Here is a 57,671-nt window from a genome sequence, read left to right on the forward strand (position 1 = left end):
GACGGCCGCCAGCCGCGCCCCCGTACAGGTCATAGCCTGCGCGGCTGGGCGCGGCACCGACCGGGTGGTCTATGCCGCCGCCCAACTCGTCCGTGGTGAACACCTCAGGGTGAGGCTTCTTTGAAACAGGGCTAGTTCTGCAATACCGTGGCGTCGAGGTGGCGGTGCACCCGACCGATCCGGGTGAGCATGCTATGTGTGCCAACCCCGTCCGCTCTGCTTGGCATACGTAGCCAGGTCCTGCATCGTCGCGTCATCCAGAGCCAGCGCGGACTGCCCCGTCCCGGTCACTCTGAAGGCGCCCGCCGAGGCCGGCGCGGCCCGCACCGGCATGCCCCCGGGAGCGAGAATCGCCGCGTTGTTTCTTGGCGCTGCTACGTGCGGGGCCTGCCGCGACCACCGTCAGGCCTGCGGTGACCGCCAGCGAGACGAGCAGGGCCAGGACTCGTCGCATCTATCGTGTCCTCTCGAAGGAAACCGGGTGATATCCCGCTCGGTCGGCTGAAGTACCCTGATCGTTGCGTTTCGGGGGTTCGCTGTGACCCAACGAATCCGCGAACTTTCGTCGGCCTGGACCGTCGGTCACCCCGAGGAGGACCATGAGCGGCCGGAAGGGGCTATGGCGGGTCGCGGAGTTGCCAACGACCAAGGCCGGCGTCGAGCGGGCATTCTCGTACTGCATAGCGGGGATCCGCTTGGGCACGATCGCGCAGATGATCCCGGCTGTTCACATCGGCGTAGCGACGTCACCGCATGAAGTCGGCTACCTCGCGTGCTGGGCCGCCGCAGCCGTCGCGGCCGTCGCGGTGAGCGTGGTGACGCTCGTGCGCCGTCGCCCGCTGGGCGCGGCGACCTCCGCGACGGACTTCGCGCTGGCCTGCGTGTTGCTCGTCCTGGGGCCTCTGGTACTGCCGTCGGGGGAACGCATCGGCACCTGGGTCACGTACCAACCGGCCTACGCGCTGTCGGTCATCATCACTGCCAGCGGTGTCCGCAGCCGCGTCCTCTGGGCGGGCGGTCTCCTCGGCGTTGTCGTCTCCTACATGGTGTATCTCGGCGGCGAGATCGAGGGAAACATGACCTGGACCGCCGTCGGCAACGTCCTCACCTACGTGGTGTACGCGCTGGTCGCGCGGATCTTCTTCGGATTCACCCGCCGCATCGCGCGCGACGCTGATTCCTCGCGGGCCCGCGCCGCGGAGCTGGCGCGGCGCGAGGAGGAGAGGCGTGCCCAGGTGATGATGCACAACGGCGTCGCGCTCATGCGGCTGCTCACCGAGCCGGGGACCGACGCCACACGCTCCCGGCTCATCGACCAGGCTGAGGTGGAGCTGCGGCGCATGCGCTCCTACCTGCGCGGCCAGGCGCCGGACAGGGATGCAGCCGCCGCTGAGGTGGCCGATGCCAACTCCCCCGTCGTGCTCGCTGCGGTGATCGAGCGGGTCTGCGACCGATTCGCCGACCTGCACGTCGATGCATTGGTCGACCTCGGCGCCGACCTGAAAGTTCCCGCCGGGCAAGCCGAAGCGCTCGAACGCGCCCTCGAGAGCCTGCTTCTCAACGTACGCGTGCACGCCCGCGCGGACACGGTCGTGATCCACCTCGACCAGGACACGGACGGGACTTGGGTGATGACTGTGCACGACGACGGCGTCGGGTTCGACCCAACCTCCGTGCCCGCGGGGGTTGGGCTGCGCGAGGTCGTCGTCGGCGAACTGCGGCGGCAAGGGCTCCACGTAAAGATCGAGTCCGGAGTAGATGAGGGGACCACAGTGACGATCTGGTCCGGCCCCGGGCCAGCCGCCGTTCATACGGACCGGGACGCCACCGCGGACGCGCCATGAGGCCCCAGGTGGCGGTAGTCGACGACGCGTCGCTGATACGCGAGTCGTTCGGCCTGCTCATGCCTGGTCTGGACGTCGTCGCCGCGTTCGCGACCGTGGAGGAACTCGTGCGTCGACGCCCGACCGTAGACGTAGTCCTGCTCGACCTGCACCTGGCAAACCTCGAACAGCAACCCGACGTCCGCCAGGGCATCGCCGCGATCCGCGCGTTGACGAGCCGCGGCTACCGCGTCTGCGTCTACAGCCAGGAGGAACGCCGCTTCGTCCTCGCCGCGTGTGTCGCGGCGGGCGCGAGCGGGATCGTCTCCAAGGCGCTGCCAACCGGCCGGGCAGAGCAACTCTTCCTCGAAGTCGCCTCCGGTGGCACCATCGTGCCGCAGCCGGTCGTCGGGATACTCGAGGTTCTGGTCCGGCGCGACTGCATCACCCTGCTCAGCAAACGCCAGCGCCAGATCCTCCACGGCCGCGCCCGCGGCCTGAGCTACGCCCAGATCGCCAAGCAACTGTTCGTAAGCGAATCCACACTGCGCGGCTACTGGCTCGACCTGACCCGGTCGCTGTCCAACTCCCTGCGCGACCTCACTCCCAGCGAGATCGAACGAGCCCTCGGACTCGCGCCCGGAGACCTTCTGGAATTCTGGTCCGGGGAGGCAACTGACGCGAAAGATTGGTGGCGCGTCGACACGGGCAAATGAGCTGACCAAAGGCTCGGCCCGGCAGCCCTTGCCACAGCCTTGAACTTGTCGCCGGACCAGATGTAGCGGTTGCGCCGGTGCGACAACGGTCCGTGTCCTGACATTCGGGGTAGGGATTCCACATCAGACATCGTTGTCGGCGGTCATGCTCGCCGACATAGCCGACCGCCTCGAAGACCCGACATGGACCCAGATTGTCGTCGACCGCGTCAGCTGAGGCTTGGTACGCCCGGCCAACCTACTGTCGGCGGCAGAACAGGCGCGCCGTGAGCGGTCGGGTCAAAGCGGTTGCCGGCTACGCCGCCCGTCCATACGGTGGGCACCGTGACGGCGGATCTGTTTGACGCAGCGGCGATGTACGACGAGGACTACCTGCATTTCTTCGCCGGATCGGACGCCGACGGCACGCCGACGCACGGCCCCGTTGTGGGAACGGCGTACGCCGGCGCGTCCGCCGCCGCTGATCTCGTCTGGCAGCTGCTGGATCTGCAACCTGGAATGAGCGTGCTCGATCTGGCCTGTGGCCACGGCGTGTTGGCGAACATGTTGGCGGCGCGCGGGTGCCGGGTCACCGGCCTCGACTCCTCGGCGGCGTTCCTGGGTCGCGCTCGAGCCGACGCGGAGGCGATGGCCGTGGAAGTCGAGTACGTATCCGGGGACATGCGAGAACTGCCAGGATGGACGGCCCGGTTCGACCGGGTCGTCAACTGGACGACGGCGTTCGGGTACTTCGATGACGTCATCAACCGCACTGTGCTGACGGAGATGGCACGAGTCCTACGGCCGGGCGGCAAGCTGGCCATGGATCTCGACAACCTGACGAAATTCCTTGCGTCGTACACGCCGTCGCGTGTCACGGCTATCCGAAACAACGGCGACATGCTCGTCGACCGTCACCACCTGGATCCGCTGACGGGACGCTTCCAGGTCGAACGCACGGTCGTTCGCGACGGTCAAGCCCGCCGATTGACTTTCGTCAAGCGGTTGTTCGGCTTTCCCGAGCTGCGTGATTGGTGCACCGCCGCGGGTTTCACCCGTGTGGCCGGATACGGCGAAGACGGAAGCCCGCTGAATGCCGACCACAATCGAATGGTTGTGGTTGCGGAGCTTCCGTAGCACGTGCTGCATTTCCGCCGAGGTGATGGGCAGCAGCCATAGCAGCCGCGGCAAATGAGTGCGCGAGCCCTGTCGGCCCTCGTCGACTCATCGTTGACTACGGTTGTCCCTTGAGCCACGCCTCCACACGGCGGTGTCTACCAAGCCCTACCGCATCGAATTCATCGATGTGGCCATGCGCACGGACGCCGAGCCTCCGAAGCGCCTGGGAAATCGCAGACCGTCGGACCGTGACCGGAGGCGCGTCATCACCGTCCACGATCGGTCCGAGCACAAGCGCGCCGGCCTCCCAGACCGCCGCGAACTGCGTGCCAGTCCCGCCCCAGAAATCGGCCTCCACGTAGGCCACCGGCCCACGCCCAGACCACTCGGCCAGCACCGTGTCAAACCCCGGCGGAAAGCGCTGGCACACGGCGAAGCGCGAGTCAACCGTGCCGCCTCGCGCCACCTCGTCGAACAGGCCCTCGGTCATCGGCAGAAGGCACACTCCTTGACCGAGCGGCACAACGACGCCACCAACCAAGCCCCGCGCCGGCTGCAATCCAGGCCCGCTGCCGCTGCCACCCAACCCTGCCACCCGGCCTGGCCCGGCACATGCGCGTCGAGCACGAGTACGACCGCGGCGACGCGCTGGCTTACCTGGCCGCCCTGGACGTGCACGCCGGCACAGTGACCGGCCGGTGCGCGCCGACCACCGGCATCAAACCGTTCGCCGCCCTGGTCGAGCAGGTCATGACAGCCGAGCCGTACGCCTCAGCTCGACGGGTGTTCTGGGTCGTGGACAACGGCTCCTCGCACCGCGGCCAGGCCTCCTGCGACCGGATGCTGACTGCCGAGCAGTTGGCCGGAGCGGTCGTTGACGGGCGCACCAGGCTCCCACCCGAGCTTGCATAGCAACCATCGGGGATCACCCAATCATGTGACGCCAGAGAACAGCGGCGCCACCGCCTCGAACCGCACTATCCCACGCCGTATCGCTGCTTGCTCATCTTGACCGCGTGGCGTTGCCGGTAGGCGATCGGGTCGAAGACCGACGGCCGGCAGGCCCGAGCACTGGATCGTGCACGAAACCGCCGGCCGTTTCGTTAGGAGACGAACACCCTGGCGGCCGTTGACCGGGAGATGGTCGGAGCACGCCGGCCAATCAAGATGGCGTCAGCACAGCCTTACGTACTCGGCCCAGATGTTGAACTGAACCCACCCCAGGGTGGTTTGGCCCGGGCCGACACACCGCTCGTATGCCGTAATGGGAGTGGTCCATACCTTGATGATGACGTGCGTTCTCGGGTCGCAGTGAGTGTAGTAGGCGACAATCCCGACGCTGTCAACGTCGTAGCCGCATTTAAGCATCACGCCTACGTCGTCCGAGCCGGCCGGGGAGGCTGGAGCTGCGGTAGCGGGCGCCGCGGTGACCAGCGCCGCCGTCAGCCCGGCAATGCTGACAGCCAGAGCGAGCCACATGCGTCCGAACCGACTGTGCCTCATCGGTGAATCCTTACGCAGGCGAAGCCGTTCGCGTGCCACGAACCCTGCGTGTGGTCCTTCATGTCAGCGCAGATCGACGATCCGTCCCTCATGTAGTTGTTCAGGTCGAAGTTGACCCACACGGAGTTCAGGCCGCAACCCGCGGTGGCATTCCGATGCCACTCCTGACCATTCTCGTAATAGCCCCAGACGTGGAAGTCCTTGTCGCAGATCCAGCCGGGCTTGACGTGGCTGGCGGTGATCCGGGACACGAACAAACCACTGCCGTTGACGGCGATGCAGACCGGACCCCACGACGGATAGTTGCAGCTCGACGCATCCATCGTCCCGATCTCACCGGCGTCCGGCCCGGTCGCGGCGACCGCCGGTGCCGCCGTCGACGGCGCCGCCATGGCGGACGAGGCGGGGGCGAACAGCACTCCGACTGCCACGAGCAGAAGTGCGAGCAGGGGTCTTGCGATGCTTTTGCGCATGCCTTTCCTTTCCCCAGCTGAGACGGCGGCATGCCCTGTTTCTCTGAGCTCCACGCCGACTGACAGTGTTGTCAGCGAAACAATATTCACAGATGCCACTGTCTTGACGCTGTCCTGACGCTGTCGCGGCGATCGCAGATCACAGCCGCCAATGACCGAACAATTCCATCGACGGTGCCGAGCTGTCCGGCCCGCTGATCCGCGTGATGTAGGTACGCACTCGGGCCGCCTCCTCCTTGGCGCCGACCGCAATGAAGGCCTTGAGCGCCAAGATCCATTGCTCGCGTGCTTCCAGCGTCTGGCCCACCTGGTACAGGACGGCGCCGAGGGCGGACCGGGTCGCGCCTTCGTTTCGCCGGTCGTTGGTCTGCTCGCAGATCGCCAGGTCTCTGCGGTAGATGACGATCGCTTCGTCGAGGCGCCCTGCCGCGGCCAGGGTACCGGCGAGGTTGTTGCATGCCAGGCTCTCGCCGGGGAGGTCGCCGGCTGTGCGGAGGAGTTCGGCGGCGTGCTGGAGGGTGGTGACTGCCTTGTCGAGGCGGCCGCTCTGGTGCAGGATCTCGCCGAGACTGATCCATGCCAGTCCTTCATGGTGGGTGTCGCCGCTCTGGTGTAGAAGGGTTGCCGCGCGCCGCAGTGTGGCGATCCCGTCGGCGGTGCGGCCGGCTAGGTGTTGGAGGGTTCCGAGATCGGTTGCGGTGAGCGCCTCGCCGTGGTGGTCGCCGATGTCGCGCAGGATGTTGGTGGCCTGCTCGAATGCGGCAGCGGCGTGATCGAAGCGGCCGGCGTCGCGGTGAACGATGCCGAGGTTGGTCAACGCGGTCTGTTCGGTGCGGCGGTCGCCGGAGTCCTGGTGGAGGCGGACGGCCTGCTCGAAGGCGCGGACTGCCTCATCTAGCCGGCCTAGCACGTGACATGCGCTGCCGAGGCAGTTGTGGGCCAAGCCTTCGCCATGGCGGTCGCCGATCGCGGCGTGGAGGTCGATCGCGTGCTCGCTCGCGGTGATCGCTTCGGTGAATCGCTGCGCCCGGTGCAGGGCGATGCTGAGGTTGACCAGGGCCTTGCCTTCGCCGTGGCGGTCGCCGGTGTCCCGGTAGCAGTCGATGGCCAGCTGGTGCGCGGTGATCGCCTCGTCGATGCGGCCGCTTTCCAGCAGGGCGTTGCCCAGCATGTTGTAAGCCTGGCCTTCGCGGTGCCGGTCGCCGGTCTGTCGGCAGAGCGCGAGATTCTGTTGATGGGTGGCGATTGCCTCATCGAGGCGACGTGCGAGGGTCAGGGCAACGCCAAGGTCGTTGAGCGCAAAGCCTTCGCCGTACCGGTCGCCGGTGACGCGATGGATATCGACGGCCTGTTGATGGGCGGCGATCGCCTCGTCGAGTCGGCCCAGCTCGCGCAGCCCTGAGCCGAGGTTGTTCAGCGCGGTGGCCTCGCCGTTGCGGTCGCCCAGCTCGTGGCAGATCACAACATCCGCGGTGGTGGCGGTGACCGCTTCGTCGAACCGGCGCAGCTCGAACAGCACGTAGGCGAGGTTGGTCAGCGCGATACCTACTCCGCGGCGGTCGCCGGGGTCATGCTGGCTTCTGAGTCGCGGCCAGGGCGCGGTGCAGGAGGGCGTTCAGCGTCGCGGCCTCGTCGGCGTCGAGGCCGAAGATGGCCGGGTCGTTCAGCGCGTCGGCGGCTCGGGCGGCTCGGTCGAGGACCGACCGGCCCTGCGACGTCAGGTCGATGCCTGCCCGGCGCCCGCGTCCGCCGCTGCGGTCGCGGACGACGTGCCCGGCCGCTTCGAGCGATGCGACGAGTTCGCCGACGCTCTGCGGCGTGACGAGCACCCGGCGGGCCAGTTGCCCGGACCCGATGCCGGGCTCGGTGGCGATCGTGGCGAGCACTCCGAACTGTGTCGGCGTCAGGCCGAACGGTCGCATCTCGTCCTCGAACCGCCTGTTCAGCACGTGCGCGAGCCGCACCACCGTCCAGCCGAGGGCACGGTCGGGGCCGGCCAAAGTATCAGGGTCCCTTGCACCCACTATCAGGGTTCCTTATGGTTGCTCTCATGACGACCTTCTCTGGTTGGCAGCGTAGTGCCCTCGCCGTCACGGCCGCGGCGCTCGTCCTCGCGATGTCCCCGGCGGTGGCGGCCCCGGCCAGCGCGGTGCGCACGCTCGTAACGTTCACCCACCCGGACGAACATCCCGAAAGCGTGGTGATCGGCGACAACGGCACGATCCACGTCGCGCTGCACGCAGCGGCGACGGTATGGCACCGCCGGCCCGACGGGCGGACCTCAGTGACCGTGTTGCCGAAATCGCGACAATCAGGTGCGGTAACGCGCGCGAACGGGATCGCGGTCGCGCCCAGCGGCGTCGTCTCGGTGGCCGTACTGTCGACCGACGCGGCGATCGCCGGCGTGTGGCAGGGCTGGCCGGGACGGCCATTCCGGCGCCTAGCGGCCCTTCCAGTCGATGCGAGCCCGAACGGGATGTCACGCGACCACCAGGGCAACCTCTACATCGCCGACGACGCACTCGGCGTGGTCTGGCGGGTGCCGGCCGGCCGACGGGTCGCCGAGACGTGGCTGCGCCATCCGCTGCTGACGCGCGCGGCCGGCGGCACGCCCTACGGCGCGAACGGCACCGAACTGCACGGCAACGCGCTGTGGATCGGAAACCCGTCGCAGGAGCTGCTCGCGTCGGTGCCGATCGGCCGCGACGGCCGGCCGGGAACGCCCACGGTGCGCCAACGCGGACCAATATTCGCCGACGTCGACGACTTCGACATCCACCACGACAACACCATCATCGTCGCCCGCATCTCGGCGCAGACCGTCGAACGGATCCGGCCCGACGGCACCACGACGATCCTGGCAACGACGGCCGACGGCCTGTCCCAACCGACCGCGGTCGCGATCGACGGCCGCCGCCGGACCATCTACGTGACGAACGCGGCGTTCTACCGGACGCCGGGCGCCGCGCCCGCGTCGGTGCAGGCCATAACAGCACTCGGATGACCTTCCCGCCCGCGGACCCACCACCCACGACCACGCGTATGCACGTTTATACCCGTACGCGGGGCCCAGGGAGACGGTGACGCATCGATCCGCCAGGCTGGTGGAGGTGCGTACGAGACGGGATGTTGATGGACCAGGATCACCAGGTATCGAACGGCTTTCAGGTTCCGCAGTCTTTCGTCAGATGCCCCGATCCGTGACGACAAAAGCAGGTGCCTAAGAGCTGTGTGCCGCTGTCGTTTCGCTGACGCCGGCAGTGCATGCCGAGGACGCGCGCGCCGGCCGTGGGCACAGGGTTGAGGTGCGAAGCACCCGGGCATCAGGCACCAGATCGGCCAGGGGGGCCGATCTCGCCACCGCTGGATCCCCGCATTCATCACGGACAATGGTCGGTCCGGCGGGGTGCGAGGTCGACGCCTCGCACCCCGCCGGTCGTCCTGGTTACGCCAGCGGGATGCCGTCGATCACCCGCTTCGGAACGGTCCGGACCGATCCGGTCTCGGTAGTGACCGTGCGCTTCCCGCCGACGATCTTCCAGACGGTCGCGGAGTCCGGCGATTTGACCAGGACGCCGTCTCCGATGGTGCGGGGAAGAGCGTCCAGAACACGGCCGGGAATCACATGGACCGGATGATTACCGTACCCGGCACCCGCGAGTTCGTTCCAGGTATCGAAGGAGACCCACGCGCCGCCGACGATAACGCCGATGCCGCTGTGGTCTGGCTTCTTAACCAGGACGCCGTCCCCGATAGTGCGAGGAAGAGCGTCCAGAACACGGCCGGGAATCACATGGACCGGGTGACTACCGTACCCGGCACCCGCGAGTTCGTTCCAGGTATCGAAGGAGACCCACGCGCCGCCAACGATAACGCCGATGCCGCTGTGGTCTGGCTTCTTAACCAGAACGCCGTCCCCGATAGTGCGAGGAAGAGCGTCCAGAACACGGCCGGGAATCACATGGACCGGGTGACTACCGTACCCGGCACCCGCGAGTTCGTTCCAGGTATCGAAGGAGACCCACGCGCCGCCAACGATAACGCCGATGCCGCTGTGGTCTGGCTTCTTAACCAGAACGCCGTCCCCGATAGTGCGAGGAAGAGCGTCCAGAACACGGCCGGGAATCACATGGACCGGGTGACTACCGTACCCGGCACCCGCGAGTTCGTTCCAGGTATCGAAGGAGACCCACGCGCCGCCGACAATGACGCCGATGCCGCTATGGTCTGCCTTCTTAACCAGAACGCCGTCCCCGATAGTGCGAGGAAGAGCGTCCAGAACACGGCTGGGAATCACATGGATCGGCTGGCCCTTGTGCCCGGTCTCTTCCAGTTCGTTCCAGTTGCTGAAGGAAACCCATGCGCCGCCGAGAACGACGCCGATGCCTTCGTGGTTCGGCTTCTTGACCAGAGTGCCGTTCGCCGGCGTGCTCCGTAGAGCGGTATACGCACGGTGTGGTACCGCCCGTACGTGCAGGTGCCATTCGGCGCCGTAGCCGACGTCGGTGACCTCTTGCGGGTTGGCGAACGGGACGGTGGCGCCGCCGACGATTTTGGCGACCGGGGTGCTGCCGTTGATGCCCTGGATCAAAGTGCCGTCAGCCGGCACGTCCGCGCGGAGTTCGTTGAATACGCGGGTCGGGATGGCTTGGACCTTGCTCGGCCAGTCGGTGCCGTATCCAGCGTCGATGAGCTCCTGCGGGCTGGCGACGTTGATCCGCGCCCCGCCGACCATCATCGCTACCGGGGTGGAGGCGCCCCCACCCGTGCCCTGCACGAGGGTGTTATCCGTGGGCACCCGGGACCGGGCGTTGAAGATCCGGGCGGGAACGGCTCGTACCTTGCCGGCCCAATCACCGCCATGGCCGGTGTCGATGACTTCCTGCGGGCTGGCGAACGGGACGATCGCCCCACCGGCGAACGTGGCGACCGGGGTGGAGACACCGCCGGCCACTCCCTGGACCAGGGTGCCGTTGGCCGGCTCGAACCCAAGCGTGTGGTAGCTGACGCCGCTGATCGCGGTCACCTTCCGGGCCCAGTCCGTGCCGTGACCGGTCTCGATGACCTCCTGCGGGTTGGCGAACGGAATCAATGCCCCGCCGAGCGTCGCGGCCACCGGCAGGTCGGTCCCGTTCGACACGGCCTGGACGAGGTTACCGTCCGCGGGCACCTGGTTCATGTGATCGCGGGCGTCGATCGACCAGTTGGACACCTTGACCGGGGTGCCGCAGTTGACCGGGGCGGCGCACGAGTCCTGCCACAGCGGGGCACCCCCGACGAACAGATACACCCGGCCACGCTGGTCGATAGCTGACGAGCCGTTACGCGGCCTCGCCGGGCCGGCGTCGATCACCGCCTGGGTCGTCGGGCGTGACTGCGGCTCACAGATCCCGTTGTCACAGGTGGCCTGCCAGACCGGCGCCCCACCCACCACCTTGTAGATCCGTTTCGTGTCGGTCGTGGCCAGCACCGTGCCGTCGGCCACGCTACGCACGTCCGTCACCGGCTGCGGACCCGGCGGCGTCGGCGGCGCCGCGCCACCAGGGTTCGGCCCGGCCCCTCCACCCCGACGCGCGAGGCTGGACCCGCATTCCTCGGCCAATGTCCTGCCCTCGCGTATCGGACACGCGCCGAACGCCGTGGGAACCCGGGCCACCGTCGCTGATATGCCGCAGGAGCCACTGCCATCGGCCTTGACCCAGGTGGTGATCACTTTCCGGAACTCGTACCGCATGTACGGAGTCACCATTACGAACTCGCCGGGCGGAAGCACCATATTGACGGCCGACGTCACCCCCCGCTGAACGCTCACCTGCGTCTGGTAGCCGGCCTTCAGGCTCAGTTCGATGACTTTGCCCACGTCGAGCGTACCCTCCACCGTGATCGTCGCCGTCCTCGTCTCCGTCAAACTCGTGCTGTACGACACGGTCGTGGAAAGGGACGCATGGCCGTACCGAATCACCGGGCCGGGCTCCACCACCAGCTCATACTCATTCCACCGCATAACGTGATGTTCCTGCCGGGCATTGAAACACCCATCCCGGTACCAGTCATCAGCCCTCACCGGCGAAGGCTGGACCACCACCCCCACCGCCGACAGCAGCACAGCCATAACCATCAACGCGTAGAACGCCCGCCCGCGTCTCGGCAAGATGCCACCGGCCGATCTCCCCAGCCACCCAAAAGCACCGCGGAATAGCCCCGTCATATCACTCCCATCGCCAACACCACCGACGCAACCAGCCACCCTTCACGGGAACGTGGTGACCGAATCAGCCATGTTCAACAAACCCCACGTGCGCCCGCATACGGATAGAGGACCTTGATCTTGTGGGGACATCGAAGGGTGCCACTGGTCGCGGGCGGAGCGTATCCAACCGCGCTTACATACTGCTGTCGCAACGCTTTCGCGGTGCGGCGTGGGACGCACGCGAGCCGGGCCACATGGGCGTCCCCAATACCGTGCGTCGTGAACGAGCTCAGAAGAGCTCGCCAGCCCCACGAAAATGCCGCTCACCGACGTGATCCCAGTCGAACAGGGCGAAATAGAACGTGAAAAGCGGCGGGAAGCCCGAAGATGAAGAAGAGCAGGAAGAACGGCGCCACGTACGCGTAGGGCGCCAGCAACTCGCGCACGCCCTGCTGGACGCGGCGCGGACGACGCACCGGTGACCGCAGCTAGCCCACTCAGTTCTTTCCCTCTGTTCCAAGCACCTCGCACGCGATCTGTACCGATGCTGGGCCCGCCGACGTCGCGGCGATCGGCACGCGGTCTCAGGCTTGATCGCGGGTAGGTGCGACGTCACCGGCGAACTGGCCGGTCGGATCGACCGCGCGGCGTACCCGCTCCACCCGGGCGCGAGTCTGGTCGTCGTACGTTCGCTGCGGCCGTTCGAAGTCGTCGACGAAGTTGGGCGCCGTGAAGCCGGTCAGGTACTGCCGGAGAGTCGACCGGACGGCCTTGAGGTCGCTCATGGTCTCCTCACCGGCCAGGCCGACCCCGTAGTAGTGCAGCGGTGCTGTGAAACGGCCGAGCGCTCCAACGTTGGCCGGGGCGGCGGCGAACGCGCCGCCGAGCTGACGCAGTTCGAGCGCGATCAGGTTGGGCCCGGCGTCCAGGATCCGCGCCCAGTCGGCTGCGCCGATCTCGTGCAGCAGGGCCGAGTCCGAATGGAACGGCACCGGCTGCTGCGGATCCATGTGGACCAGCGGCAGCGCCTCCGGAGCAGCTTCCGCCCACGTGTTCGCCACGGGTGAGGCGAGTTCGGACAGTGCGGACAGCATCTCGTCGGCTATGCGCTGGGCCGCCGGCAGGTCCGGTTCGGTGGGTGCGATCATCGCACCGTCCAGGGCGAGCACGCGCTTGCCGGCCAGGTACGGGGGGAGGAACGGCAGTGGCGGCAGCGACAGCATGCGAAGGCTGGTGGTGATCTCCGGTGGGGCAGTTCGGGCCCACGCCTGCCAGACCGGCGCCAGCCGTGCGGCGTCGGAGGCATTCCAGACCGCCATGCCGGTGACGATGCGGTGCATCGGCATCAGGTCGATCTCCGCTTCCACGACGACGCCGAACCCGCCGCCCCCGCCGCGCAGCGCCCAGAACAGATCCGGACGGTGCGTGGCATTCGCCTCGACGACTTCCCCGTCGGCCAGCACGACGGTAAGCGAGCGCACCGAGTTAGCGGCCAGCCCGAACCGGCGGCCGTAGAAGCTGAGGCCGCCGCCGAGCAGGTAGCCGATGACGCCAACGGTGGCAGATGAGCCGTGCAGGGCGGTGAGCCCGTGCCGGGTCACCTCGGGCACGACGTCGCCCCAGGTCTTGCCGGCAGGCACACGGGCCCTCCGGGCGTCCGGGTCGACGCGCACGGGCGCGTCCAGCAGGGGACGCAACAGCAGTGCGTCGGTCAGCGGGCCGGTGCGGCCCATCGCGTGGCCGGTGGTGGTCAGCCGGAGCTGCCGGCCCAACCGGCGCGCCGTGGCTACCGCGTGGACGACGTCGTCGATCGATCGGGCGGTGAACGCCCCGGCCGGGTCGACCGGCGCGGCGAGCTGGAAGGAGGCGCCGGCCTGCGCATACTCGGAGGTTCCGGGCGGGCTGAACGGGGTGAGGTCGATGGTGGTCACCGGAGCTCCTCCGCATTGCCGAGCTCGGCCTGATGCGCGGTCAGGAAATCGGTCAGGCTGAGCGGATGCGGGTTGAACGCGCGCCCGGCCTCGATGTTGCGGCGGCCAAGGTAGGACTCGGGGAACTCGGCGTAGTACTGGAACATGTTTCCCAGCTCGTCCGCGCCGGGGAAACCGAAGCCGCGGAACTGCTCGTGGGTAGGCGGGCGATAGGCCACCGGCTCACCGAGCACCGCGCCGAGCGCCGCCGTCATCTGCTCGCCAGTCAGGTATTCGCCGACCACGGGAATCGTGGCGCCCACCGTCTCCGCCGGCTGCTGGAACACGCGCAGCGCCACCCGGCCGATGTCATCGGAGGCGACGCCCGCGATCGCGGTGTCGCCGAGCGGCAGGTGCACGGCGAGCGTCCCGTCCGGGTCGCGTTGCGGTTTGGCCAGGGTCAGCAGGTTGTCCCAGTAGAACGACATCAACAGATACGTGGTGGGCAGGCCGGACTTGGCGAACAAGGCGTCGGCGGCCCCGCCCTTCACGTCGAAGTGCGGCACCCGATAGCCGTCGCCAAGGACAGGCATCCGATCGTCATCGGCCGCGATCACCTCCCGGGTGTCCTCGAGCGTCGACCACACGACGTGCCGCAGGCTGGCCGCCTGGGCCGCGCTGATGAGGTTCTCCACCTCGGCCAGTTCCCGGGCCGGTGAACGGTGCTCCCAGTACGGCGTGACCAGGAACGCGCCGTACGCCCCGTCGAATGCCCGGCGCAGGCTGCCCTCGTCGGTGAGGGTCGCCTCCACCACGTGGGCGCCGCGCCGGGCCAGCGCCTGCGCCTTGGGCGACGCGGCGTTGCGCGTCACCGCCCGTACGGTGAATTCGCTGCCGGTCAGCAGCGCCCGGACGACCGCGCCGCCCTGCGTGCCGGTCGCGCCGAGCACGGTGATCACTTTGTCGTAAGACATCGACGTTTCCTCCCTGTTGGTCCGGATCAGGCGGTGGGGGCGACGATGACGGTCTTACCGAGCAGCCCACCCGCAGCGGCCTGGGCGTGCACGGCCGGCAGCTCCGCGAGGGGTACCCGCTGGGCGACCTCGACGCGCAACTCACCGGTGCTGACGCGAGCGGCCAGGTCGGCGAGTTGGTCGGCGTCGCTGCGGACGAACAGGTCGATACCGCGCACACCGCGCTCCTCGTCGGAAGGGGCCGGCATCCAGACCGTGGTATTGACGAGGGTGCCGCCGTCACGGATCAGCGTGACCAGCGCGGCCAGCTGTTCCGGAGCGACCGGCGCGAGATTGAGTACCAGGTCCACCGGCTCGGCCACCGCCGCGGTCACATCCGTGGTGGTGTGGTCGATCACCTCATCGGCGCCGGCGGCTTTGACACGCTCGGCGCTGCGCGGGCTGGCCGTGGCGATCACCTGGGCACCGACCTCCTTGGCCAGCTGCACGGCGTATCCGCCGACCGCTCCGCCGGCGCCGTTGATCAGCACCCGCTGACCGGCGGTCAGCTTGCCGTGGTCGAACAGCGCCTGCCACGCGGTCAGGCCCACCAGCGGCAACGCCGCCGACTCAGCCAACGGGATGTTCTTGGGTGCCCCTGTCAAGATCTCCGCCGGCGCGATCACATACTCCGCAGCCGCCCCAGCCCCCGTCATCGGCAGGAAGCCGATGACGCGGTCGCCAACCGCGACGTCGTCCACGCCGTCACCGAGCGCGTCGACCGTGCCGGCGACGTCGATGCCAGGAGTGTGTGGCAGCTCGACCGGGATCGGACCCTGCATGTAGCCCGCGCGGATATTGCCGTCGACGCCGTTGAACGACGTCGCGGCGACGCGGATCCGGACCTGACCGGCGCCGGGGGTGGGCTGCGCCGCGTCCTCGTAGCGCAGAACCTCGGGACCACCGAACTCGTGAAAACGCACTGCCTTCATTGCTGAACCTGCTTCCGTGAGCGCCGTCAATGACGTCACTCAACTTCGCAGGATCCAGCGCGGTTAGCCTGGGCCGGGCTGGCCCACCTTGATGATGGTCGGCTCCCCGGCGCCGCCGACGATCTCAGCCAGACGCGCCGCATCGGCCGAGCCCGGCGCCGCGGTGAGCACGAGAGCCGCCAAATCGTCCCCCGGGATGGCGAGCAGGCTGCCGACGAGCGTGACGGAGCCGCCGTCCGGATGAACGAACGCGGCACTGCTCTCGTAGGCCGCCACCGGCCGCGGCGTGCGCCACAAGGTGTCGAACAGGCGGCTTCGGCTCCGCATCTCGTCCACCAGCGCGGCAAGCGACGCATCGGCGGGGTAGCGCAACAGCGCGCTCTTCAGGCGGGCAACGAGGATCGCCTGATGATCGGTCGCGTCAGCCGCAGACTGCTGGAAACGACTGAACGGATCGCAGAAGGAACGCCAGGCGATGTTCCACTCCCACGGGTCCCCGGTGAGATTCCAATGCCCCAGGGCCATGAACGCACTGTTTACGGCGATCAAATTCATCGCCGCGTCGGAGACGAACATCGGCGTGTCCGTGAATCGCTCCAGCAACCGCATCGCACCCGGACCGACTTCGTTCGGCACCCGCCCGTCCGCGGCGGCGTACCCGGCCAGCGCGCAGAGCCGCTCATACTCCGCCCGCCCGACCCGTAACGCACGAGCGATGGCGTTCACCACCCCGGCCGACGGATGGCTACGCCCCTGCTCCAACCGGCGTACGTAGTCCGCAGACATCCCCGCGAGCTCGCCCAGCTCCTCCCGCCGCAACCCTTGCACCCGCCGACGGCCGACCGGCAGCCCGACAGCCGCCGGGGCCGTACTCTCCCGCAACTGGCGCACCGCAGCGCCGAACTCCTGACGTGCCACGACCCAAGTGTGCCCGGCCAGTCCAGACAGCGGAGCTAGTGGGCGGCCTTGGCCCCTCAGCCCTTGAAGATCGCGACAACCTGCGCAGGGGCGTTGGTACCGCCGCACTTTCCAGCGAGCCGCGTTGCGGATCGTGTCATCACCGATTAGGTGGTGGCGGTTTCGGCGGAGGTGAGCAGTGCGGCGAGCTGACTCATCAGGCCGTGCCGCGGCCGGTAGTAGACCCAGGTGCCGCGGCGCTCGGCGTCGACGAGGCCGGCTTCGCGGAGGGTCTTGAGGTGGTGGGAGATCGTCGGCCCGGTGAGGTCGAAGGCGGGGGTGAGGTCGCAAACGCAGATCTCCCCGTCGGGGGCTGAGGCGATCATCGACATCAGCCGGAGCCGGACTGGGTCGCCGAGGGCCTTGAAGGCCGGTGCGAGCACGGCGGCCATGTCGGCGGACACGGGCTGTTCGGCGATCGGCGGGCAGCACGCCACACCAGCGTTGAGGTCGGTGAGGGTGAGCGCCGCCTGTTTAGACATGCGTCTAGGTTGACAGTTCTCGAAGCAGAGTGCAACCCTGCTTAGAGGAACGTCTAAACAGAGCTTCGGAGGAAAGGCGGGCAACGCCGGAAACGGATCGGTCAGCACGCCATGCACGGCTGCTGGTGGCACGACGTCGTGTTCATCGAACGCCGAAGCCCACACATCACCCAAACCCTTCAGTACGTCATTGAGCAAGGAGTCCACAGTGGATAGCGATCTACCGGTCGTGGTCATCGGCGCGGGCCCGGTCGGGCTGGCCGCCGCCGCCCACCTGCACGAGCGCGGCCTGGCGTTCACCGTCCTGGAGGCCGGCGACGGCCCCGCCGCCGCCGTGCGGGCGTGGGGGCATGTGCGGCTGTTCTCCCCGTGGCGGTACAACATCGACGCCGCCGCCCGCCGCCTCCTGGCGGATGCCCGATGGGTGGAACCGGATCCGGAGGTGCTGCCGACGGGCAGGCAGTTGGCCGCCGAATACCTCCAGCCTCTGGCGGACCTGTCCGCGCTCAAGCCGCACCTGCGCTATGACGCCCGGGTGATCGCGGTGACCCGGCAGGGTGTAGACCGGCTCCGCACGGCCGGCCGCGCGGACGCGCCGCTCGTGGTGCGGCTCGCCGGCGGCGAAGTCCTGCTGGCCCGGGCGGTGATCGACGCCTCCGGCACCTGGGACACGCCGAACGTGCTCGGCGCCTCGGGCATCCCCGCCCGCGGCGAAACCGAGGCCGCCCGGTTCATCGAGACGGCGCTGCCGGACGTGCTCGGCGCCGACCGGGACCGGTTCGCCGGCCGCCACACCCTTGTGGTCGGCGCGGGCCACTCCGCTGCCAACACCCTTCTCGCCCTGGCCGACCTCGCCTCCCAGACGCCAGGGATGCGAGTGGTGTGGGCGATCCGGTCGGCCAGCCCCGCCCGCACGTACGGCGGCGAGGCGGCCGATGCCCTCCCGGCCCGGGGCGCGATCGGCAGCCGGCTACGCGAACACGTGGAGTCCGGGGCGATCGAGTTGGTCACCGGCTTCGGTGTCCATGCCATCGCCGCCTCGGACGAGGGCGGGGTGGCCGTTTCCGACGGCGCCCGCACGCTCACGGTGGACCGGGTGGTAGCGGCGACCGGGTTCCGGCCAGACCACGCGCTGACCACCGAACTGCGCCTGGACCTGGACCCGATCCTCGGCGCCACCCGCGCGCTGGCCCCGTTGATTGATCCGAACGAGCATTCCTGTGGCACCGTGCCGCCGCACGGCGTCGAGGAGCTCGCTCACCCCGAGCCCGGCTTCTACGGCATCGGGGTCAAGAGCTACGGCCGGGCGCCGACGTTCCTGATGGCCACCGGCTACGAGCAGGCCCGCTCGGTCGTCGCCGCCCTGGCTGGCGACTGGGCCGCCGCACGGGACGTCCAGCTGGACCTGCCCGAGACCGGGGTGTGCAACAGCGGCCAGCCGGTCGACAGCGACCGGATCCAAGACGGCGGTGGCTGCTGCGGCGTCACCACGGCCGCGGCGGCACCGCCGGGTCGCGGCCTGGCCACCGGGATCGGCGGCGGTCTGCTGTCCGCACCCGCGCCGACTCCACCAGCCGCGAGCGGGAGCCGCGCCAGGTAACCCGCGCCGTCCCTGGCGCCGAAGAGGATCGGTCGGCCAACCGCGGTCTGGTCAGCGGGTGGTCAGCATCCAGGTCTGTGCGGCCATCTGGACCGCGTCCCACGGGCTGCCCAGCGGTGGCGTGTAGGACAGGTCCAGGTCGGCGATGTCATCCACAGTCATCCGGTGGTGCAGGGCGGTGGCGTAGATGTCCACCCGCTTGGCCACGCCGGTATCCCGGTGCCCCACCAGCTGCGCCCCGAGCAACCGGCCGGTGGAGGTGTCACCGGTGACCTTGATGGTGATCGGCTTCGCACCCGGGTAGTACGCCTTGTGGTCGTCCGCGACCGTGCGGCGGCTGGCCGGCATGAGGCCGTGCGCGGCGGCTTCGTGGTCGCGCAGCCCGGTGCGGGCGACGGCGAGGTCGAACACCTTGACCACCTGTGTGCCGAGGGAGCCGGCGAACTCCCGATCCCCGCCGACGGCGTTCTCGCCGGCGATCCGGCCCTGTTTGTGTGCGGTCGTGCCCAGCGGCAGGTAGGTGTCGGTCTCCAGCAGCCGGTGGTAGGTGTGCACGCAGTCACCGGCCGCGTAGACGTCGGGCACGTTGGTGCGCATCCGCCGGTCCACGGCGATCGCCCCACGCACGCCGAGCCCCACACTGGCCGTCTCGGCCAGGGTCGTGTCCGGGCGCACGCCGACGACCACGAGCACAAAGTCCACAGTGGAGGAGAACGCGTCAGCGCGGTCGGCCGTGGTGTGCCCGGCCACCGTCAACCCGGCCGGTCCACGCTCGATCGCCGTGACCGTGACGCCGGTGCACACCCGGACGCCGTGACGGGCGAGCTCCTCCTCGACCAGTGCCGCCAGGTCCGCGTCGACCGTCGGCAGCACCTGCGGCAGCTGCTCCACAACCGTGACCGCGAGACCGCGGGCGTGCAGCGCCTCGGCCATCTCCAGGCCGATGTACCCGGCACCCACGATCAACGCCGACCGCGGCTCACGGGCCAACCCCTCGGTGAGGGCGAACGTGTCCGCCATCGTGTGCAACACGTACACCCCGTCGGCCGTGCCGAGCCGGTCCAGACCCGTGATCGGCGGGCGGACCGGACTCGCGCCGGTGCCGACCACGAGACGGTCATAGCCGATCGTCTCCTCCCGCCCATCGGGGCCGGTCACGGTGACGGTGCGGGCCGCTGGGTCGATCCGCCGGGCCGTCGTGTCCAGCCGCAGCTCCAGACCGGCCGCCTCGAGGTCAGCCTGGGTGCGGTGGGCCAGGTCGCGCCAGTCCGGCACATCCCCGGAGACGTGGTACGGGATGCCGCAGATCGAGTAGTTCGGAAAGCGGTCGGCCACTACCAGCAACGGCTCCACGTCTGGGTCGACCTGCCGCGCGCGCAGCCCGGCGCCGATCCCGGCGTCGCTGCCGCCCACGATGACCAGCCGGGTCACCCCGCCGCCCGCCCTGGCACCAGATCCGCCACCAAGTCCCCTACGCGGCGGCGGATCTCGTCACGGATCGGCCGCACCGCCTCGATCCCCTGACCGGCCGGGTCGTCCAGCTTCCAGTCCTCATACCGCTTACCCGGAAAGACGGGGCAGGCGTCGCCGCATCCCATCGTCACGATGACGTCGGCGGCGTACGCGTCGTCGTACTCCAGCAGGTTTGGAATGTTGCCGGTGATGTCGACGCCGGCCTCGGCCATCGCCGCCACCGCGACCGGGTTGATTTCGCTCGCCGGCGCGGAGCCGGCCGAGCGGACCTCGACCGCGTCTCCGGCCAGATGGCGCAGCCACCCTGCCGCCATCTGCGATCGGCCCGCGTTGTGCACGCACACGAACAACACCACCGGCTTCGAACCGCTCATCCTGATCGCCCTTCCGACAACTGTGGGACCACGACCTCTTCCGCGCCGACCGCCGCGCGCGGGTACAACACCACCAACACACCCAATCCCACAACCAGACCCACCAGCTGGGCAACGACGAAACCCGGCACCGATCCCGGGGCGATACCGGCGAACGTATCCGTGAACGCCCGCCCCACCGTGACCGCCGGGTTGGCGAAGCTCGTCGAGGAGGTGAACCAGTACGCCGCACCGATGTACGCACCCACCGCGGCCGGCGCGACCGAAGCTCGGCCCGCGCGAGCGAGGGCGAACACCAACAGCACCAGACCGGCCGTCGCCACCAGCTCCCCGATCCACAGGTGGCTCCGTCCGCGACCGGTGCCCGACCAGTCCACCGGCGACAGCTCGAACATCAGGTTCGCCAGCACGCAGCCACCGATCGCCCCGACCACCTGCGCGGACACGTACGCGGCCAGGTCCCCGGTGGTCAGACCGGTGGCAGAACGCCGACCCAGCCACCAATCCGCGAGCGAGATGACCGGATTGAGATGAGCGCCGGAGACCGGACCGACAACCAGAATGAGGGCCGCCAAGCCGAGCGCGGTGGCGGTCGAGTTCTCCAACAGCTGAAGGCCCACATCATCCGGCGACAGCCGGGCCGCCATGATCCCCGAGCCGACCACCACCGTGACCAGCAGCCCCGTGCCGACGAACTCGGCGGTCGCGCGACGCCACAACGGCAGGCCCATCAGCACTCCCGCCGCACATCGCCGCTGTCGCGGGCTTGCTCGGCCAGCGCGCTCAGGTAGCCGGCCGCGCCGTCGAGAGCCTCCGCCCGCAGGCGGTAGAACGTATAACGGCCCTCTGGCCTGGCCTCCACGATGCCCGCCTGCCGCAGCGCGCGCAGGTGGTTGGAGACGTTCGGCTGTGTCGCACCGGTATCCGCCACCAGGTGGCAGGTGCACGCCGCCCCAGCGGCGAGGATCTCCACGATCCGGGCCCGCAGCGGGTCGGCCAACAGGCGGATCACATCATGCTCAGCTGATATCAGCACACCATGATTCAACCAGGCGCAGCCCGCACCTCCCCCGCGAGGGTGCCCACCGTCGCCGACAAGACCTCTACCCGGCCCTGGATCCAAGCCTGTACACGAACGCCTCACGGCTGGCGTCGAAGGTGCGGAAGGCGGCTACACATTCGCCAGATCTCGTTCGGCGCTACGACGCGGTGAGTCGCTCCTGTGCCTCGAACAGTTCGTCGCCGCGCTCGGTGACCCAGGCGCCCAGCGCCCGCATCGGGCCGTCGGCGAAGCTACGGCCGAGATCGGTAAGCGCGTAGTCGACCCGGGGCGGCGCCTCGGCGAAGAACCGCCGCTCGATCAGGCCATTGCCGGCCAACCGGTGTAACGCCTCGGTGAGCGCCTTGTCGCTGATTCCTCCGATGCGCGCCCGTAGCGTGCGGCGGCGGCGCGGGCCCTCGGTCAGCGCCGCGAGCACGACCGCATCCCACGTATGCGCGAACAGGTCGGCCGCCATGCGCAGCCGGCAGTCAGCCACGAATTCCTCGCAGTAGGCGCCATCACCCATGCACCCCATCCTGGCACACCCGACACGCACCATCCGGTGCGCGTCGGCCGGCCTAGCGTGACGGCATGCGTATCGGAATCCTCGGCACCGGCAACCTCGCCACAGCACTGGCCACCGGCTGGGCCCGGGCCGGGCATGACATCACCATCGGCGGTCGCTCGACGGCCGCCGCCGAAGCGATCGCGAACCGGATCGGCGGCACCGCCCGGCCCGTGCGGACAGTCGCCGCCGGCGCCGACGCGGTTCTGCTCGCAGTCCGCTGGAATGGCGTCACCGAAATGCTCACGGCGGCCGGTGGGCCAGCCGGCGCACTCGCCGACCTTCCCCTGATCGACCCGACGAACGCTGTCGAGCACGGTGTCGGCGCCCTCCATACCGAACCTGCCCGGTCAGCGGCCGAGCACGTCGCCGCCCTCGCGCCTGGCGCGCACGTGGTCAAAGCCTTCCATCTGTTTCCGGCGGAGCGGTGGGTGACGCCCGACGCCGGACCGGTCACCGTCGCCATGTGCGGTGACGACGAACGCGCCCTCGATGTGGTCGGGGCCCTCGTGCGAGACGTGGGTGGAATTTCCGCGATCCTCGGGAAGCTCGACCGGGTACGCCAGTTGGAGGAGGTCGCCGGCTTCGTCATCGGGCTGGCATTCGCCGGTGTTGACCCGCAATCGGCGATTCCGACGGTTCCCCGCTGACATGACATCAGCCAAGAGCCCCGTCACTTTCCCAGTCGGTGCCGAGAAACTGCCTCGGGATGTGGGTGGCCTCGTTTCGAAAGAGTTCACCGAAGTCGCCGCACAGACCGGTGCCAAGCCGCCCGTCATCGGCAACACGGACCATTGTCGGGCGAATGCCCTGTCGGTCGCGACCTCGGCGGCGAGGGCGAAGACGCGGTCGATCCGGTCCAGCGCCCGGTCGAGCAGGTCGACGGCCGCGTCCGGTCGGGCGGTGCGGGAAGGCACGGGGTCTCTTCATCGTTCGGTGGCCCTCTACTGTGGACCGTGGTGGCATTTCAGTGAAGGGTCACCGCGCCGTGGTGTTTCCGCCGCCGCGGCGGTCAACGGGTCGATCACGCCGGAGGCCTGCCATGCGCTGGGACAGCGGCGGGCGGCCGGCCGGGGTTAAATGGTGCCTATGTGGACTAGAAGGCTCACAGCAGTACTCGGCGCGGCCGCGCTGGCCCTTGTCGCGCACGCCGCGCCGGCCAATGCCATCGCCAACGGTGAGGAAGTGCCGATCGGCAAGTACCGGTTCTCGGTCAAGCTGACCATGACCGGTATCCCCACGGCCGACGGCGGGCGCCGCAACAGCGCCTGCTCCGGCTCGCTGATCGCGCCCGACTGGGTCCTGACCGCCGGGCACTGCTTCCGCGACGTCAACGGGGTGCGGGTGGAGCGGCCGGTGGCCGACCTCACCACCGCGACGGTCGGCCGCACCGACCTGGAGGGCACCGGCGGCCACGTCGCCACCGTGATCGCGGTGCGGCAGTCCCCCACCAACGACGTGGCACTGGCGAAGATCGACAAGCGGATCACCGACATTAGGCCGCTGTGGCTGAGCCGCACCGCACCCGAGGTCGGCGACGTGCTGCGGCTCACCGGCTACGGCTCGATCACCAGCCAGAACCCCACCCCGTCGACCCGGCTGCGCACCGGACAGCTCCAGGTCACGACGGTGAACGCCGCGACGCTTGGCATGACCGGCTACGCGCCGCAGCGGGACACCACTCCCTGCCCGTACGACTCAGGCGGCCCGTTCTTCTCCGAGCGCCTCCCCGGCCGTCCGCTCCTGGTAGCGATCGTCAACAGCGGGCCGAGCTGCCCCCATGTGCTGGACGAGACCACCGCCCGGATCGACGTGATCGTGCCCTGGATCCACAGCACGATCGGTTACTACCCGCGCTGACCCCGCGGATCATCCGCTAGTGGATCACCCGTCGGCCGGCCGGCGCTACCTCTACCGAAGCTCCGGCCGGCGCACCTGATCTGCTCGAGGCGGTGTTCGCCGCCCACCACCGGGTGCTGCGACGCTGGCTGCGCCAAGAGGGCCACGGACTATCGGTGTTCGCCCAGGGTGTCTCCGGGTTTGGCCAGCTCGTGCTGGTAGGCGAACACGACCAGCTGGGCGCGGTCGCGGGCGTTCAGCTTGATCATTGTGCGGTTGATGTGCGTCTTGACCGTGAGCGGCGACAGGTGCAGGCGTTCGGCGATGTCGCCATTGGACAGTCCATGTGCGACCAGCAGCAGGATCTCCATCTCCCGGTCGGTGACGAGCGCGAGCTCCGGCGGGTGCCGCGCGGGCGGGCGGATGTGGTGGATCAGGCGGCCGATCAGGCCGCTGGTGGCGCGGGGCGACAGCAGCGCCTCGCCGTCGGCGACGACCCGGATGGCGTTGACCAGGTCGCCGGGGGCCACGTTTTTGCCCAGGAAGCCGCTCGCGCCGGCCTGTAAGGCGTAGATGACGTTGTCGTCGTTGTCGAACGTGGTCAGCACCAGCACGCGCACGCCGGCGAGGCGCTCGTCGGCGCCGATGCGGCGGGTCGCCTCGATGCCGTCGAGGTGCGGCATGCGGATGTCCATCAGGACCACGTCGACCCGGCCGGTGTAGCACAGATCGACGGCTTCGCGGCCGTCGGCGGCCTCCCCCACGACCTCCATCTCCGGCGCGGCGTCAATGATCATTTTGAACCCGGCGCGGATGAGCGCCTGGTCGTCGGCGAGCAGCACACGGATGGTCACGTCAGGCTTTCCTTTGCGGCGGCTGGAGAGGAGACAAGGTTCGGCGGATTGAGCCGATTGACCGCCCGGCTGCCGGTGGGCAGCTCGGCGCGGACCCGGAACAGGCCGCCTTCGACGAGGCCGGCGGTGATCGTGCCGTGCGCGGCCGTGGCGCGCTCGCGCATGCCGAGAAGCCCAAACTCCGAACCGGAGCGGCGGCTGCCGGACTCGGCGACCCGGTTGGTGACCTCGATGCACACGGTGTCCGCGGTGTACTCGATGTCGAGGGTGGCGCTGCCGTCGCCGTAGCGGTGCGCGTTCGTCAGCGCCTCCTGCGCGATCCGGTACGCGGCCAGGCTCACCACCGCCGGCAACGGCCGGGGCTCACCACGCTGCTCGCACCGCACCGAGAAGCCCACGGAGCCTAGCCCGTCCAGCAGGTCCCGCAGGCGTTCCACCCCGGGCGCCGGCTCGACGCTGCGCACCTCGTCCGGGTCGCGCAGCACGCTGATCACCGACTTGAGCTCCTCCAGGACGGCGTCCGCGGCCGTGCGGATGTTCGCGAGCACCGGCCACACCTTGTCCGGCTCGGCGCGCAGCACGTGGTCGGCCGCGCCGGCGTGCACGCTGATGACCGCGATGTGGTGGGCGACGACGTCATGCAGCTCCCGGGCGATGCGCAGCCGCTCGTCCATCACCCGGCGGCGGGCCTCCTCCTCGCGGGTCACCTCCGCCTGCCGGGCACGCTCGGTCACCTCCGCGATGTACGCCTGGCGCATCCGGATCGAGTCTCCGACGCCGGCACCGCCGAGGATGAACGCGAACGGGCCGAACTGCTCCGCGTTCCACCATTCGCTGGGCTGGTGCACTACCGTGCCGGCGACCATGAGCGAGCCCCACACGAAGAAGGCGTAGAGCCAGGGCCGGCGACGCGGGCTGTACAGCGCGGCCGAGTACGCCATCATGCCGGCGACGACGAACAGCCCGTCCGGCGGCCGGCCCAGCGCGATGACGAGGATGGCGACGGCGGTGCCGGCCAGGAAGACCGGCACGGGATACCGCCGGCGCGCCAGGAGCAGCAGGGCGTACAGCACCGCCAGCAGCGTCGGTCCACTGTGTACCGCCGGGTTGCCCACGAACAGCACGACCAGTACTCCGGAGGCGGCCAGCACCACGTCGCCCAGCGGGCCGCGATACCTGTCGACGTACAGGCGCATCTGCTGGTGGCGCACCATGGACATGATCACACGGTAGAACGCCGAGCCGGTTCCTATCGACCTGTTCCCGTGGTATCGGGGGCCGTGAACTTACTGCGTTCGCAGTACGTCGTCGCCTGCGCTGACAGGACGACGCACCAGCGGCGCCTCCGCCATCGTTGAGATCAAGAATGGACGGAGGATGGTCGTGGCAATCCTGTTGTACCGGCTTGGAAGGTTCTCGTTCCGGCGCCGCTGGCTGACCCTGTTCACGTGGGTGATCGTGCTGGCCTCGTTCGGCTTCGGGGCGGCGAGCCTGTCCGGACCGACCAGTGACGCCGTGTCCATTCCCGGCACCGAGTCGTGGCGGGCGAGGGATGTACTGGCGGAGAAGTTCGGCCCGGAGGTCAACGGGGCCTCGGCCCGGGTCGTGTTCACCGCCTCCGGCGACGCCACGCTGACCGGCGCGGACCAGAAGGCCGCTGTCCAGGCAACGGTCGCCGCGCTAAGGGAGGCATCGCAGGTCACGGCGGTTGCCGACCCGTACGAGGCCGGGATGGTCACACCTGACGGGAAGACCGCCTACGCCACCGTTTCCTACCCGGTCGCCGCACCCGATGTGAGCCCCGCGTCCCGTGAGGCACTTCTCGCGGCCGGTGACACCGCACGACAGGCCGGCATCGGCGTCGACTACTCCGGGGAGGTCACCGCGGAGTCCGAAGCCTCCAGTGCCGCCGAAGCGCTCGGCATCGTCGTGGCCGCCGCTGTCTTGCTGATCACCTTCGGCGCGCTCGCGGCCGCCGGCCTGCCGCTGCTGACCGCGCTCGCGGGCGTCGCCATCGGCACGCTCGGCATCAGCATCGCCACCGGCTTCCTCGACCTGTCTTCAAACGCCGCCGCCCTGGCCACCATGCTCGGGCTGGCCGTCGGCATCGACTACGCGCTGTTCGTCCTGTCGCGCTACCGGCACGAGCTCGCCGCCGGCCACGACGGAGAAGAGGCCGCCGGCCGCGCTGTCGGCACCGCCGGATCCGCCGTCGTCTTCGCCGGCCTGACCGTCATCATCGCCCTGGCCGCGCTCACCGTGGTCGGCATCCCGTTCCTGGCCGCCATGGGCATCGCGGCCGCCGGCACCGTCGCCGTGGCCGTCGTGATCAGCCTGTCCCTGCTACCTGCCCTGCTCGGCTTCGCCGGCCGCAAAGTCGTCCTGCCCAGGGCACAGCGCCGTGGCATCGCCAAGCACGAGGGGCCAACTAGGACCCCGTTCGGCCAGCGCTGGGCCCGCACCGTCGTCACGTACCGCGTCCCGGCCCTGATCCTGTCCGTCGTCGCGGTCGGCGCCGTGGCGATCCCGACGCTCGACCTACGTCTGGCGCTGCCCGACGAAAGCACCGCGTCCCCCGGGTCCACCCAGCGCAAGGCATACGACCAACTCGCCGGAGCCTTCGGACCCGGCGTCAACGGCCCCCTGATAATCGTGGTTCAGGCCGCCCCCGGCGCGGCCACGGCAGCGGGCGAACAGGCACAGAAGATCATTTCGGGGACCGGGAACATCGTGCTCGTAACCGCCCCCACGCCAAACCGGGCCGGGGACACCGCCATCCTCCGGATCATCCCCGGCACCGGTCCCACCAGCGAGGAAACCAAGGAGCTCGTACACGACATCCGCGCTCAGCAAGCGCGCTTCACCGCAGCCACCGGCGGCGCGACGCTGGCCGTCACCGGCCGCACCGCGATCGACATCGACGTGTCGGAGAAATCAACAACGCGCTGCTGCCGTACCTGGCCGTGGTGGTCGGCCTCGCGCTCATCCTGCTGATGCTGGTGTTCCGCAGCATCCTGGTGCCGATCAAGGCGACGCTGGGCTTCCTGCTGTCGGTGGCCGCCTCGTTCGGCGCCCTGGTCTTCATCTTCCAGCAAGGCCACCTCGCCGGCCCGCTCGGCATCGAGTCGACCGGCCCGATCATCAGCTTCGTCCCGATCTTCCTGGTCGGTGTCCTCTTCGGACTCGCCATGGACTACGAGGTCTTCCTGGTCACCCGCGCCCGCGAGGACTTCGTACACGGCGCCACCCCGAACGACGCGATCATCTCCAGCATGCGGCACAACGCGCGGGTCGTCACCGCCGCAGCACTGATCATGACCAGCGTCTTCGCCGGCTTTATCCTCGCCGAAGACCCCATCGTCAAGTCGCTAGGATTCGCCCTCGCGTTCGGCGTCGCCGTCGACGCCCTGCTGGTCCGCATGACCATCGTGCCGGCCGTGCTGTCGCTGCTCGGCAGATCGGCGTGGTGGCTGCCGAAGTGGCTGGACAGGATCCTGCCGAACGTCGACGTCGAAGGAGACCGGCTGGCCAAGCGGCTCGCCGCCGTGAAGTCTCATCCGCGAGCCGACCACCTGGCCAAAACTCAGGCCCGAAGCGGCATGGGGTAGGTCGGCTTATGTTGGGCTCGCCTCGCAATCGAGGCGTTGACCGTGAAGGCCGCCGCCGAACTGCGCGTGATGCCACCGAGCGCGCCGACTGACATTCGTCGGGCGACAGGAGGCACGGTCAGTGGCGTGATTAGGGCCGGCGACGGTTTCCCACGACTGCGACGGACCGCGCGTGGGCGGGAGCGCGGTGACCGTCCACATACGCATCGAGGGTGCTGACTGCCATGGGCAGGTGGACCAGGTCCGGTCGCGCGATTTGGTCGAGCACCTCCTGACAGTCCTGCGCCACAGCGCGTCCCTCGACCACGCCGGCGCAAGCCGCCACGCCTGGCGTGATGACCGACGCGCACCGGCCTGCCAGGTGGCAGCGCGGCGGCAGGGTCGCGCCCCGGCAGTTGGCCGGCAGTTTCACGCGCGGCGGGGCTGACGCAGGTCGGTCCAACGCAGGCTTGGCAACGCATCGAGCCAAGCATCGGAGGTCGGACCAGTGAACGGCACCGCGAACGCCGAGCCGGTCGACGAGTTGCGATCGGTCCTGGGCCGGCTGGACGAGGTGCTTGCCGCGGCGGTGGTCCAAGCGGAGGCGGCCTTCGCCGGCCGCGGCCCGGACCCGTACCGCGGCCTCTATGTCGACGGTCCGGAGGTTCGCCGGTTGCTGGTGCGGGAGCCGGGCGAACCTCCGCTCGGTCCGGTCGGCGAACACGGTGGGCTGGCGGTGGCACCCGGGCCGGTGCTGCGGCGGATGCTGGACGGCTTCGACCTGACCCCATTCGACCTGGACCTTGTCGTCATCGCGCTGGCCCCGGAGTTCGACCTCAAGTACGAACGGCTGTTCGGATACCTCCAGGACGACGTGACCCGCCGGCGCCCGACCGTGGACCTGGCGTTGAACCTGTTGTGCGGCACCGCCGGCGAGAAGCTGGGCCGCCGGGCGCACCTGGCCCCGGACGCGCCGCTGCGCCGGCACGGGCTGGTCGGCCTCACCTACGACCCGGGCCTGCCGGAACCGCCGCTGCTGGCGCACAGCCTGCGACCGGCGCCTGAGCTGGTCTGGCTGCTGTGCGGCGGAGCTGGCCCGGCCAGCGGCCACCGGTTGCTGACGCCGGCCGCGGTGCCCCCTGCGACCACCGCGGCGATCGGCGCGGGTGACCCGCTGGCGCCGGCCGTGGCCGCACTCGGCGCGAGCCGGAAGGGCGAGCCAGCGCCCCGGCTGTACCTGCGTGGACCGTCCCGGGTCGCGGCTCGCGATGCGGTGCACCGGCTGGCTGGCGTGCTCGGACTGCCGGTGGTGGACCTGGACGTCGAGGCCGCGCTCGACGTACCCGCCGCGCTGACCGACCGGCTGGACGCGGCGCTGCGCGAGGCGGGTTTGCGCGCGGCGATGGTGTGCCTGTCCGGCTTCGACGCCTTGCTCGCGGCGACCGGTGACGGCCTGCCGGGGCTGCGCCAGGCGGTGCTGAGCGCGGTGGCGGGCTGCCGCCGCCCGGTCGTGTTCGCCGGTACCCGCCGGTGGACCGTGGTCGACGAAATCGCGACGCCGGTGGTCGAGGTGACGGTGCCGCTGCCGGACTTCGAGACCCGGCAGTCCTGCTGGACAACGCGGTTGCGCGCGGTCGGCGCCGAACTCGCCGCGGCGGACATCCGGGCGCTGGCCGGGCGGTTCCGGTTCACCGCCGACCAGATCGAGCGCACGGTCGCCGCTGCCGCCTACGCCGCCACGCTGCGCGACGGGGCTCCCCCGCACCGCGCCGACCTGTTCGCGGCCGCCCGGGCCGGATCCGGGCCGGGCCTCGCGAACCTTGCCGTTCGCGTGCGGCCCACGTACCGATGGGATGACCTCGTCCTGCCCGCCGACCGGCTCGCGCAACTACGCGAGGTGTGCCAGCACGTCGAGTGGCGGCACACGGTATTCGACCGGTGGGGGTTCGACCGGCGGCTGTCCCTGGGCAAGGGGCTCACCGTCCTGTTCGCCGGCCCGTCCGGCACCGGGAAGACGATGGCGGCCGAGGTGATCGCCAACGAGCTTGGCCTCGACCTGTACAAGATCGATCTCTCGCAGGTCATCAGCAAGTACATCGGCGAGACGGAGCAGCGGCTGGAGCGGATCTTCGTGGCCGCGCAGGAGAGCAACGCGATCCTGTTCTTCGACGAAGCCGACGCGATCTTCGGCAAGCGGTCGGAGGTCCGCGACGCGCACGACCGCTACGCCAACATCGAGACGTCGTACCTGTTGCAGCGCATGGAGGCGTACGAGGGGACCACGATCCTCGCCACCAACCTGCGCCGCAACCTCGACGAGGCGTTCCTGCGCCGGCTGTCGTTCGCGGTGGATTTCCCGCATCCGGGCGCGGCGCAGCGCTTGGAGATCTGGCGGAAAGTGTGGCCGGCCGAGGCGCCCCGCGAGGCCGGGCTGGACCTGGCGTTCATGGCCCAGCAGTTCGAGCTGCCCGGCGGGCACATCCGCAACGTGGCCCTGAACGCGGCCTTCCTCGCCGCGGCCAACGGCGGCGTGGTCGCCATGCCGCACCTGCTCGCGGCCACCCAGCGGGAGTACCAGAAGCTCGGCCGGCTGTGCGTGGCCGAGGACTTCGGACCGTACCAGGAGATGGCGGCGGAAGGCGGGTTGGCGTGATCCGGGACCTCGACGCCGCGCTGCGACGGATGTTCGCCGGGGAGGCAGTGCCCGGTTCGGAGCTGGCCAACGCGCCGGTCTCCTTCGCCGTGCCCGACCAGCGCTGGCGCGGCACCGGCACCGGCCTCGCGCTCAACGCCTACCTGTTCCGGGTCGGCGAGAACCGGGCCCTTCGGTCCAACGAACGGTTCACCCGGTTGGACGGAGGCGTCATGCTCGTCGATGGGCCGCCGGCTCGGGTGGACTGCTCGTACCTGATCACGGCCTGGAACAAGGGCCAGCCAATCAGCGGCGCGGACCTGGAGGACCAGGAACACCGGCTGCTCAGCCAGGCGCTCGACGTGATCCTGCGCAACCCGACCCTCCCGCGCCGGCACCTGACCGGCCTGGTGGCGCAGCACGGGGACCTGCCGCTGATGGCCGCCGAGCCGGACGGCCCGGGCGCCACCGGCGAGTTCTGGTCCGGGCTCGGCACCTACCTGCGGCCCTCGATCACCTGCCGGGTGACCATCGCCCTGCCCGACCGCCCGACCGACGGGGGCCCGCCGGTCAGCACCGTCGAGGTCGGTACCGCCGAAGACCCGGGCCGGCGGTACACCGTCGGCGGCACCGTGCGGCCGGCCGATCCGGACGCCGCGCCGGTGGCCGGCGCCTGGCTGCGGGTCGCCGGTACGGCGCGGATCGCCGTGACCGACGCCGGCGGCCGGTTCGTCCTATCTGGACTGACCGCCGGCGACCACCAGATCGAGGTGCGGGCGGTGGGCTTCCACCCGGCGAGCGCGCCGATCGTGGTCCCGTCGCCGGTCGCCGGCACCGACATCCAACTCCAGCCGCTCTAGGCCAGCACCGTAGGAGAAAACGGCATGCCAAACCTGACCACCCCGGGCGTCTTCATCGAGGAGATCCCGGCCACCGGCCCCATCGCGGGGGTCGGCACCAGCACCGCCGCGTTCATCGGCCCGGCCCTCGTCGGCGACGTGAACGTACCGGTGAAAATCACCAACTGGACCCAGTTCCGGGACACCTTCGGCGACTACATGACCGCGCCCCGCGGCTATCTCGCCCACGCCGTGCGCGGGTTCTTTCTGAACGGCGGCACGGTGTGTTACGTGGTGCGGGTCGGCACCGCTCGGCGAGCCGTGCTGGAGCTCAACGACCGAGGCGGCACGCCCGGAAAGGCGCTGGTGGTGCGGGCCCGCGACGGCAACACCGGCGGGGCGGCCGGCAACGACATCAAGCTGAGGGTCAGCGACGCGCAGATCGTGGACCAGAGCAAGAACGCCCGGGTACGTAAGGCGAGCGCGCCGATCACCGGTGCCGCCAACGACACGGTCACGCTCCAGAACGCCGCCGACGCGGGCCAGTTCCGGCCCGGCGACGTGGTCACCGTGGGCACCGGCACCGACCGGTTCCCGATCTCCCGGATCACCGGAGCCACTCTGGTCCTCGAATCCGTCCTCGGCACGCCCTCCGGCGCCGGCACCGTACGCATCGCCAACCTGGTGCCCGGGCAGAAGACGTTCCGCGTCGAGAACCGGACGGGCATCCAGCCGGGCAGTGCGGTGCGCCTGGCACAGGGCACGACCCAGGAGGACGCCGTCGCCACCGCGGTGGACGGCGAGTTCGTCACCTTCGCCGCCGGACTAACCAAGGGCTACAACCTCGCCGGTACCGACAACGTCGCGGTGACCACGTCGGAGTTCACCCTCGCGGTCACCTTCCAAGGCGTCACCGAGACGTTCCCGAACCTGGCGATGGACCCGCGGCACAACCGGTACGTCATCCGCACCGTCGAGTCCGCCTTCGTCGACGTGAGCCTGCCGGACGTGCCCAGCGTGCAGCCGCCGCCGACGAACCGGCCCGCGGTGGTCACCGACGTGAGCCTCGCCGGCGGTACGGCCGACACTCCGGCCGCGGTCACCGTGGAGGACTACGCGGCCGCCCTCGCCGCGCTGGAGCGGGTCGACGACATCAACGTCGTGTGCGTCCCCGGGCGGACGGACCCCGCGGTACAGCAGGCGGTGATCAACCACTGCGAGCGGATGGCGGACCGGTTCGCGATCCTGGACTCCGCGCCCAAGGCCGGGCTGTCCGGCTCCGGCAGCGTCCTGGAGCAGCGCGCCGGGATCGGTTCCAGCCGCGGCTATGCGGCGCTGTACTACCCCTGGCTGTCGATCAGCGACCCGAGCGGCTCCGGTGCGCAGACCCTGCTCGTCCCGCCGTCGGGGCACCTGGCCGGCGTGTACGCCCGCAGCGACGGCAGCCGCGGCGTGCATCGGGCCCCGGCCAACGAGACGATCGCCGGCGCGCTCGGGTTGGAGCGGGTACTCAGCGACGCCGACCAGGGCGAGCTGAACATCGAGGGCGTCAACGTGCTGCGCGTGTTCGGCGGCGGCCAGCCCCAGGTGTGGGGTGCGCGCACCACTGCGCCGAGGGACGAGACCGCCTGGCGCTATGTCAACGTGCGCCGGCTGTTCCTGTTCATGGAGGAGTCCATCCAGGAGGGCATCCGCTGGGCGGTGTTCGAGCCGAACAACGAGTCGCTGTGGAAGCGCCTGGACCGGACCATCACCGACTTCCTCACCCGGGTGTGGAGCTCCGGCGCGCTGTTCGGCGCCAGCCCGGAGGAGGCGTTCTACGTCAAGATCGACAGTGAGAACAACCCGCCGTCGCTGCGCGAACTGGGCCAGATCGTCATCGAGATCGGCGTCAACGTGGTGCGCCCGGCCGAGTTCGTCGTCGTCCGCATCGGCATGTGGCCGGGCGGCGCGCAGGTCACCGAGGGATGACAAGACCGCTAGCAGGCAGGGAGAGCAGACAACCATGGCGCAGACCGGTGCCCGAGTCGACCCGTACGTCAACTTCAACTTCCTCGTCGAGATCGACGGGATCACCCAGGCGAGCTTTCGCGAGTGCGCCGGGCTCGACGCCACGACCGAGGTCATCGAGACCCGCGAGGGCGGCGACAACGCCGGCGTACGCAAGCTTCCCGGCAAGACGACGTTCACCGACATCACGCTCAAGTGGGGGCTGACCGACTCCGACGAGCTGTGGGCCTGGCGGCAGCAGGTGATCGACGGCAACGTCCAGCGCAAGAACGGGTCGGTGATCGTGTACGACCTGGCCAACCGCCGCGAGGTGGTGCGGTGGAACTTCGTCAACGCCTGGCCGCACAAGTGGGAGGGCCCGCAGCTCAACGCCGGTGGCAACGAGGTGGCCATCGAGACGCTGATCCTCGCGCACGAGGGGGTAAAGCGTGTCCGCCGTTGATCAGCAGCCGCTGCTGACCGAGCACGAGTTCGAGCTGCCGGTCGGGTACCTGGACGAGACCGGCACGCTGCACCGGACCGGGGTGATGCGGCTGGCCACCGCGGCCGACGAGATCCTGCCGATGAAGGACCCGCGGGTGCACAACCTGCCGGCGTACCTCATCGTGATCCTGCTTTCCCGGGTGGTCCGGCGGATCGGGTCGGTCACCCAGGTCAACCCGGCCGTGATCGAAGGGCTGTTCTCACCGGACCTGGCCTACCTCCAGGAGATGTACAACCGGATCAACGGCCTGGCCCCGGAACCCGGCCCGAGCCGGTGCCCCCGCTGTGCCCTGGACCTCGACCCGGCGCCGCCGGGGGGATCCTCGGCTACCCCCTGACGCGGGTCTACCAGGAGGTGGCCCTGCTCGGACAGCGCGTCCACTGGACCCACCACGAACTGATGAACCTCGACCACACCGAGCGCCGGCGGTGGCTGGCCACCGTGCTCGAACTGGAGGAGACGACGTGAGAACCCTCGGCGCGCGCCTTGCCATACAGGCGCGGCGGCTGATGGGCCGCCCCACCGTGACGATCGGCTGGGTGGAGCGGGCCCGGCCGGTGCTGCGCCGCGCCGCGAACCGACCCGCGGCGACCGCGAGCCGGCTGCGCCGGGTGGAAGCGGACCCACCGGTCGCCTGGGCGCGCCCGGCACACCACGAGCCGCCGCCGGGCGGGCCGACGTGGCCGGCGGAAACCGGCCCGCCGGGGCCGCCGGACGCACCCGCCGCGCCAGGCGCACCGTTGGACGCCGGTGTCCGGGAGCGGTTGCGACCGTACGCCGGCGCCGCCGCCGACCGGTTGCGGGTGCACCGCGGCGCGCCGGCCGAACAGGTGGCGCACCGGCACCAGGCCGCGGCCGTGACCGTCGGCGCAGATGTCTTCTTCGGCCGCGGCCAGTTCCGCCCGCACGAGCCGGCCGGGTTCGCCCTGCTGGTGCACGAGGCGACGCACGTGAGCGAGGCGATGCGGCCCAACGCCGCCTGGCGCAGGGCCACCGCGGCCGGCGCCGCCGCGGAGGAGCACGCGGCGGCGATCCACGAACGCGCCGCGCTGGTCCTGCCGGCCGCTGGCCCCCGCCCACCCGAGGCGGCGGACCGGGCGGTCCGGCCCAGCGGTCCCACCTCGACGGCACCGGTGCCCGCACCGGTCGCGCCCGCACCGTCGGCCGCGCCGACGCCGCGGCCGATGGCCGCGCCGCTGCGCCGCGAGCCGCACCGGCCGGCCGAGCCGAGCCCCGCGCGCACCGGCGGCCCGGCCCCAGCCGTGCCGCAGGACCTGCGCTACCAACTACGGATCGAGTGGGAGCGGGGCGGATAGCCGATGGCCGTACAGCTGACCAGAGCCTTCATCGTCAACACCCGCTCCGGCGAACACATCCCGGTGATGTACAACCCGGAGGAGTACCGGATCGAGCAGGGCAACGAGATCGCCGAGATCGGCGTGCCAGGCCTCGCGACCCCGCCGATCCAGTACGTGCGCGGCCGCGCCCGCACGCTGAACCTGGAGCTGTTTTTCGACACCTACGAACGGCGCACCGACGTCCGCGAGCACACCCGGCGCATCGTCGGCCTGCTCGACCCCGAGCCGCGCACGTTCGCGCCGCCGGTGCTGCTGTTCGTGATGGGCCGGTTCTCGTTCGAATGCGTGCTGGCGCAGGCCGACCAGCACATGTCGATGTTCCTGCCGGACGGCACCCCGGTGCGGGCCCGGCTCGTGGTGCGGTTCCAGGAGTACGCCCGGGTGGAGACCGAGGTGCGCGGCGGGCTGTTTCTCGCACCGCCCACGCTGCACCGGCTCAGCGACGGCGACACCCTGTCCGGCCTGGCCGGGATCTACCTCGGCGACCCGGGCCGCTGGCGGGAGATCGCCGACCACAACGACATCGCCGACCCGCTGCGGCTGCCGCCGGGCCAGCCGGTGGTCATCCCCACCGGAGACCCCCGATGACGGCCGGCCTCGCCCCCCGGGCCCGGATCGTGGTCAGCGGCGTCACCCTCGCCGCCGAGGTGAGCCGGCACGTGCTCAGCGTCCAGTACGACAACAACCTGGACCTGGCCGACATGTTCACCATCGTGCTGGACAACGCCGGCAACCGGTTCACCGACTCGCCGCTGTTCGACCTCGGCAAGAGCGTGGAGATCCACCTCGGGTACGGCGACGACCTGCACCCGATGATGCTCGGCGAGATCACCGCCTTGCAGCCTTCGTTTCCCCAGTCCGGAGCCCCGACGCTGACAGTGTCCGGCTACGACCGGTCGCACCGGCTGCGGCACGACGTGCCGGACCGGCCGGCGTTCAAGTTCATGAACGACAGCATGATCGCGGCTCAGATCGCGGTGGAGGCCGGGCTGATCCCGGTGGTCGACCCCTCGCTGTTCTTCCACACCAAGCTGCGCCAGACCGGCACCGACATGGCCCTGCTCAAGGAGCGCGCCCGGGCGAACTTCTTCGAGGTGTACGTGTGGTGGGACCGGCTGTACTTCCGCCTGCCCCGCCCGCAGGCCGGTGAACTGGTCCTGGAATGGGGCCGAAACCTGACCAGCTTCAACCCCCGGCTGTCCTCGGCCGCGTTGGCCGGTATCCAGGTGGTGCGCGGGTACAACGAGGAACTGGCCCAGACCATCGTCGGCGTGATGACCGGTGCCACGGTCGACCTCGACGCGGTGGTCGAGCGGCTGGGCGGTACGGCGCTGGACATGCTGCTCGGCCTCGGCCGCCGCGTGGTGCGGGACAAGCCGGTCAAGTCCCCTGTGGACGCGTTCGCCCTGGCCAAGTCGATCCTCCAGGAGATCCTGGAGGGAATGTACGAGGCGTCCGGGTCCTGCCCCGGACTGCCCGACCTGCGCGCCGACCAGACCGTCGCGGTACGCGGCGTAGGTAGGCGGTTCAGCGGCGGGTACCGGCTGCGGCGGGTCACCCACACCCTCGACGGCGGTGGCTACCGCACCGACTTCGAGGTCACCCAGCGGGCCGCGTCCAGCCTGCTCCAGCTGGTCCGCCGCTCGGTGGTCGACCAGCCCTCGCCCAACCGGCCGGAGCCCTCCCCCGGCGTGGCGATCGGCACGGTGGAGTCGGTCAACCCGCTCACGTACCAGGCCGAGGTCGCCTTTCCGTGGTTTTCCGACAGCGGCGAGACCACGACGGCCGCCTGCGCCACACCGATGGCCGGTGCCGGCAGCGGCGCCTTCTTCCTGCCCGACCCCGGCGACCAGGTCGTCGTCGCGTTCGAGCAGGGCGACTTCGGCCGCCCGGTGGTCATCGGCAGCCTCTGGGACCAGCTACGCGGCAAGCCGGTCACCACGCTGGACGGCACCAACTCGATCCGCCGCATCCGCACCAAGGCCGGGCACACCATCACCCTGGACGACAGCACCGCGGCGGAGCAGATCGTCATCGAGGATCGGGCCGGCAGCACCGTCACCCTCGCAGCCGACGGCACGGTGTCCATCACCGCCATGCGAGACATCGAGTTGAACGCCGCCGGCGAGATCCGGCTCAACGCGATCGACGTCAAGGTCAAGGTCGCCAACCGGATGGACGTGAGCTAGCCGTGGACTTCGTGCTGACCACCGCGAGCGCGGTCGTCTGCGACCACCCCACGCCGGGACACGTCGACACCGCCGGCGCGGCCAGGCTCGTCGTCGCCGGCGCGGAGGTACTGACCCGCGATGGCGTAGCCGGCATGCCCGTGAGCGGCTGCGTGGCGTCCGGAGCCAACACCACCAAGTGCGGGACCGTCCAGACGGTCAGTTCGTTGGGCGCGGCCAAGCTGAGCGTCGGCGGCCAAGCCGTCCTGCTCGGGCTGACCGGCACGACCGACGGCCTCCTCGCCGGTGTCCCGGCGAAGCTGAGCACCACGCCCGCCCAGATCAAGCTCAGCGCGGTCTAGGAGGACCCCGATGGCTTCGGACTTCTACGGGCGCGGCATCGCGCACCCCTTCGGCACCGGCGCGACCGGCGGGATCCGCGAGGCCGCCGACCTGGCCAAGATCGAGCAGTCGATCCGGATCATCCTCGGCACCCAGCACGGCGAACGGTTGATGCGCCCGACCTTCGGCGCCAACCTACGCGGTCTCGCGTTCGCCCCGAACAGCCCGGCCACCGCCAACCTGGCCCGGCACCTCGTCAAGGCGGCGCTCGACGAGTGGGAGCCGCGCATCGACGTGACCGGCGTCGAGGTGGCCCACGACAACGGGCGGGCCGCCCTGTCCATCACCGTCCGGTACCGGGTCAAGGGCGGCCCGGAGACCGGCGAGCTGACCGTACCCGTCCCGCTGGAGCTGTCATGACCGTGCCCGTACCCGACCTCGACGACCGCCGCTGGCAGGACCTGGTGGACGAGGCCCGCGCCCTGATCCCCAAATATGCTCCACAGTGGACCGACCACAATCCGAGCGACCTCGGCATCACGCTCGTCGAGCTGTTCGCCTGGCTGGTCGAGGGCCTCATCTTCCGGCTCAACAAGGTCCCCGACAAGAACTACGCCGCGTTCCTCAACCTGCTCGGCATCACCCGGTCCCCGCGGACCCCCGCCCGGACCCTGCTCACCTTCACCGCGCAGGGCGACCTGCCGGTGCCGGTGCCGGCCGGCACCCAGGCGCAGACCCCGGCCGGCGAGGGCGAGACACCGGTCGGCTTCGAGACCGACGACGCGGTCCGGGTGTTGCCCGCACCGGCGGTGGCACTGAACCTGAGCCTGCCGGCCGCCGGCCAGGGCAGCTACACCAACGTCTCCGACGCGTTCGTCCCGCCGCCGCCGGGCGGCCCGGCCGGAAGCCCGCCACCGGCCGGCGCGACGCTCAGCGTGGCGCCCAACAGCACAGTGCTGCTGTGCCTCGGCTTCGACCGGCCGGTCAGCGGCGACGTCGACCTGTACGTCGAACTGGCCGGCCCGCTGCCGCCCGGCCCGCAACCCGCGGTCGGCTGGCGGTGCTCGGTCGCCACCATCGCGCCGGCACAGTGGCCGGCGGTCACCGTGCGCGCGGACCGCACCGGTGGGTTGCGCCGCGACGGGCGGATCCGGCTGACCGCACCCGCCGGCTGGGCGGCCCAGGCACCGACCAGCTGGGCCGCCGGCGCCGCACCGGTGCGGCCGGCGGCCGGCACCACCCCGGTCACCGGCTCGTACCGCTGGCTCGGAGTCAGCGTGACCAACAGCTCGGCCAACCCGATCCAGGTCGGCCTGCGGTACCTGCTGGCCAACACCGCACCCGCCACCGCGGCCCTCAGCGCCCGCCCGTCCGCGCCGGAGGAGGTCGGCCGCGGCGACGGGACACCGTTCCAGGTGCTGCCCCTGCGCAACCGGCCGCTGTTTCGCCGGCCAGCCACCGACAGCCCGTACGACCACGTCACGGTCCGCGTCGACGACCAGCCGTGGACCCTTGTCGACGACCTGCCGGCCGGACCTGGCAACCACTACCGGCTCGACCCGGTCACCGGCGAGATCAGCTTCGGCAACCACGAACCGACCACCGGCAAGGGCCGCGGCACCGTACCGCCGTCCGGAAGCCGGATAACCGCCAGCTACCGGTACGTGGCCGCCGGCGCCGCCGGCAACGTACCCGCCGGGGCGATCGCCGCGCTCACCGCGCCCGTCCCGGGCATCGTCGCGGTCCGCAACCTGGCGCCGGCACAGGGCGGGGCGGACGAGGAACCCGTCGAGGAGACCAAGCGCCGCGCCCCGCAGGTGCTGCGGCACGGCAACGGCGCGGTCAACGTCGAGGACTACGAGCAGCTCGCCCGCGAGGCGCGGCCGGACCTGGCGGTGGTGCGCTGCCTGCCGCCACGGGTACAGGAGCAGGACAACGGCACCGCCTGGCTGAAGGGCGACCCCTGGCGGTTCGCCTCCCTGCTGCGCGCGCCCGGCAACGTCAACCTCATCGTGGTCCCCGATCTGGGGCCGAAGGTGGACCAGCCGGAGCCGTCCACCGCGCTCGTCCAGGACCTGCTCGCCAGCCTCGACAAGCGCCGGGACCTGGCCACGTACCTGCACGTCACCGGTCCCCGATACCTGCCGATCCAGGTGAGCGTCGACGTCCGGGTGTTCCGGCGGGCCATCGACGACGGGCGGGTCACCGGCCCGGAGGAGGTCGCCAACACGATCCGGCAGCGGATCCAGGCGTTCCTGCACCCGGTGCACGGCGGGCCCGGAGAGCGTGGCTGGCAGGTCGGCCAGAGCGTGTACCTCGCCGAGGTGTACCAGGCGATCCGGCCGGCCGACGACATCGGATACGTGGCCAAGCTGAGCCTGCGGCCGGCGGTTCCGCCGTACCACCTCCCGCCGTACGGACCCGGCGGCGCCTGGACCGCCAACGAACGGCCGCTGCCGCTGCTGCTGGAGACCGACGCGGCGGTCGTGCTGCTGGCCGACTACGAGCTTGTCTGTTTCGGCCAGGCCACCGTGACCGCGCAACCGGAGTGAGGAATCGTGACCGACATCGACACCAGGGGCAGCGGCTACCTGCGGTACCTGCCGCCGGTGCTGTGGGAGGGGCAGGCGGGCGGCTCGCTCGGCGCGGTGCTGCGGGTGTTCGAGAAGATGCTCACCGGCCTGCCCGACGATCACCGCGCCGGCAAGACCGGCGGCCGGGTCGTCCGGCCGGGCAGCATCGCCGAGGCGGTCGACCGGCTGCCCCACCTGTTCGACCCTTGGCGCACGCCGGAGCGGTTTCTGCCCTGGCTCGCCTCCTGGGTCGGGCTGGACCTGCCGCCCAGCTGGGACGAGTACCAGAGACGCAAGGCGATCGCCCAGATCACCCGGGTCTACGCCGACCGCGGGACCGCCATCGGGCTGGCCCGGTACCTGGACCTGTACACGGTCGGCCCGATCCGGCCCCGGATCGCCGTGGACGACTCGGCGAAGGTGCTGTTCGCCCGGCTGCTGCCGGACCAGGCGGCCGGCGTGTCGGCGCTGATCCGGCAAGGGCCGTTCATCCGGCCCGACCGCACCGCCGCGTACCGCGGGTTGGTCACCCCGCAGTGCATCGCGCTGAGCCCGTCCGGCGACCTGCTGGTCGGCGACGGCGGAATGACCGGCACGGCCCAGCCGGTCAAGCCCGGCCTGTGGCGGATCACCCGCAGCGGTGGGTACGCCGACATGGCCGGGGCACCCCCGGCACCGCTGCCGTTGGGCCAGGCCGTACCGGCCGGTCAGCAGCCGTTCCAGCCGGGCCGGCCGGTAGCGGTCGCGGTCGACGCGCGGACCGCGGCGTGGAAGGTGTACCTGTTCGACGCCAACGGCGGCCTGCACCGGCTCACCGCACCGGACCTGCTGGCCACCACGTTGCAGCCGCAGCCGCCGCTGCACGCCGCCGCGGTGTCGATGGCGGTTTCCCCCACCGGGCAGCTGCTGTTGCTGGACCCCTCCGGCGTGACCGTGGTGACCGGGGCGGACACCGGCACCGCCCCGGCCGTACAGCCCCGCCGGCCGCTGGCCACCCCGGGACCGGCCCGGTCGCTGCTGGCCCGGGCCGACGGCGACCTCGTCATCGGGGTGGCCCGCACCTTCGACCCGCCCTCGCCCGCCGAACTGGTCCGGGTGGACCGCCGCTCCGACCCCTGGGGCGAACACCGCCTGCTGGCCGGGCTGCCGGCCGCCGCCAACCCACTGATCGCCCCGGTGGCCATCGTCGAGGAGGACGCCACCCGGCTGCTCGTGCTCGACCTCGGACTGTGGCCGGAACCGACCATCAACGAACCGTTCCGGCACGACTTCGCCGAACACGCCGCGGTGTACCGGGTGGACATCGGGGTCTCGCCGCCCACGGTCACCCGGGTCACCGAGCCCGGCCGGCTGGTCTATCCACAAGGGATGGTCCTGCACGAGGGCACCGTGTACCTCTGCGACCCCGGCGAACCGCACCTGACCGAACGCCGGACGTGGCGCGCGGGCACGCACGAGTTCGGGGTGCTGGTCCACTTCGCCAAGTCACGCGAGCCGGACGTCGGCCGGATTCCCGTACAGAAAATGATCATGCGGGAGATCGACCGGATCGTCGCCGAGCAGAAGCCGGCGACCACCCTTGCCTCGGTGCTGCCCCGCCCGGAACAGGTCAGCGCCCCGGCCCGCAGCACCGCCGCACCGAGCGGCGCCGCCGAACACACAGGAGCCGAACGATGACCGCACAGAACCTGACCCGCACCTCCTACCGCGACGCCAACGGCGACGAACGCGGCGGCGACACGTCCCGGAAGGAGAGCAACTGGGACGTCGAGCAGTACCTCCAGCCGATGGAACGCCTGCACGGCAGCGAGTTGCACGAGTGGGGGGTGGCCTCCGGCCTGCGGGTCACCGCCACCGTCAACCAAGCCGGGGTCACGGTCGCTCCCGGCGTCGCGCTGGACGCGCAGGGCCGGCACCTCTCACTCGCCGCGGGTGGGCAGGCCAGGCTCGACGGGACGACGCTGGCCGACGTCGGACCGGCGGGCGTGACGTTGCCGACGCCACCGGGGCAGTCCGGCGAGTGGTACCTCACGATCGGGTTCGCCGAAACGTTCGACAGCGCGATCCCCGGCGCCCCGCGGGTCGACCACACCCCGCTGCTCCAGCGGTACCGGCCGGCCGACCTGCCCGCCGACGGATCCCGGGTGGTCCTTGCGCGGGTGGTCCTGGACCCCGCCGGCAACGTCGCCGACCTCGGCCGGGAGCAGCGCCGGGGCGCCGGGCTGCCGGCCGAACGGGTGGTGCTGCGCCGGCCGGTCCGCACGGCCAGCGCCGACGGGCTCGCGGTGGAGCAACGCCCCCAGCCGGCGGCCGTACTCCGCGCCCGCGCGGCCGGCGGGCTCGAACTGCGCGTGGAGTCGGCCACCGACGAGGTCGACTTCGGCCGCGACGAGGGCGGCGCCGTGCGCGGCTTCGCCCGGCTGGCGATCACCGCCCAGCAGGTGGTGGCCCGCCGCGACGACGGGACGCCGGCGCTGACCGTCGACGCCGCCGCCGGCAACGTGGTGGTCGGCTCGGCCGGCACCGGACGGGTCGGTGTCGGCACCGCCGCTCCCGACCAGCGGCTGACCGTGGAGGGCACGGCCGGCGCCTACCTCAACGTACGCGCGAAAACCGCCATCGCCGGCGGCCCGGCCGAGATCCTCCTCGGCGCCGACGTCAACGGCGGCATCGTTTCCACGATGACAAACCACGACCTGCGGCTACGGGCCGGCGGCAACGTGACCCGGATGATCGTCAAGAACGACGGCAAGGTGGGCATCGGGACGACCGCACCGGCGTTCCCGCTCGACGTGGCCGGCCGGATCCAGCTCCGCCAGGCCGGGCACGCGTCGGCGGGGCTCTGGCTGCGCCAGGACAGCGCCGGTGCGCTCGGCGCGTTCGTCGGGATGGCCGACAACGACCGGGTCGGCCTGTGGGGTGACGCGGCCGGCTTCGGCCTGACCATGCATACCCGCACCGGCCAGGTCGGCATCGGCGTCCACGCCCCGAACGCCGACGCGCGGCTGGACGTGCGCTCCGCCGAGCCCAGCGGGACGGTCATCGAGGCGACGAACGCGACGCGGGGCGTCGGCGTGTTCGCCAGCGTCCCCGACGGGACGGCCGTGTTCGCGGTCGGCGGTGCGGGCACCGGAGTCATCGCCGGCGGCGAGGTGTTCGCGGCCATCCTGGTCGGCGACGTCAACGTCACCGGCACTGTCAACAAGGCGGCCGGGCGGATCCGCATCGACCACCCGGAGGCGCCGGAGACCCGTACGCTGTCCCACGCGCTGGTGGAAAGCGACGAGCTGAAGACCGTGTACGACGGCGTGGTCGAGCTCGACGCCGGCGGCGCGGCCGAGGTCGAGCTCGCCGGCTGGTGCGACACGCTCAACCGGGAATTCCGCTACCAGCTCACCCCGATCGGCGCGGCGGCCCCCGACCTGCACGTGGCCGAGGAGGTCGCCGGCAACAGGTTCCGGATCGCCGGCGGCCGGGCGGGTATGCGGGTGTGCTGGCAGCTCACCGGCGTCCGGCGAGACCCGTACGCGAAGGCCAACCCCCTGGTCGTGGACGAGGAGAAGCCAGCCGACGAGCAGGGCACCTACCTGCATCCCGACCTGTACGACCAGCCGGCCGAACGGGGCACCGCCTGGCGGCTGACCCGGCGCGCCACTCCCAACCGGTCCACAAAGGAGGGATAGCGATGGACCGGATGCGACAGTGCCTCACCGACCGGTTGGTGCTCCTTGAACGCGAACAAGAGGTGGGTGAGCAGCGCCTGTGCGCCCTGGCGGAGGAGAGCGTGCGTCTCCAGGAGTCCCTGTTGCTGATCAGCGGAGCGATCCAGGTGTTGCGGGAGGTGCTCGGCGGCGAGCCGGGGCCGGAACGGGAGGACGGACATGCAGAAGCGGATCGCGGCTGACCGGCAGCGCACGCCTGACGCCGGCGGTTCCGCCGCCCGCGCACCCGGAGGGCTCGCCCACCTGCAACACACCCTCGGCAACCAAGCGGTGCGCGCCCTGGTCCGGCACCGGGCGGAGTACGAGCGGGACGCGGCGCGCGGCATCCTGCCGCCCGCCGGTCCTTCCACCGGACCGGCACCGGCCCCGCCGGTCGGGGTACTCGCCGAACTCGGCGCCGGCGTTCCACTGCCCGAGCCAGACCGGCTGCGCTGGGAACGGGAGACCGCCGCCGACCTGAGTACGGTCCGGGTGCACCGGGACGGCCGGGCCGCGGCCGCGGCGGCCGGGCTGCACGCGCGGGCGTTCACCGTCGGCGAGCACATCGCGTTCGGCGCCGGCCGGTACGCGCCGGGCACCGGCCCGGGTGACCGGCTGCTCCGCCACGAGCTCGCCCACGTGTTGCAACAGCGTGCCGCGGGCGTGCCGCTGGGGCCGCAGCTCGCCCCGATCGGCGACCCGCTCGACCTGCTCACCGAGGAACCGATACCGGTGCCGCGCGACACGGAGGTCGCCCCGCCCGGCCGGGCGCTGTTGAAAGACGCCACGGGCAACAAGTTCCTGGTCCGCACGCAGATCTTCGACGTGCGTGACCTACCGGACACCCCCGAGATCAACCAACTCCAGATGCACGTCAAGGGTCTCGATCGGAACAAACCGCTGACGATGGCCACGCTCCGCGCGGAAGCCCAGCAGAAGGGCCGGGTGGCGCGTGCGATGCTGGGCCGGCAAGGCGGACGCCTGATACTCGTCGCTGCCGACACCTGGGTACCGCCGCCACACCCGGCCGCGGACGCCAGCCGAGGATGGGTCCACGCCGCAGAGGAAAGCCGGGGTGCCGGCCAGATCATGCTGGCCAATCGGATCCGGGAGACGCTGCGCGCCAGCCGAGCGGGCATGAGCATCAATATCAGCGATAGCGCGGATGCCATGAGGTTCCACGAGCGGGTGTACAAGACGGCCGGGAAGGAAGGCCCGATGGGACGCGCCTACCACCTCGACCGCTCCGAACTCATGAGGGTGCTCGCCGCATTCGACCCGTCGATGGACGAGAACACTCGGCGGATACTGCGCGAGAAGCCGCCCGCCACGGCGAAGGAGCTCGAGGAGGTCCTGGCCCGCAACCGCGGTCCGGCCATCCAGCTCCCGACGGGGCGGCAGGAGAAGGCGCAGGCCGGCGCCAGCGCCGCCGTCGGCGCGTTGAGTGCCCTGGCCGCCTGGTTCAACTCCCGCTTCCGGGACAAGCAGAGCCCGCAGGTCGAGGCCGCCCTGGCACCGTACGCGCAGGCCGCCGCCGCGCACATGGCACAGCGTCCGCACGACGGCGCGCTGTTCCGGATGGCCTACCGGGAGGCGTCCCTGCCGGACACCACGATCACCGGGCCGATGGTCTTCGACCGGATCGAGGTGGGCTACGGGCGTACCCCGGAGGAGGCGATGGCCGACATCCTCGCCGCACCCGCCGCGATGCGCACACCGGGCGAACGCGAGCAACTGCGGTACGAGGAGGTCTGGCAGGAGCCGAAGGCCGCCTCCGGTCCCGCCGACCTGCGCACCCCGTTTCCCCGGCGGATGCTCGCCACGGCTCGCGGCCGCACCATGGTCCTTCAGGACGTGAAGTGGGACCTGGACGGGTTCGACGACGAAGGCAGCACCAGCGTCGCGGTCGGGGCGGCCGACTCGCTGAGCTTCTTCGTGCTGGCCGTGCCGCGCCGGATCGCCCACCACACCATCCCGGTCGGGGAGGTGCCGGTCGCCGGCGGCGCCGCACCCGCGGTCAACCTCGATCCGGCAAACCCGTTCAACGTGCACGCGGTGGCGGTGTTTCCGGCCAACGAGGCCACCCGGGCGGCCTTCGAGCAGGCGCCCGGCCTGGCTCTGAAGGTGCCGTTTCCGGTGCGGGCGAACCTGTCCCTGCTCCGCTGGGTCCGGCCCGACCAGATACTCCTGCCACCCGCGCCGTGACCGGCCTCAACTCGCCTCGGCGAGCCGCCCGCACAGTGCCGCCAAGGTCTCGGGCCCGGCCCCGGCGCCCGCCGCGGCCGCCTGGGCGAACCCGTCTTCGCCCAGCGCCGCCACACCGATCCGGGTGGCTTCGTCGATCGCCCTCTGCTCGGCTGGCGGGGTGTCACGGTTGACCGACAGCAGCAACTCCCGGGCCGCGCCGATCATGGTGGCGGCGAGTGTCGGGACGCGGGTGGCCACGAGCGCGGCGTGCTGCGCCAGCATCAGGGCCGCTTCCTCCTGCGTCCGGCGGTCATGGCGCATCGCGTGCGGCAGCGTCCGCCGCAGCAGCTCGGCCGCCTCGCGGACCCGTCCGATGGCGTGCCACACCAGCGTGCGTCGTAGGTCGACGACGGCCATCGTGCGCAGGTCTTCGCCGGTATCGCCGAGCACATCGACCGCACGGTCGATCGCGGCCGACGCCGCGGCCGTGTCACCGTGCGCCAACCAGATCAGTGCGCCGGTGCTGGCGGCGGTCGCCGCGCCTCGTTGGTGTCCGGCGGACGCGAACAGCGTGGTCGCTTCTTCGGCCCGTTGCGCCGCGTTGCCGAACGAGCCGGCGTCGCGGGCGTTCTCCGCAAGGTTGTTCAAGGTGCGGGCCAGCTCGATCGGACCAGCGCCGCTGCGGCGCTTCGCGATGAGGGCGGCCGCCGTCTGTCGCTCGGCGTCGCGCAGCCGGCCGTCAAACGCCGAGCACACGCCGAGATTGTTGAGCACCCGGGCGAGCATGGCCAGGTCGCGGGCCCGGCGCGCCTGGACCAGCGCGGCTCGTAGGTGGGCGCGGGCCTGCCGCCAGTCGCGCCGTTCCAGGCCGACCCAGCCGAGGAAGAGCCGCGCCTCCGCGAGTCCGATGTGGTCGTCGGGTGCCAGGTGCGCCAATGCCTGCTCGCCGAACCGCTCGGCGGCCTCGGTGTCGCACCGCAACAGGGCCAGCCGGCCCGCGCGGACCAGTCCGGGCCCACCCATACCGGCCCGGCTGAACGCGGTCTGACCCTCGCTGTACCGCCCCGTCAGGTCGTAATGGCGGTAGAGCGCGTCCATGACCTCGGGGGTCAGCAGCGCCGGGTGATCGCGGACGGCGAACTCGACCGCGGCACGGAGATTGTCGGCATCGGCACCCGACAGCACGCGCCCGGGCGCCGGGTCATCGCACCACGCCACGACATTGGCGATGCAGCGGGCCGCGGCCGCACGCCGCACCTCCCCGCCCCAGGCGGCGGCCAGCTCCTCCACCGCGAGCTCACGGACCGCGTCGGGCAGCGTGTACCGGAACGATCCCGCGTCCTCGGCGACGTTGACGAGGTTTGTCTGCACCAACTCCTCCACCGCCGGGAGGCAGCAGTCCGCGTCGAGGTCCACGGCCGTGGCCACGGACTCGAGATCGGTCAGCCGTACCCCGCCGGGAAACGCGGCGAACCACCCGAAGACCGTCCGCGTGGTGGGTGTGACGAGCTCGAGGCTCGACTCGATGGCGCCGCGCAGCGACCGGTGCCGCTCCGGCAGGTCGACCGGCCCGCCAGCGAGGATCTGTAGTCGCCGATCGAGCCGGCTGGCGAGCTCGCGCACGCTCAACACCCGCATCCGGGCCGCGGCCAGCTCGATGGCGAGCGGCAAGCCCTCGAGGCGGCGGCAGATGTCGACCACCGCCTCGTGGTCCACGCCGCCGACCGTCCACGCCGGATTGACCGCGGCGGCACGGCGTGCGAACAGCTCGGCGGCCGCGGGGGCGGCCAGGGGCGGAAGGCGCAGCTCGCGCTCGCCGCTGACCCGCCAGGGGCGCTGGCTGGTGGCCAAGACGGTCAGCCGGGCACAACGGCGTACCAGCGAGGAAACCAGGGGTGCGGCCGCGACGGTGCGCTCGACACAGTCGAGGACGAGCAGCGCCCGCCGGTCGCGGAGCTCGGCCGCGATACGGTCCTGCACGGCCAGCCTCGACCGCCCGCCGGCACCGACCACCTGCGCGATCAGCTCGCCGAGCTGGGCCGGGTCGGTAACCGCCGCGGCCTCGAGGGTGTATATAGACAGCGGCGCTCCCACCCGGGCGGTGCTGATCATCTCCGCGACGAGCCGGGTTTTGCCTACACCAGCGGCGCCGACCACCGTAACGATCCGATGCCGCTCGCCGAGCACCAAGTCGACGAGGGTGGCAAGATGCCGCTCGCGACCGATCAGGTCACCGCGAGCCGCCTTACCCGCACCGGCGAGCGGCGGGGACGGCGCCGCCGCCCGCCCCTGCGCCGCGGCGGCGAAAGCGACGAGTTCAACCCCGTTCAACCCGAGGATTTCGGCCAGCGCCGCGACGGTGTGGCGGCGCGGACTCTTGGTCGCTCCCCGTTCGAGATCGCGCAAGGCGCGCTCGCTGAGCCCACTGCGCCGGGCCACGACGGCCTGGCTCAGGCCCACCGCCGCCCGATGGCGCAACAACAGCTCGCCGAACGCGTCCCCCGCGACGGAGTCGACCACACGAACAAGATACGTGGGTGGAGACCACGCGGGTGCGCGACCGGCAGCCATCTGACAGACGGCCCGCCGGCTAGCGGATGCACACTAGACCGCCTCGAGCAGCAGCCGGGCGAGCTCGACGGGCATGGTGATCATGCAGTCGTGGCCGGTCGGTAGCTCCCGTAGCCGGTCGCCTGCTGGGACGGGACGCCGGGTGATGCCCGCCGGCTGGCCCTTGACGCAGTGGACGTGTGTGCGTGGGATCGCGTGCGCGGCCGGGTTGTCCAGCCGGACCGGCTCTTGGAGGGACCGCGCCGGGTGGTCCGACAGCATCGAGCGCAACCAGGCGACGTCGTCGGGATCGATGACGCCGAACAAGCCGATCGGCGGCGGCTGCTCCGGCATCGGCGGAACCCGCCAGCCGTCGACGGCGAGGTCGATGAGCTGCTTGGTGATCGGAAGGACGTCGACCGCGGTCTCGCCGTCTTCGGGGACCATCGCGTCGAGGAACACCAGGTGCGCGATCCGCTGCGGGGCCCGGTTGGCAACTCCCGATATGACCATCCCGGAGTAGCTGTGCCCGACGAGCACGACGTCGTCGAGACGCTCGTCTTCGATCAGGCCGGCGACGTCGTCGATGTGGGTGCCGAGCCCGACCGCAGGGCCCAGTAGGTGTGCCTTGTCGCCGTAGCCGGTCAGCGACGGCGCGAGCACCCGGTGCCCAGCCGACTCCAGGAGCGGGACCATCCGGTCCCAGCTCCGCCCGCTGTGCCAGGCGCCGTGTACCAGTAGAAATGTGGCCATGGCCGTTTGGTTCCTCCTCGTGCCTCGGTACCGTTGGGTAACCGGAAGCATCATGATCTCCGCGACGCGCCCCCGGCAATACGGCACATTTCGGTGACCCGGTTCTCAGGAGGTAACCAGTGCAGGACCCGTGTCAGGCCCGCGAAGTCCTCGGCATCGTCGGGGACAAGTGGGCGCTGCTGATCGTGCGCATGCTCAAGGACGGGCCGCAGCGCTTCACCGAGCTCAAGCGGGCCATCGACGGCATCAGCCAGCGCATGCTCACCGTGACGCTGCGCGACCTCGAGCGCGACGGGATCCTGACGCGCACGGTCCGCGAGGTAATGCCGCCGCACGTCAGCTACGAGCTGACCACGATGGGCCGGACCCTGCGCGAGGCCACCGCGCCGCTGCTCGAGTGGAGCATCACGCACCTCCCCCACATCGACGCCGCCCGTGCGGCATACGACAACCGGTAACGACGGTCGATGCGCGGAGCGCGGCACGGAGAGGTCGCCTAGGTGACCAGGCCCTAGCGGTAGGCGTAAACCACGGCCTGGACCCGGTCGCGCACGCCGCGGCCGAGCGCGGCGCCTGCTCCTCTCCGGGCCACCTCCGTGGGCGCGCGGCGCTCGGTCCGCCGCACCACCCACGCGTACGTGAGCACGGCGATCACCGCCGTGGCCGCCCCGAAAAGCAGCGTGAGCCAGGGATTGCCGTTCACCGCGGCGACCGCCTGACCGCCGGCCAAAGCGATCGCGGCGACGGCGAGCAGCTGCTTCAACAGTCGCATGTGGACTCCTATATAGAACGGCGCGGCCGCCTCACCGCCGTCGCGGCCCGTCACTATCTCTGCTCGGAGTCAGGACGTGTCGGGTCCGGTCCCCGATCCAGGCCGCTTCGAGGATCGCGGTCAGGCTGGCGGTGTCGGTCGGGCCTGGATGGTTCTGGATCAAGCGGGTGATGCCACTGGCCATCTCCGCGAAGCGCGGGAGGTCGGCGCGTGCCACGCCGATGTCCGCCAAGGTGGTAGGGATGCCGATGTCGACAAGGAGCCCGTCGAGCCAGGTGAGGAACGTGTCCGCGGCCTCGGCATCCGAGGCGTCGGTCACGTCGAGCCCGCACACCCCGGCGAGGATGGTCAACCGGTCGCCGATGGCATCCCTGGCCGCGTCCAGCGCATAGGGCAGCAGCAGCCCGACGCCCAGGCCGTGCGGCGTGTGGGTGGCTGCGCCGATGACGTACTGGAGGGCGTGCGGGGCCGCGTTGCCCGCGTGGGAAAACGCGAGCCCGGCGAGCATGGACCCATAGGACATGTCCGCGCGTGCGTCCGTGTCGCCTCCGTCCCTGACGGCACGGCGCAAGCTGCGGGCGATCCGCTCCGCGGCTAGGAGCGCGTAGTGATCGGTGATCGGGTTGCGGCCGAGGAAGACCTGCTCCACCGGGTCGCGCGGTCCGTGAGCCCGGGGTCGCGCGGTGTAGCTCTCCACCGCGTGACAAAACGCGTCGATGCCGGAGTGGGCGGTGACGGTCGCCGGGCAGGTGTAGGTGAGCTCGGGGTCGACGATGGCGAAGTCGGGCACGATGTGGACGCTGGAGACCCCCACCTTCAGCTCGCGGTCCGGGTCGGTCAACACCGAGACCGGCGTGAGCTCGGAGCCGGTGCCTGAGGTCGTCGGGACCGCGACGAGAGGCATCGTCGGCCCCGGCACCTTCGACTCGCCGTAGAAGTCGCGCGGCGTCCCACCGTGGCGCCGGATGACGCCGACGATTTTGGCGAGGTCGATCACCGTGCCACCCCCGATGGCGAGGATCACGTCGGCGTCCACCTCCGCGGCGGCCGAGACGGCCAGGGTGACATCGGCCAGTGGCACGTCCGGAGTCGCGTCGGCAAACACCTCGACGACCTCGGCCTTCTCCCGCACGGCGGCCACGATCTCGGCCACGCCCGGCTGCCCCAGAAGAACCCGGTCGGTCACGACGAGGACTCGCGAGCCACACTCGGCCACCACTCGTGGGATGTTCTGCGCGACCCCTTCGCCCACCATCAGCTGGCGTGGTCCGCGGACGGTCTCAAGCATGTCAGTACCTCTCTGGAACGCCGGCGGCGATTTGCTGGTCGGACGTCCAGGTCACCTGCACGACCGGGACGGCGTCGAGGCCGGTCACGGTAGGTCGATCGCCGCGTAGGTGACGTCGAGGTACTCGAGGATGCCCTCGTGCGACCCCTCCTTGCCGATCCCGGACTGCTTCACGCCTCCGAACGGAGCTGACGGGTCCGAGATCAGACCACGGTTGATGCCGACCATCCCCGTCTCCAGCCCCTCGGTGAACCGGAGCGCCCGCTGGAGGTCCCGGGTGAAGACGTATCCGACCAGGCCGTGCTCGGTGTCGTTGGCCTTCGCCATCACCTCGTCGTCGGACGTGAACGAGATGATCGGCGCCACCGGGCCGAAGATCTCCGCCTCCAACATCCGCGCGTCTTCGGGCACGTCGACGAGGACCGTAGGCGGGTAGAAGTGGCCCGGCCCATCCGGACGCTCGCCGCCCACCAACACACGGGCGCCGCGATCGACCGCGTCGGCGACGAGCTCGTCGATCTTGGTGGCCGAGGCCTCGTCGATCAACGCCCCGACGTCCACGCCGTCGTCGAGACCATGGCCCACCGAAAGCGCGCCCATCCGCTCGGCGAAGCGCGCCGTGAACTCCTCGCGCACCGGCTCTTCGACGTAGATTCGGTTGGCCGCGATGCAGGACTGCCCGATGTTGCGCATCTTGGCCACCATGGCACCGTCGAGCGCGACGTCCAGGTCCGCGTCGGCACACACGATCAAGGCCGCGTTGCCGCCCAGTTCCATGGAGGTGCGCAGCACGTTGTCCGCCGCCTGTCGGAGCAGCACGCGCCCGACCTCGGTCGACCCGGTGAACGAGAGCTTGCGGGTCCGACGGTCGGCCAGCAGGGCTGAGACCACCGCGCCGGCACGCTTGGTCGTCACCACGTTGACGACGCCCGGGGGAACGCCGACCTCCTCCATGATGCGGGCCAGGAACAGCATGGTGAGTGGCGTCTGACCCGCTGGCTTGGTGATCGTCGTGCAGCCCGCCGCCAGCGCAGGAGCGATCTTGCGGGCACCCATGGCCAACGGAAAGTTCCAGGGCGTCACGAAGACGCACGGTCCGACCGGCTTCGGCACGGTGAGGATGCGATATCCGCCAGCGGGAGCGGTGTTGTAGCGCCCCTCGACGCGCACCGCCTCCTCGGCAAACCAACGGAAGAACTCGGCGCCGTAGGCCACCTCTGCCCGAGCCTCGGCGAGCGGCTTGCCCATCTCGAGCGTTATCAGCCGGGCGACCTGCTCGGATCGCTCGGTCAGTGCCCGGTACGTCGCGGTCAACAACTCGGACCGTTTTCGCGGCGGGGTCGCCGCCCACTCCGCCAGTGCCTTGCTCGCCACGTCCAGAGCGGCGAGCCCGTCGACGACGTCGGCGTCCGCCACCTCGGCGATGGTCTTGCCGGTGGCCGGGTCCTCGACGGCAAAGGTGGCTCCGCTGGCGGCGTCGCGCCAGGCGTCGCCAATCCGGAGCCGCCGGTGCTCGGGGGCCAGGACGTTCATCGGGTCACTCATCGCGTCGCCTCCTGTGATGCTTCTGGTGATGCCCAGCGAGACCTCAGCGATCGCGCCACGCGCGGCCGCATGTTGACGGCGCCGTCCCGCGCGGGTTACCTCCCGGCCTCGGACAGCGCCAGCCCGGTGCCCGCATCGAACAGGTGCGCACGGTCCAGGTCGACCGTGACGAGCAGCCGCTCGCCCGGCGTACCGGTGACGGTGGGTCGTGCCTTGACCTTGAGGATCACCGTCCCCACTCGGACGTCGACCACCGTTCGGTCACCGAGTGGCTCGAGCCCGTAGAGCTCACCCGACAACGACGCGTTCCCACGCTGCTCGACGGACAGGTCCTCGGCGCGCACGCCCAGCAGCAGCGGAAGACCGTCCTCGGCCGTGGTCCAACGGGGTCGCGGCAGCGTCCAGCCTTCCGCCCCGACCAGACGATCGCCCTCGGCGTGGCAGGCGAGCAGGCTGATCGGCGGGCTCCCGACGAAGCCTGCGACCCACTGGTTGGCTGGACGCTCGTACACCTCGGTCGGCGTTCCGACCTGTTGCACCTTCCCCTCCTTGAGGACCGCGACCTGGTCGGCCATGGACAGGGCCTCGACCTGGTCGTTGGTCACGTAGACGAAGGTTCCTCCGAGGCTCCGGTGGATGCGGGTGAGCTCGGTGCGCATCTCGACGCGGAGCTTGAGGTCGAGGTTCGTCAGCGGCTCGTCCATGAGAAACGCGCGTGGGCGACGGACCAGCGCCCGGGCCAGGGCGACACGCTGCATCTCACCGCCCGACAACTGCGCGGGACGACGCTGAAGCAGGCGTTCGATGTGCAGCAGGCTCGAGACCTGCTCGACGGCAGCGGCGATCTCGCTCGAAGAACGGCGGCGTGCCCGCAGCGGCGAAGCGATGTTCTCGTACGCCGTGTGTCGCGGGTAGAGGGCGTAGCTCTGGAAGACCATGGCCAGGTCGCGTGCGGCCGGGGTGTCAGCGGTCGCGTCCCTCCCGTCCAGATGCACCGACCCGGCGTCAAGCGTCTCAAGGCCGGCGATCGCCCGCAGGGTCGTCGTCTTGCCTGCCCCGGAGGGCCCGAGCACGACGAAGAACGAGCCGTCCGGCACGTCCAGCGTCACCCCGTCCAGGGCCTGGACCGCACCGAAGGACTTGCGCAGCCCGTGCACTGTCACGGTTCCCATCAGGCCACCAACTCTTCCGTGTTCAGGTCGTAGACCGCCGGGGTCCCGCCGGCGTGCCGCAGTCCGACCGAGGCGTCAGCGGCGAAGCGGACAGTCGTTGGCATCCGAACCCGTACGTCGCGCTGGCCGCCGTGGTCGACCACGTAGATGATCTCGTCGCCCAGCCACTCCGCCGAGACCACGCGGGCCGGGACTGAACGCTCCGCTCCTGGTTCTGTGACTTCCAGCGCCTCCGGCCGGACGCCTGCGACGAGGGAACGGTCGCGTGGCAGGCCTGGCGGTGGCGTGAGGACCAGTCCGCCCTTGCTGCGCAGCTCCCCGTCGGCCACCTCCACCTCGATCAGGTTCATCGGCGGGGAGCCGATGAACTCGGCGCAGAAAAGACTCGCCGGACGGTTGTAGACCTCCAGCGGCGTGCCGATCTGCTCGACGCGGCCTTTGTTGAGGATGGCGATTCTGTGACCGAGCGACATCGCTTCGACCTGGTCGTGGGTGACGTAGACCATCGTGGTCCCCAGCTGCCCCTGGAGGTGTTTGATCTCCGTGCGCATGTCCGCCCGCAGCTCCGCGTCCAGATTGGTCAGAGGTTCGTCCATAAGGAATGCGCGTGGACGCCGCACCAGGGCGCGAGCAAGCGCGACGCGCTGCTGCTCCCCGCCGGACAGCCGGCGCGGTCGCCGGTCCATGAGCGGACCAAGCCGCATCAGCCGGGCGGCCTCGTCGACCCGCTTGCGCACCTCCGCCTTGGGCAGTCCCTCGGCCCGCAGTGGAAACGCCAGGTTGTCGCGGGTCCTCAGATGCGGGTAGAGAGCGTAGAACTGGAACACCATGGCGATGTCGCGCTCGGCGGGCGGCAGGTCGTTGACCAGCGTGTTGCCGATGCGGATGTCGCCCGTCGTCTGCCTCTCCAGGCCGGCTATGGCGCGCAGCGTGGTCGTCTTGCCGCAACCCGAAGGGCCGAGCATCACGAACAGCTCGCCGTCGACGATGGACAGGTCCACATGGTCAACTGCGACCGTCCCGTCCGGGTAGCGCTTGTGCAGGGCGGTCACCTCGATGCCCGCCATCAGCGTCGCACCGCCCCGAGGGTCACACCGGCGACGAGGTGCTTGCGCACCAGGTAGGCAAAGACGAGCACCGGTAGGGCGAACACTACGGAGGAAGCGGCCACCAGACCCCAGTCCACAGTGGTGCCACCGATGAGGCCGGCGATGGCGGGTGGGGCCGTCCGCACGTCGTCGCTGGAGGTGAGGAAGATGGCGAACACGAACTCGTTCCACGAGAAGATGAGTGCGAAGACCGCCGTCGCGGCGATGCCGGGCACGAGCAGGGGGAGGGTAAATTTCCAGAACGCCTGCAAGCGGGTGTAGCCGTCGAGCATGGCGGCATCTTCGTACTCCGCGGGCACCTCGTCGACGAACCCCTTCATCATCCAGATCGTGAACGGGAGGTTGAACGCGGTGTAGATGAGGATCAGGCCGAGTTGGGTGTTGATGAGCCCGACTTGGCGGTACATGAGGAAGATCGGGATCACGACCACCACGGGCGGCATGAAGCGGGTGGACAGGATGAAGAACAGCTGGTCCTTCTTGGCCTTCACGGCGAGGCGTGAGTAGGCCCAGGCCGCCGGGACCCCCAGCACGGTGGCCAGCACCGTGGAGACCCCGGCGACCACGACGGAGTTGAGGAACGAGACGGACAAGCCCGAGCGACCACCGCCGGAGGAGACGAACACGTCCTTGAAATGGTCCAAAGTGACCTTGAAGTCGAAGAACTTGGCCGGGATGGCGTAGACGTCCCGGTTCTCCTTGATGGATGTTTCGATCATCCACAGGACCGGAAAGAGCATGACGACGGCCAGCACGGTCAGCAGCGCGACCTCCATCACGGAGCGGCCCCGGCTGCCAAGGCGGCGCGTAGGGGGCGGGTGATCCGGGACAGGACCTGTGGACACGGCGTCGTCGACGGAGACGGCCATTAGTTCTCCTTGAGCCTGTTCAAGTAGCGCAGGTAGAGCTGCGTGAGGATGATGACGACGAGGACCATGAGGATCCCGTACGCCGAGGCGGTGCCGGTGTTGAAGCCCAGGAAGGCGACCTTGTAGACGTGGAACGACAACGTCTCGGTGGACACCCCCGGCCCTCCGCTGGTGAGGATGTAGACGAGGTCGAACAGCCGGAAGGCCTCGATGGCCCTGAACAGCACGGCAATGAGGAGCAGCGGCCACACCAGCGGAAGAGTGATGGTGCGGAACCGGAACCACTCGGACGCCCGGTCGATCGAGGCGGCCTCGTACAAGTACTTGGGGACCGCGGTAAGGCCCGCGAGTGCGATGAGCATGATGAACGGCGTCCATTGCCAGGTGTCGACCACGATCAGGGAAAGCAATGCCGTTCGCTGCTGGGTGAGCCACTCCACCTGCCCCAGGCCGAGCGAGTCGAGCATGCTGTTGATCACGCCGAACTGCGCGTCGAGCATGAATCGCCAGAACAGCCCGACCACGACCGGCGACAGCATCATCGGAACCAGGAACAGTGTGGTCAGCAATCCTCGCCCGTGCGTGCGCCGTGAGATCAGGTAGGCGATGCCGAAACCGAGCACGGTCTGGAGGGTGACCGCACCGACCACATAGATCAACGTCGTCAAAGCCCTCTGGTGGACCTGCGCCGAAGTCAGGACGGCGGTGTAGTTCTGGAACCAGACGAGATTGGCGGGCCCTCCACGGGTGGCCGAGTAGTCGGTGAAAGACAGGTACAACGCCCACAGCAACGGGAACACCGACATCGCGAGCAACAGCAGCAGCGCGGGGGAGATGAAGGCCACGGCGAGCCAGCGGTCGCTCAATCGGCGGGACCGCCCCGGTGCA

Annotated in this window: 51 protein-coding genes and 2 pseudogenes (1 of these 53 cut by a window edge); 26 read left to right on the top strand and 27 right to left on the bottom strand. The window is 70.4% G+C overall.

Annotated features, from left to right (window positions below; translation table 11 throughout):
* The first annotated feature begins 695 nt into the window (after positions 1-695).
* The 3 genes from AC5L36_RS13295 (at position 696) to AC5L36_RS13305 (ending at position 3,655) form a co-directional block, all read left to right on the top strand.
* Positions 696-1,844 carry a sensor histidine kinase gene (locus AC5L36_RS13295; protein WP_441215777.1) on the top strand — a complete coding sequence of 383 codons (1,149 nt, stop codon included), beginning with the start codon at positions 696-698 and terminating at the stop codon, positions 1,842-1,844.
* 8 nt (positions 1,845-1,852) lie between these two features.
* Positions 1,853-2,539 (top strand): LuxR C-terminal-related transcriptional regulator, encoded by a 687-nt coding sequence (locus tag AC5L36_RS13300; protein ID WP_441215778.1) that lies wholly within the window; start codon positions 1,853-1,855, stop codon positions 2,537-2,539.
* A gap of 324 nt (positions 2,540-2,863) precedes the next feature.
* Entirely contained in the window at positions 2,864-3,655 is a 792-nt protein-coding gene (locus AC5L36_RS13305) for a class I SAM-dependent methyltransferase (RefSeq protein WP_441215779.1), read from the top strand.
* Positions 3,656-3,752: 97 nt separating this feature from the next.
* Here the strand turns inward: AC5L36_RS13305 and AC5L36_RS13310 are convergent, their stop codons facing one another.
* The gene (locus AC5L36_RS13310) at positions 3,753-4,127 is read right to left on the bottom strand and encodes a hypothetical protein (RefSeq protein WP_441215780.1); all 375 of its coding nucleotides are present in this window, start codon (positions 4,125-4,127) and stop codon (positions 3,753-3,755) included.
* A gap of 122 nt (positions 4,128-4,249) precedes the next feature.
* Between AC5L36_RS13310 and AC5L36_RS13315 the strand changes: the two genes are divergently transcribed.
* Complete coding sequence (locus AC5L36_RS13315) at positions 4,250-4,549, top strand: hypothetical protein (RefSeq protein ID WP_441215781.1); 300 nt, start codon at positions 4,250-4,252, stop codon at positions 4,547-4,549.
* Positions 4,550-4,810: 261 nt separating this feature from the next.
* On the opposite strand, the gene AC5L36_RS13320 is transcribed toward AC5L36_RS13315, so the two are convergent.
* From AC5L36_RS13320 to AC5L36_RS13335, 4 genes are all read right to left on the bottom strand, one after another.
* A complete protein-coding gene (locus tag AC5L36_RS13320; protein WP_494908091.1) occupies positions 4,811-5,140 on the bottom strand; it encodes a DUF6355 family natural product biosynthesis protein in 330 nt (109 codons plus the stop codon).
* The gene (locus AC5L36_RS13325) at positions 5,137-5,613 is read right to left on the bottom strand and encodes a hypothetical protein (RefSeq protein WP_441215783.1); all 477 of its coding nucleotides are present in this window, start codon (positions 5,611-5,613) and stop codon (positions 5,137-5,139) included. The genes AC5L36_RS13320 and AC5L36_RS13325 overlap by 4 nt, the downstream gene beginning before the upstream one ends.
* Positions 5,614-5,752: 139 nt before the next feature.
* Positions 5,753-7,156 (bottom strand): tetratricopeptide repeat protein, encoded by a 1,404-nt coding sequence (locus tag AC5L36_RS13330; RefSeq protein ID WP_441215863.1) that lies wholly within the window; start codon positions 7,154-7,156, stop codon positions 5,753-5,755.
* Between the two features lie 25 nt (positions 7,157-7,181).
* Complete coding sequence (locus tag AC5L36_RS13335) at positions 7,182-7,613, bottom strand: MarR family winged helix-turn-helix transcriptional regulator (protein ID WP_441215784.1); 432 nt, start codon at positions 7,611-7,613, stop codon at positions 7,182-7,184.
* A 50-nt stretch (positions 7,614-7,663) separates the two neighbouring features.
* Here AC5L36_RS13335 and AC5L36_RS13340 point away from each other — a divergent pair, with 50 nt between their 5' ends.
* Positions 7,664-8,617 (top strand): SMP-30/gluconolactonase/LRE family protein, encoded by a 954-nt coding sequence (locus AC5L36_RS13340; RefSeq protein ID WP_441215785.1) that lies wholly within the window; start codon positions 7,664-7,666, stop codon positions 8,615-8,617.
* Between the two features lie 441 nt (positions 8,618-9,058).
* Here AC5L36_RS13340 and AC5L36_RS13345 read toward each other — a convergent pair whose 3' ends face one another.
* From AC5L36_RS13345 to AC5L36_RS13370, 6 genes are all read right to left on the bottom strand, one after another.
* Complete coding sequence (locus AC5L36_RS13345; protein WP_441215786.1) at positions 9,059-11,725, bottom strand: hypothetical protein; 2,667 nt, start codon at positions 11,723-11,725, stop codon at positions 9,059-9,061.
* 662 nt (positions 11,726-12,387) lie between these two features.
* Positions 12,388-13,734, bottom strand: coding sequence for an FAD-binding oxidoreductase (locus tag AC5L36_RS13350; protein ID WP_441215787.1), 1,347 nt, complete (start codon positions 13,732-13,734; stop codon positions 12,388-12,390).
* A complete protein-coding gene (locus AC5L36_RS13355) occupies positions 13,731-14,687 on the bottom strand; it encodes an NmrA/HSCARG family protein (protein ID WP_441215788.1) in 957 nt (318 codons plus the stop codon). Before AC5L36_RS13355 ends, AC5L36_RS13350 begins: the two co-directional genes overlap by 4 nt.
* A gap of 26 nt (positions 14,688-14,713) precedes the next feature.
* The gene (locus AC5L36_RS13360; RefSeq protein WP_494908095.1) at positions 14,714-15,658 is read right to left on the bottom strand and encodes an NADP-dependent oxidoreductase; all 945 of its coding nucleotides are present in this window, start codon (positions 15,656-15,658) and stop codon (positions 14,714-14,716) included.
* A gap of 63 nt (positions 15,659-15,721) precedes the next feature.
* Positions 15,722-16,576, bottom strand: a complete 855-nt coding sequence (locus AC5L36_RS13365; RefSeq protein ID WP_441215790.1) for a helix-turn-helix domain-containing protein — start codon at positions 16,574-16,576, stop codon at positions 15,722-15,724.
* Positions 16,577-16,722: 146 nt separating this feature from the next.
* On the bottom strand, positions 16,723-17,097 hold the full coding sequence (locus AC5L36_RS13370) for an ArsR/SmtB family transcription factor (protein WP_441215791.1): 375 nt from the start codon (positions 17,095-17,097) through the stop codon (positions 16,723-16,725).
* 208 nt (positions 17,098-17,305) lie between these two features.
* Between AC5L36_RS13370 and AC5L36_RS13375 the strand changes: the two genes are divergently transcribed.
* Entirely contained in the window at positions 17,306-18,697 is a 1,392-nt protein-coding gene (locus tag AC5L36_RS13375; RefSeq protein ID WP_441215792.1) for an FAD-dependent oxidoreductase, read from the top strand.
* Positions 18,698-18,748: 51 nt separating this feature from the next.
* Here AC5L36_RS13375 and AC5L36_RS13380 read toward each other — a convergent pair whose 3' ends face one another.
* The 5 genes from AC5L36_RS13380 to AC5L36_RS13400 all read right to left on the bottom strand — a co-directional run bounded on the left by AC5L36_RS13380 (position 18,749) and on the right by AC5L36_RS13400 (position 22,112).
* Complete coding sequence (locus AC5L36_RS13380) at positions 18,749-20,128, bottom strand: FAD-dependent oxidoreductase (protein ID WP_441215793.1); 1,380 nt, start codon at positions 20,126-20,128, stop codon at positions 18,749-18,751.
* The gene (locus tag AC5L36_RS13385) at positions 20,125-20,544 is read right to left on the bottom strand and encodes an arsenate reductase ArsC (RefSeq protein ID WP_441215794.1); all 420 of its coding nucleotides are present in this window, start codon (positions 20,542-20,544) and stop codon (positions 20,125-20,127) included. Before AC5L36_RS13385 ends, AC5L36_RS13380 begins: the two co-directional genes overlap by 4 nt.
* A complete protein-coding gene (locus AC5L36_RS13390) occupies positions 20,541-21,275 on the bottom strand; it encodes an aquaporin (RefSeq protein WP_441215795.1) in 735 nt (244 codons plus the stop codon). The genes AC5L36_RS13385 and AC5L36_RS13390 overlap by 4 nt, the downstream gene beginning before the upstream one ends.
* Complete coding sequence (locus AC5L36_RS13395) at positions 21,275-21,556, bottom strand: ArsR/SmtB family transcription factor (protein WP_441215796.1); 282 nt, start codon at positions 21,554-21,556, stop codon at positions 21,275-21,277. Before AC5L36_RS13395 ends, AC5L36_RS13390 begins: the two co-directional genes overlap by 1 nt.
* A 187-nt stretch (positions 21,557-21,743) precedes the next feature.
* A complete protein-coding gene (locus AC5L36_RS13400) occupies positions 21,744-22,112 on the bottom strand; it encodes a winged helix-turn-helix transcriptional regulator (protein WP_441215797.1) in 369 nt (122 codons plus the stop codon).
* A 65-nt stretch (positions 22,113-22,177) separates the two neighbouring features.
* Here AC5L36_RS13400 and AC5L36_RS13405 point away from each other — a divergent pair, with 65 nt between their 5' ends.
* Together AC5L36_RS13405 and AC5L36_RS13410 are read left to right on the top strand one after the other, a co-directional pair.
* Positions 22,178-22,801 (top strand): NADPH-dependent F420 reductase, encoded by a 624-nt coding sequence (locus AC5L36_RS13405; protein WP_441215798.1) that lies wholly within the window; start codon positions 22,178-22,180, stop codon positions 22,799-22,801.
* A 439-nt stretch (positions 22,802-23,240) separates the two neighbouring features.
* Entirely contained in the window at positions 23,241-24,011 is a 771-nt protein-coding gene (locus tag AC5L36_RS13410; protein WP_441215799.1) for a S1 family peptidase, read from the top strand.
* Between the two features lie 149 nt (positions 24,012-24,160).
* Here AC5L36_RS13410 and AC5L36_RS13415 read toward each other — a convergent pair whose 3' ends face one another.
* Positions 24,161-24,844: a response regulator gene (locus AC5L36_RS13415; protein WP_441215800.1), complete on the bottom strand. Its 684-nt coding sequence runs from the start codon at positions 24,842-24,844 to the stop codon at positions 24,161-24,163.
* Positions 24,841-26,064 (bottom strand): sensor histidine kinase, encoded by a 1,224-nt coding sequence (locus tag AC5L36_RS13420; RefSeq protein WP_441215801.1) that lies wholly within the window; start codon positions 26,062-26,064, stop codon positions 24,841-24,843. The genes AC5L36_RS13415 and AC5L36_RS13420 overlap by 4 nt, the downstream gene beginning before the upstream one ends.
* 163 nt (positions 26,065-26,227) lie before the next feature.
* On the opposite strand from AC5L36_RS13420, the pseudogene AC5L36_RS13425 reads away from it, so the two are divergent.
* The 17 genes and pseudogenes from AC5L36_RS13425 to AC5L36_RS13505 all read left to right on the top strand — a co-directional run bounded on the left by AC5L36_RS13425 (position 26,228) and on the right by AC5L36_RS13505 (position 46,743).
* A pseudogene (locus tag AC5L36_RS13425) lies at positions 26,228-28,452 on the top strand (MMPL family transporter).
* 487 nt (positions 28,453-28,939) lie between these two features.
* Complete coding sequence (locus AC5L36_RS13430; RefSeq protein ID WP_441215802.1) at positions 28,940-31,084, top strand: ATP-binding protein; 2,145 nt, start codon at positions 28,940-28,942, stop codon at positions 31,082-31,084.
* Entirely contained in the window at positions 31,081-31,923 is an 843-nt protein-coding gene (locus AC5L36_RS13435) for a Pvc16 family protein (protein ID WP_441215803.1), read from the top strand. Before AC5L36_RS13430 ends, AC5L36_RS13435 begins: the two co-directional genes overlap by 4 nt.
* A 24-nt stretch (positions 31,924-31,947) precedes the next feature.
* Entirely contained in the window at positions 31,948-33,873 is a 1,926-nt protein-coding gene (locus AC5L36_RS13440) for a phage tail sheath subtilisin-like domain-containing protein (protein ID WP_441215804.1), read from the top strand.
* 34 nt (positions 33,874-33,907) lie between these two features.
* The gene (locus AC5L36_RS13445; protein WP_441215805.1) at positions 33,908-34,354 is read left to right on the top strand and encodes a phage tail protein; all 447 of its coding nucleotides are present in this window, start codon (positions 33,908-33,910) and stop codon (positions 34,352-34,354) included.
* The gene (locus AC5L36_RS13450) at positions 34,341-34,733 is read left to right on the top strand and encodes a hypothetical protein (RefSeq protein ID WP_441215806.1); all 393 of its coding nucleotides are present in this window, start codon (positions 34,341-34,343) and stop codon (positions 34,731-34,733) included. The genes AC5L36_RS13445 and AC5L36_RS13450 overlap by 14 nt, the downstream gene beginning before the upstream one ends.
* The gene (locus AC5L36_RS13455; RefSeq protein WP_441215807.1) at positions 34,670-34,864 is read left to right on the top strand and encodes a DUF6760 family protein; all 195 of its coding nucleotides are present in this window, start codon (positions 34,670-34,672) and stop codon (positions 34,862-34,864) included. The genes AC5L36_RS13450 and AC5L36_RS13455 overlap by 64 nt, the downstream gene beginning before the upstream one ends.
* A complete protein-coding gene (locus AC5L36_RS13460; RefSeq protein WP_441215808.1) occupies positions 34,861-35,712 on the top strand; it encodes an eCIS core domain-containing protein in 852 nt (283 codons plus the stop codon). The genes AC5L36_RS13455 and AC5L36_RS13460 overlap by 4 nt, the downstream gene beginning before the upstream one ends.
* A 3-nt stretch (positions 35,713-35,715) precedes the next feature.
* Positions 35,716-36,342, top strand: a complete 627-nt coding sequence (locus AC5L36_RS13465) for a CIS tube protein (RefSeq protein ID WP_441215809.1) — start codon at positions 35,716-35,718, stop codon at positions 36,340-36,342.
* Positions 36,339-37,943: a phage late control D family protein gene (locus AC5L36_RS13470; RefSeq protein WP_441215810.1), complete on the top strand. Its 1,605-nt coding sequence runs from the start codon at positions 36,339-36,341 to the stop codon at positions 37,941-37,943. The genes AC5L36_RS13465 and AC5L36_RS13470 overlap by 4 nt, the downstream gene beginning before the upstream one ends.
* 2 nt (positions 37,944-37,945) lie before the next feature.
* Entirely contained in the window at positions 37,946-38,284 is a 339-nt protein-coding gene (locus AC5L36_RS13475) for a hypothetical protein (RefSeq protein ID WP_441215811.1), read from the top strand.
* A 10-nt stretch (positions 38,285-38,294) separates the two neighbouring features.
* Entirely contained in the window at positions 38,295-38,684 is a 390-nt protein-coding gene (locus AC5L36_RS13480) for a GPW/gp25 family protein (RefSeq protein ID WP_441215812.1), read from the top strand.
* Positions 38,681-40,816 (top strand): putative baseplate assembly protein, encoded by a 2,136-nt coding sequence (locus AC5L36_RS13485; protein ID WP_441215813.1) that lies wholly within the window; start codon positions 38,681-38,683, stop codon positions 40,814-40,816. The genes AC5L36_RS13480 and AC5L36_RS13485 overlap by 4 nt, the downstream gene beginning before the upstream one ends.
* Positions 40,817-40,822: 6 nt before the next feature.
* Positions 40,823-42,514 carry a phage tail protein gene (locus AC5L36_RS13490; protein WP_441215814.1) on the top strand — a complete coding sequence of 564 codons (1,692 nt, stop codon included), beginning with the start codon at positions 40,823-40,825 and terminating at the stop codon, positions 42,512-42,514.
* A complete protein-coding gene (locus AC5L36_RS13495) occupies positions 42,511-44,520 on the top strand; it encodes a hypothetical protein (RefSeq protein ID WP_441215815.1) in 2,010 nt (669 codons plus the stop codon). Before AC5L36_RS13490 ends, AC5L36_RS13495 begins: the two co-directional genes overlap by 4 nt.
* Positions 44,521-44,522: 2 nt before the next feature.
* Complete coding sequence (locus AC5L36_RS13500) at positions 44,523-44,741, top strand: hypothetical protein (RefSeq protein ID WP_441215816.1); 219 nt, start codon at positions 44,523-44,525, stop codon at positions 44,739-44,741.
* Entirely contained in the window at positions 44,719-46,743 is a 2,025-nt protein-coding gene (locus tag AC5L36_RS13505; RefSeq protein WP_441215817.1) for an eCIS core domain-containing protein, read from the top strand. Before AC5L36_RS13500 ends, AC5L36_RS13505 begins: the two co-directional genes overlap by 23 nt.
* A 6-nt stretch (positions 46,744-46,749) precedes the next feature.
* Here the strand turns inward: AC5L36_RS13505 and AC5L36_RS13510 are convergent, their stop codons facing one another.
* Entirely contained in the window at positions 46,750-49,245 is a 2,496-nt protein-coding gene (locus AC5L36_RS13510) for an ATP-binding protein (protein ID WP_441215818.1), read from the bottom strand.
* A gap of 84 nt (positions 49,246-49,329) precedes the next feature.
* Positions 49,330-50,028 (bottom strand): alpha/beta fold hydrolase, encoded by a 699-nt coding sequence (locus tag AC5L36_RS13515; protein ID WP_441215819.1) that lies wholly within the window; start codon positions 50,026-50,028, stop codon positions 49,330-49,332.
* A gap of 119 nt (positions 50,029-50,147) precedes the next feature.
* On the opposite strand from AC5L36_RS13515, the gene AC5L36_RS13520 reads away from it, so the two are divergent.
* Entirely contained in the window at positions 50,148-50,486 is a 339-nt protein-coding gene (locus tag AC5L36_RS13520; RefSeq protein ID WP_178063181.1) for a winged helix-turn-helix transcriptional regulator, read from the top strand.
* A gap of 92 nt (positions 50,487-50,578) precedes the next feature.
* On the opposite strand, the pseudogene AC5L36_RS13525 reads toward AC5L36_RS13520, so the two are convergent.
* The 7 genes and pseudogenes from AC5L36_RS13525 to AC5L36_RS13555 all read right to left on the bottom strand — a co-directional run.
* Positions 50,579-50,800: pseudogene (locus tag AC5L36_RS13525) on the bottom strand (CPBP family intramembrane glutamate endopeptidase); the annotation flags it as partial.
* Positions 50,801-50,831: 31 nt separating this feature from the next.
* On the bottom strand, positions 50,832-52,088 hold the full coding sequence (locus AC5L36_RS13530; protein ID WP_441215820.1) for an iron-containing alcohol dehydrogenase: 1,257 nt from the start codon (positions 52,086-52,088) through the stop codon (positions 50,832-50,834).
* An 84-nt stretch (positions 52,089-52,172) separates the two neighbouring features.
* On the bottom strand, positions 52,173-53,633 hold the full coding sequence (locus AC5L36_RS13535) for an NAD-dependent succinate-semialdehyde dehydrogenase (RefSeq protein WP_441215821.1): 1,461 nt from the start codon (positions 53,631-53,633) through the stop codon (positions 52,173-52,175).
* A 95-nt stretch (positions 53,634-53,728) separates the two neighbouring features.
* Positions 53,729-54,790, bottom strand: coding sequence for an ABC transporter ATP-binding protein (locus tag AC5L36_RS13540; protein ID WP_441215822.1), 1,062 nt, complete (start codon positions 54,788-54,790; stop codon positions 53,729-53,731).
* A 14-nt stretch (positions 54,791-54,804) separates the two neighbouring features.
* Positions 54,805-55,872 (bottom strand): ABC transporter ATP-binding protein, encoded by a 1,068-nt coding sequence (locus AC5L36_RS13545; protein WP_441215823.1) that lies wholly within the window; start codon positions 55,870-55,872, stop codon positions 54,805-54,807.
* Positions 55,872-56,783: a carbohydrate ABC transporter permease gene (locus tag AC5L36_RS13550; RefSeq protein WP_441215824.1), complete on the bottom strand. Its 912-nt coding sequence runs from the start codon at positions 56,781-56,783 to the stop codon at positions 55,872-55,874. Before AC5L36_RS13550 ends, AC5L36_RS13545 begins: the two co-directional genes overlap by 1 nt.
* A protein-coding gene (locus AC5L36_RS13555) for a carbohydrate ABC transporter permease (protein ID WP_441215825.1) crosses the window boundary here: on the bottom strand, positions 56,783-57,671 show its 3' portion. The gene runs 62 nt beyond the window's last position; only the last 889 of its 951 coding nucleotides appear in the window; its start codon lies beyond the right edge, outside the window — the gene reads right to left on this strand; its stop codon occupies positions 56,783-56,785. The genes AC5L36_RS13550 and AC5L36_RS13555 overlap by 1 nt, the downstream gene beginning before the upstream one ends.

Source organism: Phytohabitans sp. LZ39, from assembly GCF_059359075.1.

What these genes read in the sequence shown, in the direction of transcription:
- AC5L36_RS13325 (WP_441215783.1), bottom strand. Translation starts at nt 5,613, where the DNA reads ATGCGCAAAAGCATCGCAAGACCCCTGCTCGCACTTCTGCTCGTGGCA.
- AC5L36_RS13405 (WP_441215798.1), top strand. Translation starts at nt 22,178, where the DNA reads ATGCGTATCGGAATCCTCGGCACCGGCAACCTCGCCACAGCACTGGCC.
- AC5L36_RS13310 (WP_441215780.1), bottom strand. Translation starts at nt 4,127, where the DNA reads ATGACCGAGGGCCTGTTCGACGAGGTGGCGCGAGGCGGCACGGTTGAC.
- AC5L36_RS13480 (WP_441215812.1), top strand. Translation starts at nt 38,295, where the DNA reads ATGGCTTCGGACTTCTACGGGCGCGGCATCGCGCACCCCTTCGGCACC.
- AC5L36_RS13485 (WP_441215813.1), top strand. Translation starts at nt 38,681, where the DNA reads ATGACCGTGCCCGTACCCGACCTCGACGACCGCCGCTGGCAGGACCTG.
- AC5L36_RS13400 (WP_441215797.1), bottom strand. Translation starts at nt 22,112, where the DNA reads ATGGGTGATGGCGCCTACTGCGAGGAATTCGTGGCTGACTGCCGGCTG.
- AC5L36_RS13535 (WP_441215821.1), bottom strand. Translation starts at nt 53,633, where the DNA reads ATGAGTGACCCGATGAACGTCCTGGCCCCCGAGCACCGGCGGCTCCGG.
- AC5L36_RS13360 (WP_494908095.1), bottom strand. Translation starts at nt 15,658, where the DNA reads ATGAAGGCAGTGCGTTTTCACGAGTTCGGTGGTCCCGAGGTTCTGCGC.
- AC5L36_RS13500 (WP_441215816.1), top strand. Translation starts at nt 44,523, where the DNA reads ATGGACCGGATGCGACAGTGCCTCACCGACCGGTTGGTGCTCCTTGAA.
- AC5L36_RS13545 (WP_441215823.1), bottom strand. Translation starts at nt 55,872, where the DNA reads ATGGCGGGCATCGAGGTGACCGCCCTGCACAAGCGCTACCCGGACGGG.
- AC5L36_RS13465 (WP_441215809.1), top strand. Translation starts at nt 35,716, where the DNA reads ATGGCCGTACAGCTGACCAGAGCCTTCATCGTCAACACCCGCTCCGGC.
- AC5L36_RS13370 (WP_441215791.1), bottom strand. Translation starts at nt 17,097, where the DNA reads ATGTCTAAACAGGCGGCGCTCACCCTCACCGACCTCAACGCTGGTGTG.
- AC5L36_RS13495 (WP_441215815.1), top strand. Translation starts at nt 42,511, where the DNA reads ATGACCGCACAGAACCTGACCCGCACCTCCTACCGCGACGCCAACGGC.
- AC5L36_RS13355 (WP_441215788.1), bottom strand. Translation starts at nt 14,687, where the DNA reads ATGTCTTACGACAAAGTGATCACCGTGCTCGGCGCGACCGGCACGCAG.
- AC5L36_RS13315 (WP_441215781.1), top strand. Translation starts at nt 4,250, where the DNA reads ATGCGCGTCGAGCACGAGTACGACCGCGGCGACGCGCTGGCTTACCTG.
- AC5L36_RS13345 (WP_441215786.1), bottom strand. Translation starts at nt 11,725, where the DNA reads ATGGCTGTGCTGCTGTCGGCGGTGGGGGTGGTGGTCCAGCCTTCGCCG.
- AC5L36_RS13550 (WP_441215824.1), bottom strand. Translation starts at nt 56,783, where the DNA reads ATGGCCGTCTCCGTCGACGACGCCGTGTCCACAGGTCCTGTCCCGGAT.
- AC5L36_RS13385 (WP_441215794.1), bottom strand. Translation starts at nt 20,544, where the DNA reads ATGAGCGGTTCGAAGCCGGTGGTGTTGTTCGTGTGCGTGCACAACGCG.
- AC5L36_RS13320 (WP_494908091.1), bottom strand. Translation starts at nt 5,140, where the DNA reads ATGAGGCACAGTCGGTTCGGACGCATGTGGCTCGCTCTGGCTGTCAGC.
- AC5L36_RS13440 (WP_441215804.1), top strand. Translation starts at nt 31,948, where the DNA reads ATGCCAAACCTGACCACCCCGGGCGTCTTCATCGAGGAGATCCCGGCC.
- AC5L36_RS13410 (WP_441215799.1), top strand. Translation starts at nt 23,241, where the DNA reads ATGTGGACTAGAAGGCTCACAGCAGTACTCGGCGCGGCCGCGCTGGCC.
- AC5L36_RS13340 (WP_441215785.1), top strand. Translation starts at nt 7,664, where the DNA reads ATGACGACCTTCTCTGGTTGGCAGCGTAGTGCCCTCGCCGTCACGGCC.
- AC5L36_RS13505 (WP_441215817.1), top strand. Translation starts at nt 44,719, where the DNA reads ATGCAGAAGCGGATCGCGGCTGACCGGCAGCGCACGCCTGACGCCGGC.
- AC5L36_RS13390 (WP_441215795.1), bottom strand. Translation starts at nt 21,275, where the DNA reads ATGGGCCTGCCGTTGTGGCGTCGCGCGACCGCCGAGTTCGTCGGCACG.
- AC5L36_RS13530 (WP_441215820.1), bottom strand. Translation starts at nt 52,088, where the DNA reads ATGCTTGAGACCGTCCGCGGACCACGCCAGCTGATGGTGGGCGAAGGG.
- AC5L36_RS13445 (WP_441215805.1), top strand. Translation starts at nt 33,908, where the DNA reads ATGGCGCAGACCGGTGCCCGAGTCGACCCGTACGTCAACTTCAACTTC.
- AC5L36_RS13420 (WP_441215801.1), bottom strand. Translation starts at nt 26,064, where the DNA reads ATGTCCATGGTGCGCCACCAGCAGATGCGCCTGTACGTCGACAGGTAT.
- AC5L36_RS13470 (WP_441215810.1), top strand. Translation starts at nt 36,339, where the DNA reads ATGACGGCCGGCCTCGCCCCCCGGGCCCGGATCGTGGTCAGCGGCGTC.
- AC5L36_RS13515 (WP_441215819.1), bottom strand. Translation starts at nt 50,028, where the DNA reads ATGGCCACATTTCTACTGGTACACGGCGCCTGGCACAGCGGGCGGAGC.